We start from the raw sequence: 56146 nt of genomic DNA on the forward strand, positions 1-56146 counted from the left end.
TGCTGGGCCCTCTCAAGCAACTACAACTATCTGGCCCGGCCGGGCGTTGTCGCGGTACGCGATGGATCAGTCCGGCTCATTGTCCGCGGCGAAACCGAACAAGATCTGCTGAACCGCGACATGGGAGTCTGAATGACGGAAATGCGAACCCTGAAAGTGGCCCTGCTGGGCTGTGGCAACGTTGGGGCCCAGGTTGCGCGGATTCTCATTGACGACGCCGGGATGCTGGCCTCGCGGGCCGGCGCCCGCCTGGAACTGGCCGGCATCGCCGTGCGCGACGTCGACGCCCCCCGCGACGTCGACCTGCCGCGTGAGCTGTTCACCACCGACGCCGACGCCCTGGTCAGGGACGCGGACCTGGTGATCGAACTGATGGGCGGGATCGAACCGGCCCGCACCCTGATCGTGGCCGCCATGCGCAACGGCGCCTGTGTCATCACCGGCAACAAGGCGCTCGTGGCCAAGGACGGCCCGACGCTGCACGAGGAAGCGGACAAGGCCGGCGTGCAGCTGTCCTACGAGGCCGCCGTCGCCGGCGCGATCCCCATCCTGCGGCCCATCCGGGACAGCCTCTCCGGTGATCGGATCACCCGGGTGCTTGGCATCGTCAACGGCACCACCAACTTCATCCTGGACCAGATGGACACCACCGGCGCGCAGTTCGCCGACGCCCTGGCCGAGGCCCAGCGGCTCGGCTACGCGGAAGCCGACCCGACCGCCGACGTCGAGGGCCACGACGCCGCCTCCAAGGCCGCGATCCTCGCCTCGCTGTCCTTCCACACCCGCTTCGCCCTCGAAGACGTCTACTGCGAGGGGATCAGCTCCGTCACCGCAGCGGACATCGCCGCGGCCAAGGACGCCGGCTTTGTCATCAAGCTGCTGGCGATCGCGGAGAAGCTCGCCGCCGCAGGCACAAAGACAGGCACAAAAACAGACGCCGGGGTCTCCGTGCGCGTGCATCCAACGCTGCTGCCGCGCGAACACCCGCTGGCCGCGGTCCATGGGGCGTTCAACGCCGTTTTCATCGAGGCGGAAAACGCCGGCGAACTGATGTTCTACGGCCAGGGGGCCGGCGGGAAGCCGACGGCGTCGGCCGTGATGGGCGACCTCGTCTCCGCCGCCCGCAGCCTTGTCCTGGACGGCCCCGGCCGCGCCGAAACCACCACCGGCCAGGTCCCCGCGGCGCCCATCAGCGCGGCGGTCACCAGCTACTACATCGGCCTCGACGTCGCGGACCAGCCCGGTGTCCTGGCCCGGATCGCGCAGCTCTTCGCCGAACACGGCGTGTCCATCGAAACCATGCGGCAGACCATCCACCGCGACTCGGACTCCCAGACGGAGTCTGCGGAGCTGCGGATCGTCACGCACCGCGCGAGCGAAGCCGCACTGGCAGCAACCGTCCAGGCCGTGAAAGGCCTGGACGTCATCAATACCGTCACATCCGTACTGCGGGTAGAAGGGGTCTAAGTGGCTCACCAATGGCGCGGGGTCATCCGCGAATACGCTGAACGCCTGCCGGTCACCGAGGCCACCAAGGTCATCACCCTGGGCGAGGGCGGCACCCCGCTCGTGCACGCGCAGAAGCTCTCCGAGCTCACCGGCTGCACCGTCTACCTCAAGGTCGAAGGCATGAACCCGACCGGATCCTTCAAGGACCGCGGGATGACCATGGCCATGACAGCCGCCGTCGCCTCCGGCGCCAAGGCCGTGGTGTGCGCCTCCACCGGCAACACCTCCGCCTCGGCGGCGGCCTACGCCACCTCGGCCGGGCTGCAATGCGCCGTGCTGGTGCCCGAAGGCAAGATCTCGATGGGCAAGCTCAGCCAGGCGATTGCGCACGGGGCCACCCTGCTGCAGGTGGACGGCAACTTCGACGACTGCCTCGACATTGCGCGCAAGCTGGGGGAGTCCTACCCGGTGTTCCTGGTCAACTCGGTCAACCCGGCCCGGATCGAGGGCCAGAAGACCGGCGCGTTCGAGGTTGTTGACGCCCTCGGCGACGCCCCGGACATCCACGTCCTTCCGGTCGGCAACGCCGGCAACATCAGCGCGTACTGGAAGGGCTACAAGGAATACGCTGCGCCCTACGAATCCGCCACGGCCGGGACCCTGGCCGCCGTCGCCACGAAGACCCCGGTGATGTGGGGCTTCCAGGCCGCCGGGGCCGCCCCGTTCGTCGCCGGCCACCCGATCACCGAGCCGGACACCATCGCCACCGCCATCCGGATCGGCAACCCCGCCTCCTGGGACACCGCGGTTGCCGCCCGTGACGAATCCGGCGGCGTGATCGAGGCCGTTACCGACGAGGAAATCCTCGCCGCGCACCGCTGGCTCTCCGCCCGCGAAGGTGTGTTCGTCGAACCCGGCTCCGCCGCCGGGGTCGCCGGGCTGATCAAGAAGCACGGCGCGGGCGAGGTGCCGTCCGGCAAGACCATCGTCATCACGGTCACCGGCCACGGGCTCAAGGACCCGCAGTGGGCCCTGCGCACCGAGGACGGCACTGAGGTGCAGCCGGTCAAGGTCGCCAACGACGTCGTCACGGTGGCCGCCGAACTGGGACTGGAAGAAAAATAGCCGTGGAAACCACCCTCACCGTCCCGGCCGAATCGCCCGCCGAAACGCCGGCGGTTCCGGCGGGGCAGGCGGTCACCGTCCGGGTTCCGGCCACCAGCGCCAACCTGGGCCCTGGCTACGACAGCCTCGGGCTGGCGCTCTCGCTGCACGACACGCTGACGGTGGAGACCCTCGCCAGCGGCGAACTGGAGTTCGAGCTCAGCGGCGAGGGCGCGGACACGCTGCCCCGCGACGCGAGCCACCTGGTGGCCAGGGCCCTCACCGAGGCGCTGCACCTGCTGGGCTACCGCCACGAGGGACTGCGGATCACGGCGGACAACGTCAACCCGCACGGCCGCGGACTCGGGTCCTCGGCGGCCGCCGTGGTGGCCGCCGCCACCGCCGCGAACGCCCTGGTTCCCGCGGAGTCCCGGCGCGGCAAGGACTGGATCCTGCAGTTCACCTCAAAGCTTGAGGGCCACCCGGACAACGTGGCACCGGCCATTTTCGGCGGCCTGGCGCTGTCCTGGCAGGACAGTGACCAGTACAGCAGCACCTGCGCCACCGTCGACCCCGCAATCATTCCGGTGGTCGCCGTTCCGGACTTTGAGCTCTCCACCGAGGCCGCCCGGGCGCTGCTGCCGGCCTCCGTGGGGCACCACGCCGCGGCCATGAACTCGGGACGCGCTGCCCTGCTGATCCACGCGCTGACGCAGAAGCCCGAATTCCTGCTGCCCGGCACCGAGGACTACCTGCACCAGAGCTACCGGGCCCAGGCCATGCGGCCCAGCGCCGAACTGATTTCCGCGTTGCGGCGCGCCGGCCACGCCGCCGTCGTCTCCGGCGCGGGACCCACCGTGCTGGTCCTGGCCGCCGGCGAAAAGGAAGCGGCCGACGTCGTCGAGGCCATCGGCACTTTCACCGCCGCCAACACGCCGGAGGTTGCCTGGCGTGTGATGAAGCTGGCTGTGGACACTGAAGGTGCTAAAGTGGAAGTGCACCGGCGGTAATCACGCAAGCTTTTTCTAAGACCGCGATGTTGGCCAAGTTGCCTCTCTCATCTTTCACTGCGCAATATTTTCCGGTGCCACCTGCTTTCGGTCTGACGCAGGAACCTGCAGAATTCCTCTGTTCCCCCTGAAATGTCAGCCCGCCGTTCCATAATTCCGGAGCGTGACCTGGTGTAGCAGTATCCGGCCCTGCCGGCCGAAATCCAACCGGCAAGGCCGAAATCCCGGCTGCAGATCTGAACTGCAGCCCAGATCAAATCACCGCGTCCAGCTCCTAGCCTGGACGCCGTCGAGGGGGAAGGATCCTTCGTGACCGAAACCACTGAGCTGTCTTCAGCTGTGGAAACATCATCTTCTGCTGCCGCATCGGCAGCACCCGCCAAGAGCAGCGGCCTCGCAGGCCTCAAGCTCGCCCAGCTCCAGGCCCTGGCCAGCCAGCTGGGAATCTCCGGGGGCTCCCGGATGCGCAAGGGCGATCTGGTGACCGCCATTTCCGCCCACCGTGCCGGCACCCCCGTCAGCAAGGCACCCGCCCGCGCCGCCGAAAAGGCGAGCGACAACGGCACCGTGGCGCATGCATCGGCTCCGGCCGCCGCACCGGCAGCCGCCGCGGCCGAGGCCCCGGCCCAGGAAAACCCGCGGGCCAGGACCCGTGGCCGCAGCCGCCGCGCCGGCAGCGACGGCGTCGTCACCACCCCCGCCGCCGAAGCACCCGCCGCGCCGGTCGAGACACCGTCCGCCCCCGCCGAAGCGGCTCCGGCCGAGCAGGGCGCCGAGTCCAGCGACCGCACCCGCCAGCCGCGGACCCGCAACCGCCGCCGCGGCGAGGCCGCAGGCCAGACCGAAGCCCCCGCCGAGGCCCCGGCCGAGCAGGCAACCGGCGAACAGCGCCAGGAGCGCCAGTCCGAACAGCGCCAGTCCGAGCAGCGCCAGCCCGAACAGCGCCAGTCCGAGCAGGGCAGCGATGACGGCCAGCGCCGCGAGAACACCCGCGGCCGGGACAACAGCCGCGACAACACCTCCGGCAACCGCGACAACACCCGCGACAACGATGATTCCGACGGCGGCAGCCGCCGCAACCGCCGCAACCGCCGGGACCGCAACGACCGCAATGACCGCTCCGGTGGCCAGGACAACCGCGACAACAGCTCGCGCAACGACCGCTTCCGCGACCGCAACGAACGCCGCCGCGGCCGCTCCCAAGGTCCCGACGTCGACGACGTCGAGGTCACCGAGGACGACGTCCTGCTGCCGGTCGCCGGCATCCTGGACGTGCTGGAGAACTACGCGTTCATCCGCACCTCCGGCTACCTGCCGGGCCCGAACGACGTCTACGTCTCCCTCGCCCAGGTCAAGAAGTACAACCTGCGCAAGGGCGACGCCGTCGTCGGCGCCATCCGCGCACCGCGTGAGGGCGAGTCCCAGCAGAGCAACCAGCAGCAGTCCGCGCGCCAGAAGTTCAACGCCCTGGTGCGCGTCACCTCGGTCAACGGCAAGACCCCCGAGGAGCTCAAGGACCGCGTCGAGTTCGCGAAGCTCGTCCCGCTGTACCCCTCCGAGCGACTGCGCCTCGAGACGGACCCCAAGAAGATCGGCCCCCGCGTCATCGACCTGGTGGCCCCGATCGGCAAGGGCCAGCGCGGCCTGATCGTTTCCCCGCCGAAGGCCGGCAAGACGCTCATCCTGCAGTCCATCGCCAACGCGATCACCACGAACAATCCTGAGGTCCACCTCATGATGGTGCTCGTTGACGAACGTCCCGAAGAGGTCACGGACATGCAGCGCACAGTGAAGGGCGAGGTCATTGCCTCCACCTTCGACCGTCCCGCCGACGACCACACCACCGTGGCCGAGCTTTCCATCGAACGCGCCAAGCGCCTCGTGGAAATGGGCATGGACGTTGTGGTGCTCCTGGACTCGATGACCCGCCTGGGCCGTGCCTACAACCTGGCGGCTCCGGCCTCCGGCCGCATCCTGTCCGGCGGCGTCGACTCCGCTGCGCTGTACCCGCCGAAGCGCTTCTTCGGTGCAGCCCGCAACATCGAAAACGGCGGCTCGCTGACCATCCTGGCCACCGCGCTCGTCGAGACCGGCTCCAAGATGGACGAGGTCATCTTCGAAGAGTTCAAGGGCACCGGCAACATGGAACTGCGCCTGTCCCGCCAGCTCGCGGACAAGCGCATCTTCCCGGCCGTGGACGTCAACGCGTCCGGTACCCGCCGCGAGGAAAACCTGCTTTCCCCCGAGGAAGTCAAGATCATGTGGAAGCTGCGCCGCGTCCTCTCCGGACTCGAAACGCAGCAGAGCCTTGAGCTGCTGACCAACAAGATCCGGGAGACCCAGAGCAACGTCGAGTTCCTCATGCAGGTGCAGAAGACGACGCTTGGTGCGAAGTCCGATAACGACAAGTAGCGTCGCGTAACCGCTCGAAAATTGGCGGCCCCGCCCCTTCGCCGGGTGGCTCACGATCTGCGATCGTGAGCCACCCGGCTACGGCAGGCCCGAAGCCACTCCCTGGCCGCCAATTTCTCGAGCGGTTGTTGGTTTAAGAGGTCCCGCCCGCAGTAACTAGACTTGGTACCAAGTCGAAAGAGGTTTTGAAATGTTTGAGTCCGTACAGGGCCTGTTGGATGAGCATGACTCCATTCAGGCGCAGTTGGGGGATCCTGCTGTTTATGCTGACCAGAAGCTGGCCCGGAAGCTGGGGCGGCGTTCGGCGCAGTTGAACGGCATTGTGGAGGCCTACCACCGCTGGGAGGGCATCCGCGACGACCTGGCGGCCGCCAAGGAAATGGCCGGCGAGGATCCCGAGTTCGCGGCCGAGGTGCCCGAGCTCGAGGCTGCCCTGGAGACGGCGGCGGCTAAGCTGCGCCGGCTGCTGATCCCGCGCGACCCGGACGATGCCCGCAACGTGATCCTCGAGGTCAAGGGCGGCGAGGGCGGCGACGAGGCGGCCCTGTTCGCCGGCGACCTGCTGCGCATGTACACCCGGTACGCGGAATCCCGTGGCTGGAAGACCGAACTCATCTCGGCCACCGAATCGGACCTGGGCGGTTACAAGGACGTCCAGATGGCCGTCAAGGGCACCTCCAACGACCCCGCCGAGGGTGTCTACGCGCGGCTCAAGTTCGAAGGCGGCGTGCACCGCGTCCAGCGCGTTCCCGTCACCGAGTCGCAGGGCCGCATCCACACCTCGGCCGCCGGCGTGCTGGTGTTGCCCGAGGTGGACGAGCCCGAGGAACTCGAGATCAACCAGAACGACCTCAAGATCGACGTTTACCGTTCTTCCGGCCCCGGCGGCCAGTCGGTCAACACCACCGACTCGGCCGTGCGCATCACCCACCTTCCCACCGGGATCGTCGTCGCGATGCAGAACGAGAAGTCCCAGCTGCAGAACCGCGAAGCCGGCATGCGTGTGCTGCGCGCCCGCATCCTGGCCCACCAGCAGGAGCAGATCGACGCCGAGAACTCGGCCCAGCGCAAGTCGCAGATCCGCACCATGGACCGCTCGGAGCGCATCCGCACCTATAACTACCCGGAAAACCGGATCGCTGACCACCGCACCGGCTACAAGGCGTACAACCTGGACCAGGTCATGAACGGCGACCTTGAGCCGGTCATCCAGTCCGCCATCGAGATGGACGAACAGGCCCGCCTCGACGCCATCGGCGACTAACGCGGGCCCTGCGCCCCGATGACACCTGAGCCTGATGATTCCTGATTCCGCTCCCAGCCTCGCGGACGCCGTCCGCGAGGCCACGGCCGTACTCGCCGCCGCCGGCGTGCCCAGCCCGAAGGTGGACGCCGAACTGCTCGCCGGACACCTGCTGGGCGTGGGTCCGGGCCGGCTCCGTGCCATGGTGCTCGGCGACACGCCGGCGCCGGCCGGCTATGCCGAACTGGTGGCCGAGCGCGCTCAGCGGATCCCGCTGCAGCACATCACCGGCGTGGCGCACTTCCGCTACCTGGAACTCGCGGTCGGCCCCGGGGTGTTCATCCCGCGGCCCGAAACGGAGTCCGTGGTCCAGCTGGTGATCGACTGGCTCAAGGACCGGGCGGGATCGGCGCACCCCAAGGTGGTGGACCTGGGCACCGGCTCCGGCGCGATTGCCGGCTCGATCGCGCACGAGGTGCCCGGCGCCGAGGTCCACGCCGTGGAGTTCAGCGAGTTCGCGCACGCCTGGGCGGCGAAGAACCTCCTGCCGCTGGGCGTCCGCCTGGTGCGCGGCGACCTGCGGGACGCGTTGCCCGAACACAACGGAACGTTCGACGTCGTCGTGTCCAATCCGCCGTACATCCCCGCCGAAGCGGTTCCCAACGAGCCCGAAGTGGCGCTGCACGACCCGCCCGAGGCGCTTTACGGCGGGGGAGCGGACGGCATGGAACTTCCCGCGGCGGCCGCCGCGTCCGCGGCCAGGCTGCTGGTCCCCGGCGGTTACTTTGTGATGGAACACGCCGAGGTCCAGGCCGGCTGGATTTCCGCGATGCTGGAGCGCTCAGGTCTCTGGTCCGGTGTGACAACCCATCTTGACCTCAACGGCCGGGAACGCGCCACCAGCGCCGTCCGCAAACCGGCCCCCACCCGCAGTGATGAAAGGATGTCCCAGTGACGACCAGCTACGATTGCGCCGATGCGGACCAGCGAGCCGCAGGACTTGAACACGCCCAGCGGGCCATCCGGGAAAACAAGTGCGTGGTGCTGCCCACCGACACGGTGTACGGAATTGCCGCGGATGCCTTCTCCCCGCTGGCTGTGACGCTGCTGCTCGCCGCCAAGGGCCGCGGCCGGAGCATGCCGCCGCCGGTGCTCATCCCGCGGCTGAACGCCCTGGACGGCCTCGCCACCGACGTCCCGGCCGAGGCGCGCCAACTGGCCGAGGCATTCTGGCCCGGCGGGCTGACCCTGATCCTGCACGCCCAGCCCTCGCTGGACTGGGACTTGGGCGAAACCAAGGGCACCGTGGCCCTGCGGCTCCCGGCCGACGACGTCGCCCAGGACCTGCTCACCCTCACCGGGCCGCTGGCGGTTTCCTCCGCCAACCGGACCGGCCAGGCCGCCGCCCAGAGCGCCGCCGACGCGGAGGCGCAGCTGGCGGAATCGGTCGAGGTGTACCTGGAGGGCGGCCACCGGCCGGTCGAGGGCGACGGCGCCGAACCCTCCACCATCATTGACGCGACGGCCCTGCCGCTGCGCGTGGTCCGCCAGGGTGCCATCAGCCTTGAGCGCCTTCGCGAAATCGTGCCCGGCGTCCTGGGCGCCGGCGAAGAGCCGCCTGCCGAAGCCCCCGCCGAGACGCCCGCCGAGACTCCGGCCGAAGCGCCGGCTGGGGCGCCTGCCGATCCTGCCGAGGCCGGCCTGCCCGCCGACTCGGCCCCCGACGATTCCCCGAGGAACTGACATGCAGCCCAAAGTCGCCGTCGCGGCCGTAACCTTTGACCGCCACGAGGAACTTGCCCTGCTGCTGAAGGGTCTGGCGGATCAGACCGCCCCGATCCACTCGATCGCTCTCGTGGACTCCGGCACCGTGCCGGCCACCGGCGTCGTCGAGGCCCAGGGGGCGGAGAACATCAACTACCTGCGCTCCGAGGCGAACCTCGGCGGCGCCGGCGGCTTTGCCTACGCGATCATGGCCGCGATGGCCAGCGGCGCCGAGTGGATCTGGATGATGGACGACGACGGCCATCCCGAGGACGCCAGCTGCCTCGCCGAGCTGCTCAAGACCGCCGAGGAACACCGGCTCGACATCGTGAGCCCGCTGGTCGCCGCCACCGCCGACCCCAACCGGCTCTCCTTCAACTTCCGGATCAACGGGCTGCTGACCAACGACCGCTCGCGGCTGGCCCCGATGGGCTACCTCCCGGACATGGTTCACTTCTTCAACGGCGCCCTGATCCGCACCGAGGTCTTCTACAAGATCGGCATCCCCGACGTGAAGTTCTTCATCCGCGGGGACGAAGTCGACTTCCTCTCGCGGGTGAAAAAGGCCGGCCTGAAGTACGGCACGCTGGCCACCGTGGCGGTGCAGCACCCCGCCACCTGGACCGAGATGAAGCCCATCTTCGGCGGCTTCATCACCCCCGTCATCCCGGAGGGCGAGTTCAAGCGCTACTGCTACTTCCGCAACCGGGGCTACCTCACCCGCAAGTACCGTAACCTGCGCTGGTTCGGCGCGGACATCATCGGCTTCCCGTACTACTTCCTCAAAACCGGGGACTTCAAGGGCCTCGCGCACTGGTTCGGCGCCTATTCCACCGGGTTCCGCGGCAAGGGCTTCGGCTCGCCCGCGCAACTGATGTCCAGCAACAGCTAGGCCGCCGTGGAGAACCTGTGCGCCGTCGTCGTCACCTACAACCGGGCCGACTACCTGCGCAACCTGCTCGATTCCTTCGCCCGCCTCGGCACCGGTCCGGCCCGGATCATCGTGGTGGACAACGCCAGCAGCGACCACACGGCCGACGTCGTCGCCGCGGCGCTGGCGGGCGGGCTGCCGATCGACTACGAGCGATTGGACGAGAATATCGGCGGCGCCGGCGGGTTCTCCCACGGCGTCGAGCTTGCGCTCGGCCGCGGCGCGGACTGGCTGTGGCTGATGGACGACGACGTCGAGGTGCTCCCCGGCGCGGTGGAGGCGCTGGCGAAGTTCACGCCGGACTACTCCTGCCTGATCGGCCGCCGCTACGACGCCGACGGAAAACCCTTCTTCTGGCAGCACCATTTTGTCGAGGCACTCGGGGTCTTCCTGCCGGTGTCCCGCGACGTGTTCGCGCACTCCGAGGTGTTCCGCACCAACGTCGGCAACTTCGAAGGCATGCTGATCAAGGCCTCGGTGGCGCGCAGCATCGGGCTGCCGGACCCGCGCTTCTTCATCACCTGGGATGACCTGATCTACGGCTGGCTCGCCTCGCAACAGACTCCGGTGGTCTACGTCAACGCCTTCGTGATCAAAAAGGTCCGGGCGCAGCGCCAGGTGGACCTCGGCCTGCGCCACCTCAACGATTCCTCGGACCTGAGCCGCCGCTACGTGATGCGCAACCGCGGCCACGTCGCGCAGTACCTCCGGGCCCACGGCAGGTTCAACCGGCTGGGCTTCGGGGCCGGGACGGCGCTGACCTTCCTAAAGGAAATCGCCCGCCTCGTCCTCGTCGAACGGACGCTGAAGGGGACCGGGGCGCTCTGGGGCGGATGGCGGGAATCCCGCGCCATCCTCGCCGACCGCGGCTGGAAACCCATGCCGCCGCTGCCCGCGGAGCCGGGCAGCTGACGCGAAAGAGATTAGTATCGTTTTAGGCCCCGACGCCGTCCGACAGTCGCGGCGGGGTATTTTTTGAAACAGGCGCCTGGCCGCCGTGGTAGTGGAAGTCGGTTGCAATCTCTGTTGACTACGAAATCTGAAGCGCGCGAAACAGCCGCACAACGGGACGAGAAGCCCGCCCTCTGGATCTGGATCCAGCTGATCCTCGACTCCATGTCGTGGATCGTGGCGATCGTCCTCGCCCTGCTGCTGCGCTACGAGATGGGCATCCGCGCGGAGCAATTCGCCGGCGCCTTCGTCATTGCCGCCATCGCCGTCGTCGCCCAGATACTGGCCGGCTATGCCCTTGCCCTGTACCGGGGACGCTATCCCTTCGGCAGCTTCCAGGAGGCCAGGGCCCTCGTCTTCGTCACCGTGATTGTGGCCGCCTCGATCACCGTGAGCCTGCTGGTGCTGTACGAGGCCATCAACATCGGCCGCAGCGTGGGCCTGATCGCCTTCCCCTTCGCCTGCCTCTTTATGGGCGCGGCCCGCTACGCGAAACGGCTCTACGTCGAGGGCAAAACGCGGCCCGGCGACGAGGCACAGAACACCCTGATCTACGGCGCGGGATTCCTCGGCAACTCGCTGCTGACCCGGATGCTGCAGGACTCGGATTCCCCGTACTTCCCGGTGGGCCTGATCGACGACGACCCGGCGAAGAAGCACCTGCGCCTCTCCGGAGTCCAGGTCCTCGGCCGGGGCGATGACCTCCCGGCGATTATCCGCCGGACCCGCGCGAGGGTGCTGGTCCTGGCCTTCGCCAACGTCGAGGCGCCGGTGGTGCGCCGCATCTCCGACGCCGTCGCGGGCCTGAACATCCGCGTGCTGGTGCTGCCCCCGCTGCGGGACATGCTCGGCGGCGGGGCACCCGACGGCTTCTCCGACTTCCGCGACGTGGCGGTCGAGGACCTGATCGGCCGCCGGCCCGTCGACATCAAGGTCGACGAAATCGCCGGCTACATCAAGGACAAACGCGTGCTCGTGACCGGCGCCGGCGGCTCGATCGGCTCGGAGCTCTGCCGCCAGATCGTGCAGTTCTCCCCGGCGGAACTGATCATGCTCGACCACGACGAGACCGGCTTGCAGCACACCCAGATCTCCATCACCGGCCGGGGCCTGCTGGCCGGCCGCGATACCGTGCTGGCCAACATCCGCGACGGCGAGGCGCTCCAGGACATCTTCGAGGACCGGCGACCCGAAGTGGTGTTCCACGCGGCCGCGCTTAAGCACGCGCCGCTGCTCCAGCAGTACCCGGTGGAGGCCTGGAAGACCAACGTCTGCGGCACCCTGAACGTCCTGCGCGCCGCCCAGCGGGCCGGCGTCTCGCACTTCGTGAACATCTCCACCGACAAGGCCGCCAATCCCACCACCGCCCTGGGCCACTCCAAGCGGGTCGCGGAAAAGCTGACGGCCTGGATGGCCGGCCAGACCGGCGGCAAGTTCGTCTCGGTCCGCTTCGGCAACGTGATGGGCAGCCGCGGCTCGATGCTGCCCCTTTTCACCGAACAGATCCGGGTGGGCGGCCCCGTCACGGTCACCGATCCCGACGTCACCCGTTTCTTTATGACAATCCCCGAGGCCTGCCAGCTGGTGATCCAGGCCGGCGCAATCGGCGCGGGCGGCGACGTGATGATCCTGGACATGGGCGAGCCGGTGCGGATCCTGGACGTCGCCCAGCGCATGATCGCCATGTCCGGCAAGAAGGTCGAGATCATCTACACCGGGTTACGGCCGGGGGAGAAGCTGCATGAGGAGCTGGTCGGCACCGGCGAGCTGGACCAGCGGCCCCTGCACCCGAAGATTTCCCACACCAAGGCATCGCAGCAGGACCCGGACAAGCTTGACCTCAATGTCTGGCTGGCCCGCTGCGAAGCGGAGCAGGGTGCAAGCATCGCTGACATCCCCGACGACGAGGCCGACGAAGCGGGCGAGATCCGGGTGGCCTCGTGATGCCGCTGGCCGTGGCGGCCGGGATCACGCTGCTGGCCAGCCTGCTGCTGCCCCTTGCGGTGAAGCCGTGGCTGGTCCGGATGGGGGTGGTGGACGTGCCCTCCGCCCGGTCCTCCCACCACAAGGCAACGATCCGCGGGATGGGTGTTGCCACAGCCCTGGCCACCGCCACGGGTTACCTGGCCGCAGTCATGCTCGGCGTCGTCACGGTGGACCGCTCGGTGTTCGCCGTGGTGCTGGCGATCATCGCCGCATGTTCGGCCGTGGGCTGGATCGAGGACCTGCGGGGACTGTCCATCCGGGGCCGCGCCGCCGCGCAGCTCGGCATCGGGGCCGCCGGCTCCGCGGCGCTGATCGCGCTGACCGGCCAGTCCTTCTGGTGGCTTCCGCTGGCCGCCGTCGCGATTGCGGCCTATGTCAACATTGCCAACTTCATGGACGGCATCAACGGGATCTCCGGCCTGCACGGGGTCACCGCCGGCGGCGCCTACGCGGTGGCCGGCCTGCTCGCCGACCAGCCCTGGCTGACCGCCGGCGGCGCGGTGCTCTCCATGTCCTTCCTCGGCTTCCTGCCGTGGAACCTTAGCCGCGGAGCGGTCTTCCTCGGCGACGTCGGCAGCTACCTGCTGGGCGCCTCGATCGCCGCCCTTGCCGTGGCCGGATTCCTCTCCGGTGTCTACGTCGAGTACCTGCTCACGCCGATCCTGGTCTACGCCGCGGACACGGGCTACACCCTGCTGCGCCGGATCAAGGGGGGGGAACGCTGGTACGCGTCCCACCGCGAGCACGTCTACCAGCGGCTCACCGACGTCGGATTCACGCACCTGCAATCGGCCGCCCTGGTCACCGTGTGCACCGCGGCCGTGATTGTGCTCGGATTCATCGCCGCCACCGCGCCGCTGCCCGCCGTCGCCCTCTGTGTGGCCGGCAGCCTGCTGATCCTGGTCCTGTACCTGGCGTCCCCGGACCTGATCCGCCGGTTCCGGCGCCGTTCCAAGGTCACCCGCCTCCCGGTGGCCTAGCCGTGTTCTATCTCGTGTAGAATTCAGGGGCGGCTTGTCGCCGCCTCCGCCCTTACCACCACCGACGATTGGGATCCCATGAGCTCCAACGCCGAGTCCGGACGTACGTCCGGCAGCGGACCCGTTGGCGCTTCCGGCCCCACCCCGTCGCTGTGGCTGCGGCTGCTGGCCATCAGCGCGGCGGCCGCCGGGGGAGCCCTCCTGGTCACCGCAGCCCTCGCCTTCGTCTTCAACGGCGGCTTCGGCGCCCTGTCGAGCCTCTTCGGCGGCGCGCTGGTGATGGCCTTCTTCGCGATCAGCCTGGCGATCGGCCACTTCGTCGGACGCAACAACCCCTCGGGTGCGATCGGATTGTTCGTCGCCACCTACTTCGTGAAGGTCGTGGGCTTCGCGGTGGTGCTGTTTGTCATTGGCGCCCCCGGCTGGCTGCACGAACGCTGGTTCCTGATCGGCGCCGTCGTCAGCGTTGTCGCCTGGCAGGCAGCCGAAGTCATCGGCTTCCGCAAGGCCCGGCTGCAGATCTACAACGACCCCGACTCCACGGAAGGCGGCACCCATGCCTAGCCGCAACGAGCGCGAGAAGAACACCCCCAAAACGCCCCGCAGCACGGGCGGCGCCCCCGGCGTGTCGCAGGACGGCAACGACGGCGGATACAACGCCGGGATCGCCGTCTTCAGCTACATTGTTGGCGGAATCATCGTCTGGAGTTTGATAGGGTGGGGTCTGGATAATCTGTGGGGAACCCGCTGGATTGTGCTCGCAGGCGCCCTGCTTGGAGCTGCGGGAGGGTTCTATCTTTCTCATATGCACGGCCTCACCAGCCACCGAAATCCGGCTGGTGGAGACGGCGCTGCAGGTGGCCCGTCCAAGGACGCGGAACAGTAATGCCAAAAAATTTCAGAGGGGGAATGGCTGACAGGAATGTCGCCGCTCCCCGCCCAACGCCCAATGATGGACACTGCAGAGAGGAAACGCGTTGATCGCGCTTGCGCTCCCGGCCCAAGATTCAGGAGAGTTCACTCCTCCTGGAATTGAACAAATGCACCTGCCGGCTATCCTGCCTTGGGGTGCGGCCGAAGGATTCTCCAAGCAGATGCTGCTGGTGATCCTCTCGGTCGTCATTATCGCCACATTCTTTGTGCTGGCTGCGCGTAAGCAGCAGCTCGTTCCCGGCAAGCTGCAGTTCGCAGGCGAGGCCGCCTACGGCTTCGTCCGCAACGGCATCGCCAAGGACATCATCGGCGGCAAAGACTTCATCAAGTACGTTCCGCTGCTGTTCAGCCTGTTCTTCTTCATCCTGGTGAACAACATTTACGGCGCGATCCCCGTGATCCAGCTCCCGAGCTTCTCGCACGTCGGCGGCGCCTACGTGCTCGCCGCGATCGTGTACGTCACCTGGATCGCGATCGGCATCAAGAAGAACGGCCTGAAGTACTTCAAGCTGGCCACCGTGCCGAGCGGCGTGCCGGTCTACATCCTCCCGATCGTCATCCCGATCGAGATCATCTCCAACTTCCTGGTCCGGCCCGTGACGCACAGCCTCCGTCTGTTCGCCACCATGCTGGCCGGTCACCTGATCGTGATGATCGCCGGTTCCGGCATCGAGTTCCTGGTCATGCAGGAGAATGTCCTGCTCAAGGGCGCCTCGGTCTTGGTCCTGGCCGGCTCGCTGGCGATGTACATGCTGGAGGCGCTGATCATGGCGCTCCAGGCGTACGTCTTCACGCTGCTGACCGCGATCTACATCGAAGGCGCACTGCACGCCGACAGCCACTAAGGCTCCCACAAACTTCCCCCCCAGGGGGATGAAGCAACCCAAACAACCTGCCACACGGGTGGCATCTTGAAAGGAAGAAAAATGGAAGGCTCCATCAACGGCTCCCTCAACCTCATCGGCTACGGCCTCTCCGCCATCGGCGGTGGTATCGGTGTGGGTCTCGTGTTCGCTGCTTACATCAACGGCGTCGCACGTCAGCCGGAAGCTCAGCGCGTGCTGCAGCCGATCGCATTCCTCGGCCTTGCGCTGACTGAAGCCCTCGCCATCCTCGGCCTGGTCTTCGCATTCGTTCTCAAGTAAACCTTCAGAACCCAGCGAACATCCAGAACCGAGTAGATAAGGACGGGTGAAATATGAAGCAGCTGATCATCTCAGCCGCCACCGAGGGTGCAACCAACCCCCTCGTTCCCAACCCTTGGGAAATGTTTGTCGTCTTTGCAGGCTTTGCTGTCCTCCTGTTCATCGTGACGAAGTACGTAGTCCCGATGTTCGAGAAGAACTTCGCAGAGCGTGCCGAGGCGATTGAAGGCGGCATTGCCAAAGCCGAAAAGGCGCAGGCAGAAGCTTCTGCGGCACTCGAAGAGTACAAGCAGCAGCTCACGGACGCCCGCACCGAGGCCAACCGCATCCGCGAGGAAGCCCGTGCCGAAGGCGCCCAGATCCTGGCGGATCTGAAGGAGAAGGCAGCTGCCGAGTCTGCCCGCATCACCGCCCAGGCACACGCGCAGATCGAATCCGAGCGCCAGGCGGCCGTCGTGTCGCTCCGCGCAGAGGTCGGCACGCTGGCCACCACGCTGGCCGGCCGCATCGTTGGCGAAGCACTCACCGACGATGCACGTTCAGCCCGCGTGGTTGACCGCTTCCTGGCAGATCTGGAGAACCAGAACGCAGGTGCAGCTAAGTAATGGCAGGTGTATCGAGCGAATCGCTGACCGCGGCACTCGTCGCGTTGGAGGCCAAGCTTCCCAACGCCTCGCTGCAGTTGGCTAAGGAACTCTTCGGAATCCTGGGAACGGTGGACAGCTCGGCTGGCTTGCGCCGTGCCCTGACCGACCCGTCCCGCAGCGGTGACGAAAAGTCGGCGCTGGTCAAGCAGCTTTTCGGCGGAAAAGTCTCCGCTGACGCTGTGGAGATCGCGAGCGGGCTGGCCGGCTCACGCTGGGCGTCGGCTCGTGACATCGGCGATGCACTCGAGACTCTTGCCGCTTCGGTGGTAATTGCCGTTGCTGAAAACAAGTCGGCAGTCTCTGCCTCGGGCATCACCGGACTGGAAGCGCTGGAGAACGATCTGTTCGCCTTCAACCAGGCCGTCGATGCCAGCCACGAGGTTCAGCGTTCCCTGTCCGAGCCGCAGGCGAGCCAGGCAGCCAAGGTTGCTCTCGCCGAGAAGCTCGTGCCCAGTGCAAGCGAGGAGGCGAAGGTCCTTATTGGACAGGCAGTCTCGCAGCCGCGCGGGCTCAAGGCCACCAAGCTCGTCAGCCGTTTTGCCGAGCTTGCCGCCAAGCGCCAGCAGCGCTGGATCGCCACGGTCAGCGTCACCCGTCCGCTGACGGAGGCCCAGGCCAGCCGTCTGCAGGCAGGGCTCAATGCCCTGTACGGCCGCGAGCTCAAGATCAACATGAACGTTGACCCGGCACTGATCGGTGGCATCCGGATCCAGATTGGCGACGAAGTGGTTGACGCTTCGGTCCTCGCCCGCCTGGGCCAGCTCCACCGCCAGCTTGCTGGTTAGCCGGACAAGCACAACTTACCGACAAGAAACCCCGGTCATCGTGAGCAACGATGATCACGAAAACAGGAGAGCAGGGACTGCAGATGGCCGAATTGACCATCAACGCCGACGACGTCCGTAATGCGTTGAACGAGTTCGCGGCGTCCTACGAACCCGGAAACGCAGAGCGCGTAGAGGTTGGCCGTGTAACAACCGCAGGTGACGGCATCGCCCGTGTTGAGGGCCTTCCCTCGGTCATGGCGAACGAGTTGCTTCGTTTCGAAGACGGCACGCTGGGCCTGGCCCAGAACCTCGACGTCCGCGAGATCGGCGTGATCGTGCTCGGTGACTTCACCGGCATCGAAGAGGGCCAGGAAGTCCACCGCACCGGACAGGTTCTGTCCGTCCCGGTCGGCGACGCCTTCCTCGGCCGCGTGGTTGACCCGCTGGGCCAGCCCATCGACGACCTCGGCGAGATCAAGGCCGAGACCACCCGTGCGCTGGAACTCCAGGCGCCCGGCGTGACCCAGCGTAAGTCGGTCCACGAGCCGATGCAGACCGGACTCAAGGCTATTGACGCCATGATCCCGATCGGCCGCGGCCAGCGTCAGCTGATCATCGGCGACCGCCAGACCGGCAAGTCCGCCATCGCCATCGACACGATCATCAACCAGAAGGCCAACTGGGCTTCGGGCGACGTGAAGAAGCAGGTCCGCTGCATCTACGTGGCAATCGGCCAGAAGGCCTCGACGATCGCCGCCGTGCGCCAGACCCTCGAGGACAACGGCGCGCTGGAATACACGACCATCGTGGCTTCCCCCGCCTCCGACCCCGCAGGCTTCAAGTACCTGGCACCGTACGCCGGTTCGGCCATCGGCCAGCACTGGATGTACGGCGGCAAGCACGTCCTCATCGTCTTCGATGACCTCTCCAAGCAGGCCGAAGCCTACCGCGCCGTGTCGCTGCTGCTCCGCCGCCCGCCGGGACGTGAAGCCTACCCGGGCGACGTCTTCTACTTGCACTCCCGCCTGCTGGAGCGTTGTGCAAAGCTCTCCGACGAACTCGGTGCTGGCTCCATGACCGGCCTGCCGCTGATCGAGACCAAGGCGAACGACGTGTCCGCCTACATCCCGACCAACGTCATCTCGATCACCGACGGCCAGATCTTCCTGCAGTCGGACCTCTTCAACGCCAACCAGCGCCCCGCCGTCGACGTCGGCGTGTCCGTCTCCCGTGTTGGTGGCGCCGCGCAGGTCAAGTCCATGAAGAAGGTCTCCGGTACCTTGAAGCTGGAACTGGCCCAGTACCGGGACATGCAGGCATTCGCCATGTTCGCCTCGGACCTCGACGCCGCATCCCGCCAGCAGCTGACCCGCGGCGCACGCCTGATGGAACTGCTCAAGCAGGGCCAGTACTCGCCGTTCCCGGTCGAGGACCAGGTTGTCTCCATTTGGGCCGGCACCAACGGTTACCTCGACGACGTTCCGGTTGAAGACATCAACCGCTTCGAGACCGAGTTCCTGGAGCACCTCAAGCACAAGTCCTCCATCCTGACCACGCTGGCGCAGACCAACGTTATGGACGATGACACCGCTGAAGCGCTGAAGACCGCGATCGTGGACTTCAAGAAGGGCTTCTTCGGCGAGGGCGACAGCTACCTGGTCGGTGCGGGGCACGAGGAGTACGCCCCGATCGACGAGGACCAGGTCGACCAGGAAAAAATCGTCAAGCAGAAGCGCTAGTTTCGCTGGCAGGGACTGCCGGACCCCCGCGGGTTCCGGCAGTCCCGGCCACCGGGATCTTAGGAAAGGATAAGTATGGGAGCCCAGATTCGGGTCTACCGCCAGAAGATCAGCTCGACGACGTCGATGCGCAAGATCTTCAAGGCGATGGAACTGATCGCTACCTCGCGCATCGGCAAGGCCCGCGCACGCGTAGCGGCTTCACTGCCTTACGCAAACGCGATTACGCGCGCCGTTTCTGCTGTCGCAACTCAGAGCGAAATCGACCACCCGCTGGTTACCGAGCCGGAGCAGATCCGCCGCGCCGCCGTCCTGGTCATCACCTCCGACCGCGGCCTCGCAGGGTCCTACTCGGCGACGGTGCTCAAGCAGGCGGAAGGCCTCACCGAGCTGCTCCACGAAGAGGGCAAGGAAGTCAAGACGTACGTCATGGGCCGCAAGGCACAGGCATACTTCGAGTTCCGCAACCGCCCCTACGAGCGGGTGTGGACCGGCAACACCGACGCACCGCTGTTCGAGACGGCGCGGGAGGTCGGCGAAGCACTGCTGGCTGACTTCGCCACGGCCTATGAAGAGGGCGGCGTCGACGAGATCCACGTTGTCTATACCCGCTTCAAGTCCATGGTGACCCAGGAGCCGACGGTTATCCGCCTGCTCCCGCTCGAGGTCGTCGAAGAGCAGGCTGCCTCCGAGTCGGAGCTCCTGCCGCTCTACGAATTCGAGCCGGAAACGGAGCAGGTACTCGATGCCCTGCTGCCGCGCTACATCGAGTCACGCATCTTCGCCGCCATGTTGCAGGCAGCAGCTTCCGAGCTCGCCGCCCGCCAGCGTGCGATGAAGTCCGCCGGCGACAACGCCACGGAACTCATCAAGAAGTACACGCGTCTGCGCAACACTGCCCGCCAGGCTGAAATTACGCAGGAGCTTTCCGAAATCGTGGCAGGCGCCGACGCGTTGAACGCGTCCTAGCCTGCCCGCTACGGACCCAGCTGTACCTGCACCAAAGAACAAACTTAACCGCCCACGCCATCTACTGAGTGAAGTGAGAGAGATGACTGCCACTGCTACCGAACACGTAGCCGCAACGTCCGGTGCCACCGGCCGTATTGCCCGTGTTATTGGCCCGGTTGTCGACGTCGAATTCCCGGCTGACGCAATCCCCTCGATTTACAACGCACTCACCACGGAGATTACTCTCAACGGTGAGACCAAGACCATCACCTTCGAAGTTGCGCTGCACCTCGGCGACAACCTCATCCGCGCCATCTCGCTGCAGGCGACCGACGGCCTGGTCCGCGGCACCAACGTGGTTGACACCGGTGCCCCGATCTCCGTCCCCGTCGGCGACGGCGTCAAGGGCCACATCTTCAACGTCCTGGGCCAGCCCCTCGACGTGACCGAGTCCGAGCTGCAGATCAGCGAACGCTGGCCGATCCACCGCAAGGCTCCCGCGTTCGCGACCCTCGAAGGCTCCACCGAGATGCTGGAAACCGGCATCAAGGTGATCGACCTGCTCACCCCGTACATCAAGGGTGGCAAGATCGGCCTGTTCGGCGGCGCCGGCGTCGGCAAGACCGTGCTGATCCAGGAAATGATCACCCGTGTTGCCCGCAACTTCGGCGGCACCTCGGTGTTCGCCGGTGTCGGCGAGCGTACCCGTGAAGGCAACGACCTCTGGGTCGAAATGGAAGAGGCCGGCGTCCTCAAGGACACCGCCCTTGTCTTCGGCCAGATGGATGAGCCGCCGGGAACGCGTCTGCGCGTGGCCCTGTCCGCCCTGACCATGGCGGAGTACTTCCGCGATGTGCAGAACCAGGACGTGCTGCTCTTCATCGACAACATCTTCCGCTTCACCCAGGCAGGCTCCGAGGTTTCCACCCTCCTCGGCCGCATGCCGTCGGCCGTGGGCTACCAGCCCAACCTGGCTGACGAGATGGGCCTCCTCCAGGAGCGCATCACGTCCACCAAGGGCCACTCCATCACCTCGATGCAGGCCATCTACGTTCCCGCAGATGACTACACCGACCCGGCCCCGGCCACGACCTTCGCACACCTCGACGCGACCACGGAACTTTCCCGTGAAATCGCCTCCCGTGGTCTGTACCCGGCCGTTGACCCGCTGACGTCGACCTCCCGCATCCTGGATCCGCAGTACATCGGACACGACCACTACAACACGGCCGTCCGCGTCAAGCAGATCCTGCAGAAGAACAAGGAACTCCAGGACATCATCGCCATCCTCGGTGTCGATGAACTCTCCGAGGAAGACAAGATCGTCGTGTCGCGTGCACGCCGCATCCAGCAGTTCCTGTCGCAGAACACCTACACGGCCAAGCAGTTCACCGGCGTCGAAGGCTCCACCGTGTCCATCAAGGACACCGTTGAAGGCTTCACCGCGATCTGCGACGGCGACCTCGACCACATCGCAGAGCAGGCGTTCTTCAACGTCGGCGGCCTGGACGACGTCGAACGCCAGTGGGCCAAGATCCAGGAACAGACCAAGTAATATGGCTGAGCTTGAGGTTGAGATTGTCGCAGCGGACCACTTTGTGTGGTCCGGAGCGGCCAAGATGGTCAAGGCCCGCACCAGCGATGGTGAAATCGGAATCCTGCCCGGCCACTCGCCCCTGCTGGCGATTCTGGCCGAAGGTGAACTGGCGATCGAGCCGGTTTCCGGTGACCGCATTGCCGTAGTTGTCGACGGAGGGTTCTTCTCCGTCGACAACAACCGGGTCGTCATTGTCGCTGACAACGCCCAAATGGGTGACGCGGCTACTGCGGGGATCCGCTAGCCCTACCTTGATGAACGTTACTGGTTTTCCGTTCATCGTCCTGGCAACCGTTTTCGCGTTGCTGGTCTTTGCACTGTGCCTTTCCGGGGTGCGCCGCTTCAACCTGCGGCGCGCCCTGGGCACGGTGGACGCCTCCATCTGCATGGCTGGAAACAGCTGGCGGATGGGGGTTTGCCGTTATCAGGACAACGACCTTGAGTGGTTCCGGCTGGCCTCGCTCAGCGTGCGCCCGAAGCACACCTTCCGCCGCAGTTCGCTCGAACTCGTTGGCCGCCGCGAACCCACCGAATCCGAACTGGTCAGGGTGCAGCCCGGGTCCGTGATCGTCGAACTGCGCTACGAGGGCCAGGACATCCTGCTGGCCATGCGGTTCGACGCCTACACCGGCCTGTCCTCCTGGCTCGAGGCCGGACCGGTCATCGGCGTCGGCACCTGGCGCTAGCCCCGGTGGACTTCATCGAGGACATCCGGCTCGTCGACGGGCCGGTGCTATGGATCGCCTGGGTGGCCGGGATTGCCGGCCTGGCCTATCTGCTGTGGCGCAGCGGACGACGCCATACCATCAGCGCCTCCGCCGTTGTCATCACCGCAGCGCTGATGCTCTCGGCAGGCCTCGTGGCCGGCTTTCACTTGCTGCTGATCTATGTCCTGTCAGTTTTCCCCGAGGAACTTCCCTGGGAGACCCTCGTCTGGAGCGTTCCGGCCGTCGCGGCGCTGCTGCTGTGGCTGCTCCGGCTGCACGGCATCTGGGGCCGGCGGCCCTTCCTCGCCAGCATTCCGCGACCCACCCGGCCGGTTGTGCACCGACTGCGCTCGACTGCGCTGGCGGTTGGCGCACTGCTGGGAGTCATCGCGCTCTCCGCGGTCCAGATCAACATTTACTTCGGGCTGAACCAGACCGTGAGTGACCTCGCAGGCACTGCGGTGGCCCGGATCCAGCCGCTCGAGGCGAAACTCACCCGCGCCGGCGGCGGCCCGGAAGCCGCCGACCTGGCCGGGTGGAGGGCTCCAGGACCGTTGCCCGAGGGGACCATGCGCCGCGCCGCCATCCCCGGCACGAGCTCCGGATTCCAGAGCCGGGAGGCCTACATTTACCTTCCGCCGGCGTACCAGAGTTCGCCCCGTCCTGCCCTGCCCGTCCTGGTCCTGTTCTCCGGCCAGCCAGGCGGTCCGGCAGACTGGCTTGCCGGCGGCGCCCTGCGGAGCCGGCTGGACCGCTTCGCCTCGGTCCACGGCGGCGTGGCACCGGTGGTGGTCGTCGTCGACCCGAACGGAACCCCGTCCGGCAACTCCCTGTGCATGGACAGCCGGATTGCAAAAGCGGACACGTTCCTCTCCCGCGACGTGCCGGACTGGATCAACAAGACGCTCGACGTCGATCCGGACCCGCACCAGTGGGCGGTCGGTGGCTTCTCCTTCGGCGCCACCTGCGCAATGCAGATGGTGACGCGGCACCCCGACGTCTACAGCGCCGCGCTGGCGTTCTCAAGCGAGAAGGAACCCGCCCTCGCCAAGGAGCGGGACAAGACGATCCAGGGCTCCTTCGGTGGCGACGTTGCCGCCTTCGAACGGCAGACCCCGCTGCACGTGATGAAGGAGCGCCGCTTCAACGGCAACGGCATTTACTTTGCGGCCGGCGAACGGGACCCGGAATTCGTCGGCTACATGGATCTGCTCTCCGCGGCGGCACGATCCGCCGGCTTCACCGTGGAGGCCCATCGGATTCCCAACGCTGGGCACTCCTGGGAAGCCGCGTCCAAGGGCATGCCGGGGGGCCTGGAGTTTCTCGCCGGCCGCTGGGGGATCAAGCCATGACGGGCCTCCGCAGCATCTGGCACCACTTCCGCCAGGTTCCCTTCACCCTGTTCGTGCTCGCGGCCTTCCTGGCCACCGGGGCTGCCACAGGCAGCTTCCTGGAAGGCCCGCCGGAGTCCCTGCTCGACTTCGCCTCGGTCAGCGCCCAGGGCCTCCAGGCCGGCCGCTGGTGGACCATGTTCACCTCGCCGTTCTTCGCGACCAATCCCTTGGCCTACCTGGCCGCGTCCCTGATGATCCTCGGCCTGCTGGGGATTGCGGAGCGGCAGCTGGGCCCGCTCCGCACCGCCGTGTTCTTCTTCGCCGGGCAGTTTGCGGCCGTGACGCTCTTCCTGCTTCTGACCCAGCTCGCCCGCTACGCCGGGGACGGCTGGCTCGGGCTGATGGTGGACGCCGGGCTGATCGGGCCGTACGCGGCCATCCTGGCGGTCACCCTGGCGGCCTGCGGGCTGCTGCCAACCCTCTGGCAGCGCCGGCTGCGGACGGCCGTGGTGTCAACGGCCCTGCTGCTGGTCCTCTACGTGGGCCATCCGGAAACCGTGGTGGGTCTGGCGGGCGCGCTGGCTGGCCTGATGGCGGGCTGGTGGCTGCAGGGGGACAAGGGCACGCTGCACCGCCACCGCTCCACCGGCCGCGAGACGCGCAACCTGCTGGCCCTGACGGTGGCGATTTTCGCCGTCGGGCCCATCCTGACCGCGGCCGTGCGCACCCCCACCGGACCGCTCGCGCTGCTGCGCGACGTCGTGCTCAACCCGCTGCCCACCCTGAACCAGCTGGAGCAGAATTGCGGCGGCACCGTCGACGTCAACTGCCTTGAAGCCGGACGGGCAGGCTTCGCCGGGCCGCTGGGGCTGGCGCTGGCCGTGGTCCCCGTGGTGCTGCTGCTGATCTGCGCCGACGGCATGCGGCACGGGCGCCGGCTGGCCCTGCGCATCGCCGTCCTGGTCCAGCTGGGGGTCACCGCGCTGTCCACGGTCTACCTGGCGCTGTTCGCCAGGATCCCGCACTACCCCAACCGGCCGCACACGGCGGTGATGGGTTCCGGATTCGTCCATGTGCTGCCGCTGGTTGCCGTGCCGCTGGCCCTGGTGCTGCTGCTTTTTGCCTACCGGCGCCTGTTCCGGGTGGAAACCACACGGCGCGCCCGACGGATCCTCGCCGTCGCGGTCGGCGGGACCTTCGTGGTGCTCGCAGGCGGCTACACCGCCGCCTGGCTTGCCGCCGGCGGCCTGGAGCGCGGCGGCTGGCTGGGCCTCGCCGCCGAGCTCGCCCGGCAGTACCTGCCGTTGCCCATCCCCGGCACCTACAGCCGTGTCTTCCAGGACCGCGACGCCGTCGAGGCGTTCCTGTTCGCCTTCTCGGGGATTGTGTTCTGGGTGGTGGCGCTGGCCGGGGTTTGGCTCGTGCTGCTGCGCCGGCACCACGGCACTGATGCCGGAACCGGGGACCGGGAGGTGGCGCGCCGGCTGATCGTTCAGGGCGGCGAATCGCTGTCCTGGATGGCGCTGTGGGAACCGAACAAGTACTGGTTCAGCGAAGGCCGGCGCGGGGCGGTGGCCTACCAGCAGCACGGCAACGTGGCGCTGACCCTGGGCGGCCCGCTCGGTCCGGCGGAGAACCGCGAGGACACGGCGGCGCAGTTCCTGGCGTACTGCGCCGAGCACGCCCTCATCCCGTGCTTCTATTCCTGCACCGATGAGCTCTGGCCTATGCTCCAGGCGCGGGGCTACCGCCGTCTCGCCGTGGCGCAGGAGACCCGGCTGGGCCTGCGGGAGCTCACCTTCAAGGGCAAGGAGTGGCAAAACGTGCGGACCGCGCTGAACCGCGCCACCAAGACCGGCGTCGAGGCTGTCTGGGGCCGCTACAGCGAGTTTTCGCCTTCGCTGCGCGCCCAGTTGAGTGAGGTCTCGGAAGAGTGGGCCGCGCAGAAGTCCGTCCCGGAAATGGGGTTCACCCTGGGCGGCCTGGACGAACTCGAAGACGACGAGGTACTGTGCTGCCTCGCCGTGGACGCCGAGGGCCGTGTGCACGGCGTCACCAGCTGGCTGCCGGTGTACGACGCCGGCACCCTGGTCAGCTGGACCCTGGACTTCATGCGCCGGCGCGGGGATGCCTTTCCCGGGGTGATGGAGTTCCTGATCGCTTCCGCCGTGTTGGAACTGCGCGATTCGGTGGAGTTCATCTCGCTCTCGGGTTCGCCGCTGGCCCGCGACGAGGCCAGGGACGAGGCCCGGGGCGAGAGCGGGGACGGACCGAAAGCGGGGGAGGGGCTGGCCGGAATCCTCGACGTGGTGGGCCGGGCGCTGGAACCGGTGTACGGATTCCGCTCGCTGGCCACGTTCAAATCGCGGTTCAAACCGGAATACCGCACCCTCTATCTGTACTACCAGGATCCGCTGCAGCTGCCGGCCATGGGGCGGGCGTTGAGCCGCGCCTATCTGCCGGACCTTTCGGTGCGGCAGAGCGCGCGCCTGCTCCGGACGCTGGTGCGCTAAAGAAATTTCCGCAGAGCTTTACCAGGCCGGAATATGCATTCAGGCCGGTGCAATTCGGGTCCGCGCGCGGCGCCCCCGGACGGGCTGAAGAATTCCGCAGCGGACAATAACAAAAAATGATCCCCGGCGATTTCGCCGGGGATCATTCTTTAGCGGGCCGCCCTGGGGCGGGCCTGCCGGGGGAGACTAGACCAGCGTGACGCCGGTAGCCTGGGGGCCCTTGGCGCCCTGGCCGATCTCGAACTGAACCCGCTGGTTCTCGTCGAGGGTCTTGAAGCCGCCGGTCTGGATCTCGGAGTAGTGAACGAAGACATCGCCGTCGGAGTCATCCGGGGTGATGAAGCCGAAGCCCTTTTCAGCGTTGAACCACTTGACGGTTCCCTGTGCCATTTAATTCTCCTCATGGTGGATCTTGAAGAAATCCGGCGCACTTTGCACCGGACTTGGTCACTCTGCGAGAAGAACCTTGGCTTCCGCCCGGATTACCCGGGCCTGGGCGGCAGGAGCTTCGCGCTCGCAACATGTCTTGCGAGCATGAAAAACACCTACACAAAGACTCCTATAAGAATTTCATGCCCCTCCCGTCAGGTCAACGGGCCCGGCGCATTATTGAGCGAAATTTTATCTAAAGAGTGCATGAACGCCGCCGCCGGGGTGGAATGCGGGTGCATTGGTGGGGTGCAATGGTGCGGCGAACCGGCAGGAACCGGACATTAGGAAAGCGGCGCCAGCCATTCCCCGCCGCGCATTACGCGGTAAAGGTCCAGGCGGGAATTGACGACGACGGCGTCGGCGCGCAGCCCCGGCCGGAGCGAGCCGAGCTCGCCGGACAGGCCGAGGACGGCGGCCGGGACCGCGGTGGCGGAGCGGACGGCGTCGGGCAGCGGCACGCCGGCGGCCACGGTGCGCCGCACGACCTCGAGCAGTGTGGCGGTGCCGCCGGCGAGGGCCCCGCCGGCATCGAGGCGGGCGACGCCGTCCGCGACCGTGACGGCGGAGCCGCCCAGGGTGTAGCCGCCGTCGGGCAGCCCGGCTGCCGCCATGGAGTCGGTCACGAGCGCAATGTTGGCCGCCCCGGCCAGCTGGAACACCGTGGCCACGACCACCGGATCCAGATGCGTGCCGTCGGCGACAAGTTCCAGGACCGCCCGGCCGGCCGCCGCGCCGCGCAGGCACGCCGCGACGGGTCCGGGTGCCCGGTGGTGCAGGGGCGGCATGGCGTTGAAGAGGTGGGTGACGGTGGGCCGCCGGCCGCCGGGGGACCCCCGCAGGGCCTCGGCAGCCAGCTGCAGCGCGGCGGCCGCCGTGGCGTCGTCGCAGTCGGTGTGCCCGAGCGAGGGAACCACTCCCTGCCCGGCGAGCAGCCGGACCAGGCCGTCCGCGCCGGCAAGTTCCGGGGCGAAGGTCATGACGGCAAGCGTGCCGCGGGCGGCGCCGAGCAGCTCGGCCAGGAGATCCGGATCGGGGTCACGCAGGAAGGCGGGGTCCTGGGCGCCGCACCGGGCCGCCGAGAGGAACGGGCCCTCCAGATGGATACCGGCCAGCAGCCCCTCCCCGGCCAACCGGGCGTGCACGGCAATCGCGCGCAGCAGTGACTCCGGCGCGGCGGTGACCAGGCTCGCCAGCAGCGTCGTGGTGCCGGAGCGGTGCAGGAAATCGATCGCCCGCCTCGCCGCGGCCTCGCCGCCACTGGGAAAGTCGCCGCCGTACGCGCCGTGGCAGTGCAGGTCCACCAGGCCTGGCAGGATCAGGGCGCCGGACGGAAGGGGCACCGCGGGGGCGTCGGCGAAGCCGGCGGCCCCGGGGAACCCAGCCGCCGGGCCGGCGTAGGCGATCCGGCCGCCGTCGACGGCCACGACCGCGTCCTCCTGCAGGGCCCCGTCGCTGACGACCGTGCCAAACAGGAGCTGCCGGCCGGCCGGTGCGGGATTCATGGTCAGAGTCTAGGGGGCGTCCGGTGCCGGGCCTTGGAAAAACCGGGCCCTAGAAGAGCCTGGACTCGCTGTCGTCGACGCCGCGCATGGCGTCGTAGTCCAGCGTGACGCAGTCGATGCCGCGGTCGTTCGCCAGCACCTTCGCCTGCGGCTTGATCTGCTGGGCGGCAAAGATCCCGCGCACGGGCGCCAGCAGGGGATCGCGGTTCAGGAGCTCCAGGTAGCGGGTGAGCTGCTCGACGCCGTCGATGTCCCCGCGCCGCTTGAGTTCGATGGCGACGGTGCCGCCGCTGGCGTCGCGGGCCAGGATGTCCACCGGGCCGATCGCGGTGAAGTACTCGCGGCGGATCAGCGAGAAGCCGGCCCCGAGGGTCTCGATCTGCTCGGCCAGCAGCCGCTGCAGGTCCGCCTCGACCCCGTCCTTGATCAGTCCGGGGTCCTGGCCCAGCTCGTGGGAGGTGTCGTGAAGCTGCTCGTGGATGTTGATGATCAGCCGGTCGTCCGTCTTCGCGGACTGCACGGTCCACTGCTCGATAACACCGACTTCGACGTCGACCTCGTCCGGGGTGGAGACGCTCAGGCGCGCCGGCGGGCTCATCCAGTTGAGCGGCTTGTAGGATCCGCCGTCAGAGTGGACCAGAACCGAGCCGTCGGCCTTGACCAGCAGCAGCCGGGTGGCGAGCGGGAGATGGGCTTTGAGCCGGCCGACATAATCAACGGAGCAACGGGCTATGACTAAACGCACCCGGTCAACACTACCGCCTGCGGGGACAACGGGCACCCGGGCTGGGGCAGAATGGAACCATGCCCCGTTCCAACCGACCCCGCCGATCCGCATCAGGGAAGGCCCCCTCCGGCCGGGCCGGACGGACGGCGGCCGGCAAGCACGCCGCCGGTCCCGCGCCGGAACTGGACCTGGAACGCGCCCGCACCGGGATCGCGCGGCGGGAGAGCGCCCCCGACGGGGAGTGGATGGTCCGTTCGATCTCCGCCAGCCGGGCCGGGAAGACCTACATCTGTCCCGGCTGCTTCACGGCCGTGACGCCGGGCACCGCGCATCTGGTGGTCTGGTCCGAGGACCACATCTTCGGGGCGGCCGCGGGCCTCGCCGAGCGGCGGCACTGGCACTCCAACTGCTGGACCTCGCGCAGCTACCGTTACCGCTGACCCGCTCCGCTGACCCGCTCAGTGGGCCATGGCCGCCGGGCGGTTTCGCTAAGCTGGGGGCATGACTTTCGACCCGGCGTCCTACGTGTTCAGCCAGCCCTCCGCGCCCACCGCCATCCGTGCCTCAACCGTGCTCCCGGCCCGCCGGGAGAACGTGGAACTGCGCACCGGGGACGGCCACCGGCTGGTCGGCGAGCTCGCCGTTCCGGAGTACGGCGAGATCAAGGCCACCCTGATTACCCTGCACCCGCTGCCGACCCACGGCGGCTTCATGGACTCCCACGTCTACCGCAAGGCCTCCTACCGGCTGCCCGCCCTCGCCGGCATTGCGGTGCTCCGGTTCAACACCCGGGGAACCTCCTCGCCGCGGGGGACCAGCCAGGGCAGCTTCGAGGAAGGCATCGGCGAGCGGCTCGACGTCGAGGCGGCGGTCCGCTTCGCCGTCGAGCGCGGACTGCCCAACCGCTGGCTGGTCGGCTGGTCCTTCGGCACCGAGCTGGCCCTGATGTACGGCGCCACGGAGCCGGTGGCCGCGGAGATCGAGGGCGCCATCCTGCTCTCGCCGCCGCTGCACCGGGCCACGGACGTGCACCTCAAGGAATGGGCCGCCGCCGGCAAGCCGCTGAAGGTCCTGGTCCCCGAACACGACGACTACCTCCAGCCCGCGGCCGCCGCGGAACGCTTCGCCCTGGTGCCGCAGGCCGACGTCGTGGGCGTTGACGGCGCCAAGCACCTCTGGGTGGGCGAGAAGTACGCCGGCCGGGTGCTCAACGAGATCGTGGCCGAGGTGCTGCCGGGCGGGGCGGCTGCGGCGCTGCCCGAGGAATGGGACGGCCCGGTCGCCACCGCGCACGCCTGACGCCGGGAAAACGCTGCAGAAACGGACAGCCGCTGCGTGGATCCACGCAGCGGCTGTCCGTTTCCGGCGCGAAAAACCCTAGTGCTTGTCCTGGCGCACGATGAAGATTTCCTTTACCAGCAGCATGATCGCCGCCGCCGTCGGGATGGCGATCAGGGCGCCGAGCACGCCGAGCAGGCTGCCGCCGGCGATGACCGAGATCACGGCCACCGCGCCGGGCACCGCGACGGCCTTCTGCATAATGCGCGGGGAGATGAAGTAGGCCTCGAACTGGAGGTAGGCGAAGTAGCAGATCGCGAACACCACGGCCGTCTGCCAGCCCGCGGTGAGCGCGATCAGGGTCACTAGGACGCCGGCGATCATGCCGCCCACCAGCGGAATGAAGGCCAGCAGGGCCACCACAAACGCGAGCAGCACCGCGAACGGGACACCCACAATCGACATCACAATGAAGGCGAAAGTGGCGTTCAGCAGCGCCACGCAGACCTGGCCGATGACGTAGTTGCCGACGGAGCCGGTGATCTCCTCGGACAGCGCCTCGACCCGGGCGCGGCGGGAGCGCGGCGCCAGCCGGTAGCCCCACTTCTTCATGGACGGCATGGCTGAGAGGAAGTAGAGGCTCAGGACCAGGACGATGAGGGCGCCGAACAGGCCGTTCGCCACGGTGGAACCGAAGCCCACAACGCCGCCGAAGATGCCGCCCATGGCGTCCGGGTTGTTGACGAACTTCTCGAGTTCCTGGCTGATGCGTTCACGCACGCCGAACTGGTTGTCGAGCGTGCGGAAGAAATCGGAGTCGATGAAATCCTGGACCCAGCGCGGTGCCTCCTGCACGATTTGCGTCACCTGCTGGACGATCGTGGGGATCAGGACGGCGAAGAAGCCCGCGACGGCCAGGGCCAGGACGGCGACCGAGACCAGGATGCCCGCCGGACGCGGCACCTTCCGGCCCTCGAGCCAGCGGACCACCGGATCCAGGCCGAGGGCAATAAAGAGTGCGGTCACGATCCAGAGCAGCAGCTGGGTGGTGTGGGAGCCGATCCAGTACACCAGCAGCGCGGCGCCGACACCGACCGTGCCCAAAAAGCCGACATAGAGCGGGTGCTGCGCTGACATCCGGGGCCCCGGGTCGCCGAAGCGCGCGGTGTTCCCGCTGTCGGCGCCGGATTCGGACTCCTCCTGCTCGGGGGGCATCTCGAACCGCAGCCGCGGCTGGGCTCCGGGGAGCGGCTGGCGCAGGCGCCGTGCCATCGAGATCAGGAAGCCGGCCGCGGCTGCCCGCGGGGCGGAGTGCTGCGGGGCCGGCTCGAGCGGGCCGCGTGGCTGGCTACCGGATTCCTGGGTGGCTGCGTGTCCCGAGGGGGACGGATCCGTGGGTTCAGTCACTGCGTTGAATGCCCTTTTTCTCTGGTATTTCCCTGCAACTCCGCGGTTGCGGGCCGGGTGTGACGATCACCGCAAACACTATCAGCAGCCTTGTCATACGGCGGGTCGGCGGGGCCGGAGGGGTCCCGGGCAGGGACCGGAACGGCGCTCGATCTGACTCGCAGGTAACAAAACGGTTACTGTTAAAGCTACGTGTCCGCTGATGATAGGTAATATTTTGCGTTTCAAGACTGCAGTTGCACTAGTGCTGCTCGGCCTCCTGACACTGCTGGCCGGCGTCGGCCAGAAGACGGTGTGGGCCCCGCCCGCAACCGTCACCGCCGTCGCGCCCGCCGGCGGGACCGCCGCCCCGTTGACCGTCATCGACGAGAAGCTGCGCACCCTGCACGGCGGCACGGTAAAGATCACGGTCAAGGGCGAGGGTAACTTCACCCTCGCGTCCGGCCGCCCGGATGACGTCGACGCGTGGGTCGGGAAGACCGCTCACAACACCGTCACCGGCGTCTCGGACGACGGCAAGGCACTGCAGCTCAAGCACGCCGACGGCGAAGCCACGGCACCATCCCCGGCAGGCTCGGACCTCTGGGTGACGACCGAGAACGCCAACGGCGAGCTGAACTACTCGTGGACCCCGCCGGCTGACGGCGACTGGTCCCTGCTGCTGGCCTCCGACGGCACCAAGCCGGCGCCGTCCTCGATCTCGATGACGTTCCCGAATGACACGTCCACCCCGTGGGCCATCCCGCTGATGGTGCTCGGGGGGCTGCTGATCCTGGCCGGCGCGGCACTGCTGCTGCTCAAGCCCAAGCGCGGCGCCACCGACGACGACGACTCCGCCGGAACGGGCGCCCCCCGCCAGGGCAGCCTCTTCGCCCGCCGCGCCCGCGCCCAGGCAATTGCCCGGGCCAAGGCCCGCAACGCCGGCGGTGCGCGGGCCCCGGAGGGCGCCGCCGACCGCGGCGTCACCGAGAACCGGGTTGCCCCCGCCGCCCGCCGCGCTACCGGCGCCGCAGTCGCCCTGCTGACCGCCGCCGCGGTCGCCGGCACCGGCGTCGCGGCGCAGGCCAGCCAGGCTCCCTCGCCGGCACCGAGCGGCTCCTCGGCCGCGGCCAAGGGTGCCGGCACCCCGGTGCTGCTGGATGCCCAGTTCCGCCGTATCCTCGAACAGGTCGGCGGCGCGGTCGACGCCGGCGACGCCGCCAAGGACGCCGCCAAGCTGGCGCCCCGGGTGGCAGGCTCGGAGCTGGACGTGCGCACCCAGAACTACAAGATCCGCGCCCAGGTGGGCAGCTACGAGCCCCGGATGCCGGTGCGCTCCACCAAGCTCCTGACAACCGTGGTGAGCAACAAGCGCGAATGGCCGCGCTCCGTGATGGCCGTGACACAGGGTGACGGCAACGTCGTCCCGCAGTTGCTGACCCTGGTGCAGGCCTCCCCCCGGGAGAACTACAAGCTCGTCGAGGCCACCCCGCTGCAGCCGGGCACCACCTTCCCGGGCATCAACCGCGGGGGCACCGAAACCCTGGCGCCCTCGGACAAGTCCGGGCTGCTGTACAGCGGCGAGGAAGCGCTCGCGGGGCTGGGCGACCGCCTGTCCTCCGCCGACTCGGCCTTCAAGGACAAGCTGGCCGAAGGACAGTCCTCGCCGTACATCGCGGACACCCTGGCCTACCAGAACGACGTGGTGAACTCCGGGGCGAATGGCACCTTCGCCTTCAGCCACAAGGTTGCTCCGGAGAACACCGTAGTGTTCCGCACCGCCGACGGCGGCGCGCTGGTCCTGGGCCGGCTGAACTTCGCCTTCGACGGCACGCCCAAGAACTCCGGTGACAAGCTGACGATCGGCGACGACGCGGCGGCCCTCGCCGGGGGCAAGGACACCAGCACCGGCATGGTCCTGAACTTCGCCGAATCCGTGGCCGTCTATGTGCCGCCGGCCGGTTCCAAGGACCCGATGAAGCTGGTCGCCGCCACCCGCGGCCTGGTGGGGGCCAAGTTTAAGTAGCCCCGCCGGGGGCCGCCGCGCCGGTGGCCAACGCAGTAGACACAGCAGGACCAACGACCGGGCCGCCACCGCGGCCCGGTCGTTGCTGCTTCCGTCGTTGCTGCTCGGGGCGTAGTGGATAGAGTGGAGCTATGACTTCGCCCGCTTCCCGCCCGGTCCCGCCAGCTGCCGCCAACCCGCTCAACCTGCGGGGCGCCGTCGACCTTTCCTCGCTGAAACAGCGGCCCGCCCCGCCGGCGGGCCCCGGACAGCAGCCCGCCCCCGGAACCGGTCCCGCTGCCGGGGCCCAGGACGGCGCCGTCGCGCCGCTGCGGGTGGACGTCACAGAGGCCAACTTCCAGGAACTCGTGGACCTCTCAGCCAAGGTCCCCGTGGTAATTGCCCTCTGGGCCGGCTACTCGCCCGGCTCCGCCCAGCTGGTCGATGCGCTGGAGCAGATCGTGGAGGGCTACGAGGGCCGGCTGGTCCTGGGCGCCGCCGACATCGACGCCTTCCCCCAGCTTGCGCAGGCCTTCCAGGTCCAGGCTGTTCCGACCGCCGTCGCCCTGGTCAAGGGCCAGCCGGTGCCGCTGTTCCAGGGCGGGGCGGACGAACAGCAGGTCCGCAGCCTGTTCGATGAACTCCTCAAGGTGGCCGCCGCCAACGGGGTGACCGGCCGGATCGGAGCCGGCTCCGGCGCGGCCGAGCCCGAGGCTCCTCCGCTGCCGCCGCTGCACCAGAAGGCATTCGACGCGATCGAGGCCGGCGACTACGCCGGCGCCGCGGCGGCCTACCGGCAGGCGCTGACCGAGATGCCGGCCGACGCCGAGGCCAAGGCCGGCCTGGCCCAGGTTGAGCTGATGGGCCGGCTGCAGGCGCTGTCCGCCGCCGAAACGGACGCGCTCCGCGGCCGCGCGGCCGAAGATCCGGACAACCTCGAGGCCCAGCTGGCCGTCGCCGACCTGGACATCGCCGGCGGCCACGTCGAGGACGGACTGGGCCGGATTGTGGCGTTCATCGGCCGGAACTTCGGACCCGCCCGCGAAACCGCCCGGGTGCGCCTGCTGGAGCTCTTCGACGTCGTGGGGACCTCGGACGGGCGCGTCGCCAAGGCCCGTCAGAACCTCGCCCGGGTGCTGTTCTAGTGGGGTCGGCCCTGTTCAACCCGCTGGAGCTGCGCTCGCTGCGGCTGGAGCACCGCGGCTGGGTTTCGCCGATGTGCCAGTACAGCTGCGAGCCGGAGACCGGCGAGGGGGTGCCCAATGACTGGCACCTGATGCACCTCGGCTCGTTTGCCACCGGGGGAGCGGCCCTGATCCTGACCGAGGCCGCCGCCGTCAACGCCGCGGGCCGGATCAGCCCGCGGGATGCCGGCCTGTACAACGACTCCCAGGCCGAGGCCTGGGCGCGGATCGTGACGTTCGTGCACCGCCATGGCTCGGCCAACGCTAAGATCGGCACCCAGCTCGCCCATGCCGGACGCAAAGCCTCTTCCTACTGGCCGTTCTCGGGCACGAGCGGTACGGTCCCGGCCTCCGACGGCGGCTGGAGCACGGTCGGCCCTGGCACCGGGGCCTTCGACGGCTACGCACCGCCGTCGGCCATGACGGAGGAGGAGATCGACGGCGTGATCGCCGACTTCGCCGCCGCCGCCGTCCGCGCGGTCGGCGCCGGTTTCGACACCATCGAGATCCATGGCGCCCACGGCTACCTGCTGCACCAGTTCCAGAGCCCGCTGGTCAACGACCGCACGGACAGCTGGGGCGGGAATGAGCAGGGCCGCAACCGGTTGACCCTGGCCGTCATTGACGCCGTGCGGACCGTCATCCCCGATTCCATGCCGCTGCTGCTGCGTATCTCCGCCTCCGACTGGGCCGAGGGCGGCATCGACGCCGAGGCCTCGGTGCGGCTGGCCCGGGCGGCGGGCGAGCACGGGGTGGACCTCGTGGACGTCTCCAGCGGCGGGGCCGTTGCCCACCAGTCGATTCCGGTGGGCCCCGGCTACCAGACCGGCTTCAGCGCCCGGATCCGGCGCGAAGCCGGAATCCGCACCGGCACCGTGGGGCTGCTGACCTCCGCGGGCCAGGCCGAGCACGCGGTGGCCACCGGGCAGGCCGACGGCGTCTTCATCGCCCGGGCCGCGCTGCGGGACCCGCACTGGTGGCTGCGGGCGGCCTTCGAGCTGGGCCACGAGCTGGCCTGGCCGCCGCAGTACGAACGGGCGATCCCGCGTCATACGTTCTAGGCGCCGCGGCGGTTAGTCTAACGACATGACTTTCGAGCAACCGCCCGTTCCGGCGCTCGCCCTGCGAGGGCTGGCCAAACGCTTCGGCACCAAGATCGCCGTCGACGGCATCAGCCTCGACGTGCCGGCGGGCTCCTTCTACGGGATCGTCGGGCCCAACGGCGCCGGCAAGACCACCACACTCTCGATGGCGACCGGGCTGCTGCGGCCGGACTTCGGCACCGCCCTGGTCCACGGGGTGGATGTCTGGCAGCACCCGCTGCAGGCCAAGAAACTGATGGGCGTGCTGCCGGACGGGGTCCGTCTTTTCGACCGGCTGACCGGTGAGCAACTGGTCAGCTACGCGGGCCTGCTGCGCGGCATGGAGCGGGACGTGGTGGCGTCGCGGGTCGCCGAGCTGCTCGCCGCCCTGGACCTCAGCCAGGACGCCGGCACACTGGTGGTGGACTACTCCGCCGGCATGACCAAGAAGATCGCCCTGGCCTCGGCCCTGATCCACGCCCCGCGGCTGCTGGTGCTGGACGAGCCGTTCGAATCGGTGGATCCGGTCTCCGCGGCCAATATCCGTGACATCCTGGACCGCTACGTCGCCTCCGGCGGCACCGTGATCGTCTCCAGCCATGTGATGGATCTTGTCCAGCGGATGTGCGACCACGTCGCGGTGGTGGCGGGCGGCCGGGTGCTGGCCGCGGGCCGCGTTGACGAGGTGCGGGCCGGCCAGTCGCTGGAGGACCGGTTCGTCGAGCTGGTCGGCGGCCGCAGCCACGCGGAAGGGCTCGAATGGTTGCGCACCTTCTGAGGCTCAAGCTCACGCTGCTGCGCAACAGCCTCAGGCGCAGCCCCTGGCAGCTGGTGGGCCTGGCCATCGGGACCCTGTACGCCCTCGGCATCGTCGGCGTCGGCGTCGCGGGGCTGCTGCTCCTGCGCCAGGCCGACGTCGCCACGGCGCAGACGGTGGTGGTGCTGGGCGGCGCCGCCGCGGTGCTGGGCTGGGCGGTCATCCCGATTGTGGCCTCCGCGGCCGACCTGACACTGGACCCCGCCCGCTTTACGACCTTCGCCGTGCCGGTGCCGCAGCTGCTCGCGGGCCTGGCCCTGGCCGGGCTGATCGGCATCCCCGGAGCGTCGACGGCGCTCGTGGCGCTGGCCACCGTGGGCACCTGGTCGCGGGGGTTCCCGGCCGCCGCCGGTGCCCTGGCCGGCGCGGTCCTTGGGGTGCTGACCTGCGTGGTGCTTTCCAAGGTGGTCACGGCCGGCACGGCGGGCCTGGCCACGTCGCGGCGGTTCAGGGACGTCAGCGGGGTAGCGTTCCTGATCCCGCTGGTGCTGATGGGCCCGATCGTGGCCGGCGTCGCCCGCGGGATCGCCGGATCCGCGGGCTTTATGGGGGACCTCGCCCGGTTCCTGGAGTGGACCCCCGCCGGAGCGGCCTGGGCCCTGGGCGGGGAGCTCGCCGCCGGCCACTACGGTCCCGCGGCGCTCAAGCTGCTCATCGCCGTCGCCAGCCTGGCCGGGCTGGCGCTGTGCTGGAAGGTGCTGCTGCAGCGGGCACTCGTCACTCCGCCCTACGCGGGCACCGCCAAAAAGAAGGCGTCCGGCCTGGGGCTGTTCGGGATTGTTCCGGCCACGCCGACCGGCGCGATCGTAGCCCGCTCGCTCAGCTACTGGCTGCGCGATCCACGCTACGCCGGGGCGCTGGTGGTGGTTCCGCTGCTGCCCGTGCTGCTGCTGTTCCAGGCCAGCCAGTCGGGGTTCTACGGCCTCCTGCTGTTCGTCGGCCCGCTGTCCGCCTTCCTGCTCGCCTGGTCCATCTCCTCGGACGTCTCCTACGACAGCACGGCCTTCGCGCTGCACGTCTCCGCCGGTGTGCGAGGCCTGCACGACAGGCTTGGACGGGCCGTCGCATGCCTGGTGTTCGCCCTGCCGGTGGTGCTGTCCTTCAGCGTCCTCCCGTTGTTCTTCACCGGAACGTGGGCGCTGCTGCCCGGCATCCTGGGCCTGGCGCTGGGGGTGCTGTTCACCGGCCTGGGGCTGTCCTCGGTGGTCTCGGCTCGCTACACCATGCCGGTGCCGCTGCCCGGCGAGAGCCCCTTCAAGAAGCCGCCGGGCAACGTTGCGCAGACCCTGGCCGTCCAGTTCGGCGGCATGGCGGTCCTGCTGCTCCTGGTCAGCCCCGAGGTGGCGCTGGTGGCGCTGCAGCTCGCCGGCGGCGGCACGGTGCCGGGCTGGATCTGCCTGGGCGTGGGTCCGGTCCTGGGCTTCGCCCTGTTTGTCACCGGGGTGCGCCTTGGCGGTAGGTGGTTCGACGCGCGCACGCCCGAACTGCTCGCCCAGCTGGCCGTCAACCGCTGACCGGGTCCGAGGGCCCGGGCTCGGACGGCCGGAGTGGGATAGCCTGCCGTTCATGGAAGTAGTGATCCTTCCGGGCGGCCGGCCGATCGCCGCCCTCGCCGCGGACGCGATCGAGGCACTGCTGCGGGCCAAGCCCGACGCCGTCCTGGGCCTGGCCACCGGATCCTCGCCGCTGCCGGTGTACGAGGAGCTCGGGCAGCGGCACCGGAGCGGCCTGGACTTCAGCCGGGTCCGGGCCTTCAGCCTGGACGAGTACGTGGGGCTCCCCGCCGGCCATCCCGGGTCCTACCGCGAAGTCATCCTGCGCGAATTCACCCGGCGGGTGAACATCGACCCGGAGAACGTGCAGGGGCCCGACGGGGAGGCCGCGGACATTCCCGCAGCCTGCCGGGCCTTCGAAGAGGCCCTCCGGGCCGCCGGGGGAGTGGACCTGCAGCTGCTGGGGCTGGGCACCGACGGCCACATCGGCTTCAACGAGCCGGGGTCCTCGCTGGCCTCGCGGACCCGGATCAAGACCCTGGTGGAGCAGACGCGGCGTGACAATGCCCGCTTTTTCACTACCCTGGCGGAGGTGCCGCACCATGTCATCACGCAGGGCCTGGGCACCATCCTCGAAGCCCGGCATGTGATCCTGCTCGCCACCGGGGCGCAGAAGGCGCAGGCCGTCCGGGACATGGTGGAGGGACCTGTGGCCGCCATCTGCCCGGCCTCGGTCCTGCAACTGCATCCGCACGTCACCGTCCTGCTGGACGAGGCGGCGGCGTCCTCGCTGCGACTCGCCGACTACTACCGGCACAGCTATGACAGCAAGCCGCGCTGGCAGGGCCTTTAACGGGGCCCCAATGCCCGACGGCCGATGCCGCCGTCGCGATTCTGTCGGATCCAGCGGCTAAGATGGGTGGCATGACCAGCATGACGGATCCACTCCAAAACGACCCGATGCGTGAGCTCTCCGGAGCCGGGACGTCGACGGCGACCATTGAGCGCGAGGAACTGCGGCAGGAAGTTGAACCGGGCGACCGGGAGCGCTTCTCGCACTACGTCCGCAAGGAAAAGATCATGGAATCCGCGCTGTCGGGGGAGCCCGTAATTGCCCTCTGCGGCAAGGTGTGGACGCCCGGCCGCGACCCGAAGAAGTTCCCGGTCTGCCCCGAGTGCAAAGAGGTCTACGAGGGCCTCCGCCCGGGCAACGACGGCGGAGACTCGGGCAAATAAGGCCTGCGCGCTAAGGCCCCCGCGGCGCGGCGTGGATTCGTCGCGGGTAGAAACCGGCTGCCTGGGTTTCTGAAGTCCGGTTCATCCGAAAAAGATTGGTGTTTTTGTGCTTACTAGGGTTTCTCCGGAACCGGCTGACGTGCGCGGAAGGGAGGGGTCCTAGGTGACTGAGACACTCTTTGGCGGGCCCGTCCTGCCGCCGGCGTACCCCGAGCGGGCCGCCTGGGGCACCGCGCCGAAACTCCGTGCCTGGCAGCAGGAAGCGCTCGACAGCTACTTCAGCACCCACCCCAGGGACTTCCTCGCGGTCGCCACGCCGGGGGCCGGCAAGACCACCTTCGCGCTGCGGGTGGCGTCGATGCTGATCGAGGCCGGCGTGGTCAACCGGGTCACCATTGTGGCCCCGACGGACCACCTCAAGCGCCAGTGGGCCGACGCCGCGGCGAAGGTCGGCATCGCCATCGACCCGAACTTCAAGAACGCCGACGGCCAGCACGGCCGGGGCTTCATCGGCGTCGCGGTCACGTACGCGCAGGTGGCCAGCAAGCCGATGCTGCACCGGGCCAAGACCGAGGCGGCGCGCACGCTGGTGATCCTGGACGAAATCCACCACGGCGGCGAGGCGCTGTCCTGGGGCGACGGGCTGCGCGAGGCCTTCGATCCCGCGGCCCGGCGCCTGTCCCTGACGGGTACCCCGTTCCGCTCGGACACCTCGCCGATCCCGTTCGTCGAGTACGCCGAGGACCGCGACGGCATCCGCCGGTCCAAGGCCGACTACACCTACGGCTACGGCAAGGCCCTCCGCGACCACGTGGTCCGGCCGGTGATGTTTATGGCCTACTCGGGCCAGATGCGCTGGCGGACCAGCGCCGGCGACGAGATGGCCGCCTCCCTCGGCGAGGCCGCCGTCACCAAGGACATCACGTCCCAGGCCTGGCGCACGGCACTGAACCCGGCCGGCGAGTGGATCCCGGCCGTGCTCGCCGGGGCGGACAAGCGGCTCAGCGAGGTGCGGCGCACCGTGCCCGACGCCGGCGGCCTGGTCATCGCCACCGACCACGACGACGCCCGCGCCTACGCCGGGCAGTTGAAGCGGATCACCGGCGAGTCACCCACGGTCATCCTCTCCGACGACGCCAAGGCCTCGTCCAAGATCGAGGAGTTCTCCGCCGGCGAGAAGCGCTGGATGGTGGCCGTGCGGATGGTCTCCGAAGGCGTGGACGTCCCGCGCCTGTCCGTCGGCGTCTACGCGACCTCGACCTCCACCCCGCTGTTCTTCGCCCAGGCCGTCGGCCGCTTCGTGCGTGCCCGCAAGCGCGGCGAGACGGCGTCGGTGTTCCTGCCCTCCGTGCCGCAGCTGATGGCACTGGCGAACTCGATGGAGGCAGAACGCGACCACGCCCTGGACCGTCCGGAGAAGGAAGACGCCGACGGCCTGTTCAATCCCGAGGACTCGCTGATGGACGAGGCGAACCGCGAGGAAAAGGCCTCCGACACTCTGATGAAGGGTAAGTTCGAGGCGCTCGACTCGCAGGCCTCCTTCGACCGCGTGCTCTTCGACGGCGGCGAGTTCGGCACCGGCGGCGAGGTGGGCTCGGAGGACGAGCTGGACTTCCTCGGCATCCCTGGCCTGCTCGACGCCGAACAGGTCGGCACCCTGCTGCGCCAGCGCCAGCACGAACAGCTCAACCGGAAGAACAAGCGCGCGCCGCAGAGTGCGGCGGCCGAGGCGGCGCCGGCCGTGCCGGACCACCGGCTGCTGATGGACCTGCGCACCGAACTGGCAAAAAACGTCGCGGCCTGGTCCGCGCGGACGGGCACCCCGCACGGCGTCATCCACACCAAGCTCCGCACCGTCTGCGGCGGCCCGGCGGTGGCGCAGGCCAACGAGGAGCAGCTGCAGACGCGGCTCCGGAAGCTTCAGGACTGGTTCATCGGCCGGAAGTAGCGGTGCAGGAAAAGGGCATGAAAAAGGGACCGGGTGACCGGTCCCTTTTTCGTGCGTTGGTGTGTCCGCCGCTACTGGGCGGCGCCGCAGGCCTGTGAGAAGGTCTGGCCGGCCGAGGTGTACTTGGCCTTCAGCTCCTCGAGCTTGGCCGAGTCCGGGTCCTTCTTCGCGGACTCGTCGAGGTAGTCGACGATCGACTGCAGCGGGGCCTGCAGTTCCTCGGACGCGGTCGCCTCGATGGGCCGGATCTGGTTCGCCAGCCGGGTCATGCCGAACCTGTCAGAACTGGAGGTGGGCGAGGCGGTGATGGTCTTGATGCGGGCGCAGGTCTCCTCGCTGGTCATCTTCGGGGCCGAGCAGGCGGCTGCGCCGAGCAGGGTCCCGGCAGCGATCAGGACGGTCAGGATCTTCTTCATGGTGTACTCCGGGGCTTTACGGTCAGGCGTTTACTGGCAAGGATTCCGAGTCTACTGTGCGGGCGGAGGTGCGACGAGCTCAGGCCAGGTCGACGCCGCCCAGCTCCATCTCGGCGAACGCGTCGTCGAGGTCTTCGGCGATGCCCACGGTGAGCCCGCGCGGCACGGTGACGGAGTAGCCGGCCTGGACGGCGTCCAGCGCCGTGGCTTTCACGCAGTGGTCGGTGGCGATCCCCACGACCACCACCTCCTCGACGTCGTGGCTCTGCAGCCAGTCGTCCAGGCCGATGGCGTCCTCGTCCGCGGCGAAAGTCCCGGCGGCGTCGCCGCCGCCCACGGGCAGGGAGCCCGGTGTGCGGTCGCCGGTGGGGACGGCGTCGTCCGGGGCGAGCAGGCCCTCGAAGCCGGAGTAGGCCGCGGTGAACTGTCCCTTGCGGAAATAGGCCTGGACGTACTCGGTGTCCAGGTCCGGGTGCAGCTCGGCGCCGCGGGTGCCGGCGACGCAGTGCGGCGGCCAGCTGTCGATGAAGTCCGGCTGCTCCGAGAAGTGCGCTCCCGGGTCGATGTGCCAGTCCTGGGTGGCCACGACGTGGTCGAACTGGCCGTGGTGGGCGTCGACGTATTCGCTGATCTCGGCGGCCAGGGCCGCCCCGCCCTCAACCGGGAGCGTCCCGCCCTCGCAGAAGTCGTTCTGCACGTCAACGATGATCAGGGCACGGGACATTCAGTCCTCCTCGTAGATGGTGGGGATGGCAGCCTCGCCGCGCTGGAGCCGGTTGACCACGGCGGGGAGCTCCCGCATGGTGTCGGCGTGGCGCTGCCGCGCCCGCACCACACCCTCGGGGCCGGTCCAGCCCGGCAGCAGCTCGCCGTTCTTGATGAACTGTTGCAGCAGCGGCCGGTCGTTCCCGTCGTCTTCCGGGCGGTGCCCGACGCCGACGATCTCCTGGCTGGCGGTGCCGCGCTCGTTGAGCTTGCGCAGGGCGTACTTCCGGCCGCCCTTGCTGGTCTTGTTCTTCGCCGCCTTGGCCACCGCCACGAAGTCCCCGTTGTCGTCGGTGCGGCTGACCAGCTTGTAGACCATGCTCGCCGTCGGCGCGCCGGAGCCGGTCACCAGCGAGGTGCCGACCCCGTAGGAGTCCACCGGGGCGGACTGCAGGGCGGCAATGGCGAATTCGTCCAGGTCCGAGGTGACGATGATCCGGGTGTTTTCGTTGCCGAGTTCGTCCAGGAGCTGCCGGACCCACTGGGCCTGGGCCACCAGGTCGCCGGAGTCCAGGCGCACCGCGCCGAGCTTGTCGCCGGCCAGTTCGACGGCGGTGCGGACGGCCGCCTCGACGTCGTAGGTGTCCACGAGCAGCGCGGTGCCGGCGCCCATGGAGGCGATCTGCGCCTCGAACGCCTCGCGCTCGGTGTCGTGCAGCAGGGTGAAGGAATGGGCGGCCGTGCCCACCGTTTTGATCCCGTAGCGCCGGCCGGCCTCGAGGTTGGAGGTGCTGTCGAAACCGGCGATCACGGCGGCCCTGGCGGCAGCGACGGCGGATTCCTCCTGGGTCCGGCGGGAGCCCATCTCGACGCAGGGGCGGGTGCCGGCGGCGGTGATCATCCGGGAGGCGGCCGAGGCGATGGCGCTGTCGTGGTTGAGGATCGAGAGGATGTAGGTCTCGAGGATGCAGGCCTCGGCGAAGGTGGATTCGACAATCAGGATGGGGGAGTTGGGGAAGTAGGCCTCGCCCTCGGCGTAGCCCCAGATGTCACCGGAGAAGGAGAAGTCCGCCAGGTACTCCAGGGTTTCCTCGTTGACCACCTTGGTGCGGCGCAGGAAGTCCAGCTCGGCGTCGCCGAAGCGGAAACCGGCGATCCCCTCCAGCAGCCGGCCGGTGCCGGCCACGATGCCGTAGCGGCGCCCGTCCGGCAGCCGCCGGGCGAAGGCCTCGAACACCGATTTGCGGTGCGCGGCGCCCGAATGCAGCGCGGCCTGCAGCATGGTCAGTTCGTAATGGTCGGTGTACAGGGACGTGCGGGGATGGTCCCAGCCGGCAGAGGTACTCACAAATTCACTCTAGTCCCCACCGGCTCCCTCGTCTCGCTTCGCTTCGCCGCGGGGCCCTCGCCGGCGTGGGCCCACCGGCCCCATAGAATGGACAGATGACCCTTAGCGTTGCGCTCGGCCCTGACACCCAGGAGAGCACCCAGACCGGAACAGCGGCGTCAACCGACGTGCTGACCGCCCCGGACATCCCCTGGAACCTCGTGATCTGGAATGATCCGGTAAACCTGATGAGCTATGTGAGCTTCGTGTTCCGCAGCTACTTCGGCTACTCCGAGGCGAAGGCCAACAAGCTGATGCTCGAGGTGCACAAGAAGGGCCGTTCCATCGTGGCGCACGGCAGCAAGGAGCAGGTGGAACAGCACGCGGTCGCCATGCACGGCTATGGCCTGTGGGCCACCGTGGAGCAGGCCAGCGGCGGCGCCGGAGGCGGCAGCGGATCTGGCAAGGGCAAGGGAAAACGTGGCTAAGGCATTCAAATACGGGCTCAAGGGCATCACGGGCTACCTGGAACCGGCCGAACGGGACCTGCTGCGCAGCCTCTTCGATGACGTCATATCCATGCTGGAACCGGAGGAACGCCCCAACCAGGATCCGCTGGCCGCGCTCGTCGGGCTCGACAGCGAGGCCCGCGAACCGTCCGACCGTGCCCTGCGGCGCCTGCTGCCCAATGTGATGAAGGACGACGACGAGGCCTCCCTCGAGTTCCGCCGCTACACCGAGCGCTCGCTGCGCGAGGGCAAGATCGGCGCGCTGAAGGCCGCCGCGCTCGGCTTGGACAAGGACGAGCTGGTGCTGACGCCCGCGGACGCCCGGCACTGGTCCACGGCGCTCAACGACGTCCGGCTGGTGCTCGCCGAACGCCTCGACATCCGGGACGACGCCGACGCCGAGCACGTCCACCGGATGCAGGACTGGTCCCAGGCCGAGGACGTCGAAAGCTACCTGGCACTGGTCTACAACTTCACCACCTGGCTGCAGGAATCCCTGGTCCAGGCGATGCTGGCGTCGCTCGACGCCTAGGGGCGCTACGCGGGCGCGGTGACCTCAGAAACAGGCACCGACTGTATCCGGGGAAGCTCCTCGAAGGCGGGTTTTGCGAACCAGTAGCCCTGGAACAGCCGGATGCCGGCGTCCTTTAGGACCAGGTACTCCGCTTCAGTCTCGATGCCCTCGGCGAGGACCGTGATGCCGAGCTCCCCGGCGATTCCGATGATGCCGGCGACGACGGCCTGGCGCGCCGGGCTGGCATCGATTCCCCGGATCAGCTTCATATCAATCTTGATCAGATCCGGCTGGAAGTCGACCAGGAGCCCCAGCCCTGCATGACCGGCCCCGAAGTCGTCGATGGCCGTCGTGAACCCGTGCTTGCGGTACTCGGTGATGATGTTGGTGAGGTGGGAGGTGTCGGAAACCTCCTCGTTCTCCGTGAACTCAAACATGATCGACGACGTCGGAAAATTGCAGCGCCGTGCCGCGACCAGCGTCGCCCGCAGGCAGGCCGCCGGTTCGTAGACCGCGTTCGGCATGAAGTTGATGGAGAGAATCAAATCCTCGCCAGCAGGAAACAGCCGCGACGCCAGTTCGATGGCCTTGACGCGGCAGTCCTGGTCGAAGCGGTACTTCTGCTCGGGTGCGACCCGTGACAGGACGCTGAAGGCACCCTCGCCCGAGACTCCTCTGACCAGCGCCTCGTAGCCCCAGACGCGGCCGGCTGCTGCGTCGTAGATCGGCTGGAAAGCCATGCTGAAATCGAAGTCGAGTTTTGACGACGTCGTGCAGCCGTCGCATGCCATGTGCGGTCCCTTCGCCGGGTGCGTCCGCCGCGGGCGCGACAAACACCGCCGATTTCCCGACGGAGCCCACAGCATACCGGCGCAGGCAGCGGCGGACCGGCATCACAGGGCAGGGGGTTTCCGCGCGCCGCGCCGACCGCCGGGAGCCCGTGTGACCCATCAGACACGAGTTGCGCGACACAATGTGATGGCCGCGCCTGTAGTGAAGCCCTATCCTCGAATAATCATGACTTCAGCATCGAGCACGGATCCGGCAGCGTCTGCTGCGGCGGAGACCGCAGCGGGCAGCACCGGAAATGCCGGGCTGGGGGAGCGCCCGATCGGCGTCTTCGACTCCGGCGTCGGCGGCCTCACCGTTGCGCGGTCCATCATTGACCAGCTGCCCAACGAATCCATCCTCTACGTCGGCGACACCGCGCACGGTCCCTACGGCCCGCTGCCCATCGCCGAGGTCCGCGCCAACGCCCTGGGCGTGATGGACGAGCTGGTGGATTCCGGCGTCAAGCTGCTCACCATCGCCTGCAACTCCGCCTCCGCCGCCGTGCTCCGCGACGCCCGGGAGCGCTACACAGCCCGGTACGGCATCCCGGTCATCGAAGTGATCCAGCCGGCCGTGCGCCGCGCGGTGGCGGCCACCCGCAGCGGCCGGGTCGGCGTGATCGGCACCTCGGCCACCGTCGGTTCCCGCGCCTACGAGGACACCTTCGCAGCGGCGCCGGACCTGCACATCACCTCGGCGGCCTGCCCCGCGTTTGTGCCCTACGTGGAGGCCGGCATCACCACCGGCCCGGAGCTGCTCGCCGTCGCCCGCGAATACCTTGAGCCGCTCAAGGCCGCCGGGGTGGACACCGTGGTGCTCGGCTGCACGCACTACCCGCTGCTCACCGGCGTGATCTCCTATGTCATGGGCGAGGACGTCACCCTTGTCTCCAGCGCCGAGGAGACCGCCAAGGACGTTTACCGGGCGCTCGCGTCCCGCGGCCTGGAGCGCACGGGCAGCACCGCGCCCGAGCACCACTTCATCGCCACCGGCGACGCTGCGCAGTTCGAGCACCTCGCCCGCCGCTTCCTCGGCCCCGAGGTGCTCAGCGTGCGCCATGTGGACCATGTCGCGGCGCAGTACCCCACCGGCAGCCTCGCCCGGATCACCCCGGAAATGATTGCCGCCGCCCAAGCCGGCGCGAACCGGCCGCGCATCTCCAACTTCGTCTCCGCTAATGGGGCGCCGCTGAACGGCCTGCGGGGGTCCGGCCTGTGAAGCTGACCATCGTGGGGTGTACCGGGTCCTTTCCCGGTCCCGGCTCGCCGGCGTCGTGCTACCTGCTGACCGCGCACGACGGCGAGCGGAGCTGGAAGATCGTGCTGGACCTCGGCAGCGGCGCCCTCGGCGCGATCCAGCGGTACACCGACCTTGAGGACATCGACGGGATTTTCCTCACCCACCTGCACCCGGACCACTGCATGGACCTGTGCGGGCTGCACGTCGCGGTGCGCTGGAAGCCGGGCGGCTGGGGCCGGGGCCGGATCCCGGTCTGGGGGCCGGCGGCGACCGCGGACCGGATGGCCACCGCCTACGGCCTGGACCTGGACCCGGGCATGCACGAGGAATTCGACTTCAGCAACTGGTCCGAGCGCAAGCCGGTGACCATGGGCCCGTTCACCGTCACCCCGTTCGCGGTGAACCACCCGGTCGAGGAGGCCTACGCCCTGCGGGTGGAGGTCACCGAGCCGGACAAGGACGGCGCCCCGGTCACCCGGGTGCTGAGCTACTCGGGGGACACCGACTCCTGCGGCGGCCTCGAGGACGCAGCCCGCGACGCCGACCTGTTCCTCTGTGAGGCGGCGTTCGAGGAGGGCCGCGACGACGGCATCAAGGACGTCCACCTGACCGGCAAACGTGCCGGCGAGGCCGCCGTGGCTGCCGGGGCGCGGCGGCTGCTGCTGACCCACATCCCGGTCTGGACGTCCCCGACGACGGTGATGGCGGAAGCCAAGGAGGTCTTCGGCCAGCACGTGGCCGTCGCCGTGGCGGGCGTGCACTACACCGTCTGAGCTGTAGTCCTCTGAACGGCGGTCCGGGGGAGAAGCCCAGCGCCGAGTCGATATGCTGGAAGGCATGACTTCCGAAGCCCTCACTGCCCCCGTCATCCGCGCCGATGGCCGCACCCCCGACCAGCTCCGCCCGATCAGCATCACCCGCGGCTGGTCCAAGCAGGCCGAAGGCTCGGCGCTGATCGAGTTCGGCAACACCCGGGTGCTCTGCACGGCCTCGCTGACCGAGGGTGTGCCCCGCTGGCTCAAGGGCGAGGGCCGGGGCTGGGTCACGGCCGAATACGCGATGCTGCCGCGGGCCACCAACACCCGCTCCGCCCGGGAGTCCGTCAAGGGCAAGATCGGCGGCCGCACACACGAGATTTCCCGGCTGATCGGCCGCTCGCTGCGCTCGATCATCGACACCAAGGCCCTCGGCGAAAACACGATCGTGCTGGACTGCGACGTCCTTCAGGCCGACGGCGGCACCCGCACTGCGGCGATCACCGGCGCCTACGTCGCGCTCGCCGAGGCGATCCGCTTCGCCCGGGAGAACAAGCTGATCGCCCGCAACGCCCAGCCGCTGGTGGACACCATCGCGGCCGTCTCGGTGGGCATCATCGACGGCGTGCCGATGCTGGACCTGCCGTACGTGGAGGACGTCCGGGCCGAGACCGACATGAACGTTGTGGTGACCGGTTCAGGCAAGTTCGTGGAGGTCCAGGGCACCGCCGAGGGCGCCCCGTTCGACCGGGATGAGCTTAACAAGCTGCTGGACCTGGCCCTGCTGGGCACCGAGCAGCTCGCCGCGATCCAGCGCGAAACCCTGGCCGAGGCACCGTGAGCGGCGCCCCCACGGCGGACCGGCAGCCCCGCCCGGTGCTGGTCCTGGCCACCCACAACCAAGGCAAGCTGCGGGAGTTGCGGGAGCTGCTGCGCGGGCAGTTGCCCGGGCTCGACGTCGACACGCAGGTGGTGGACGCCGGCGCCGTCGGGGCCCCCGACGTCGTCGAAACCGGGGTGACCTTCGCGGAGAACTCGCTGCTCAAGGCCCGGGCGGTGGCGGAGGCCACCGGCCTCGTCGCGATCGCCGACGACTCGGGTCTGGCCGTGGACGTCCTCGGCGGCGCGCCCGGGATCTTCTCGGCCCGCTGGGCCGGACGGCACGGGGACGACGCCGCGAACCTGCGGCTGCTGCTGGACCAGCTCGCCGACGTGCCGGACGGATACCGCGGAGCGGCCTTTGTCTGCGCCGCGGCGCTGGCGGTGCCCGGTGCCGCGCCCGGCGAAGGCCGTGAGGTGGTCGAGTACGGCCAGCTGGAAGGGACGCTGCTACGCGAGCCGCGCGGGGCGGGCGGTTTCGGCTACGACCCGGTGCTCCAGCCGAGCGGCCTGGACCGCAGCTGCGCCGAACTCAGCGCCGAAGAGAAAAACGCCATCAGCCACCGCGGCCACGCCTTCCGGGCGCTGCTGCCGGCCATTGTCGAGGCGCTGGCAGGCAGATAGCGGGAGGGCGTGGCCGGCGGGGGAGCTGCAGGCGTTACGGGGTCTTGCGCTCTTCCTCGGGCTCGTGCTCCTCGATGAACTCCTCCACGACGTCGGTGCCGTACTGCTCGGCCTGGCGCCGGGCGATGAAACCGCGGACCACTTCAATGCCGATCGGGACCACGGAGAGCAGGACGATCGCAATGAAGATGATGTCGAGGTTGTTGCGCACCCACGGCACGCTGTCGCCCAGCAGGTAACCGAGCAGGGTGACGCCGCCGCCCCACAGCACGGCGCCGACCACGTTGTAGAGGAAGAACTTGCGCTTGCTCATCTGGGCCACGCCGACGATCACCGGCACAAAGGTCCGGATGATCGGGACGAAGCGGGCCAGGATGAGCGCCTTGCCGCCGTGCTTCTCGAAGAACGCGTGGGCGCTCTCCACGTTCTCACGCTTGAACAGCTTGGAGTCCGGCTTGTTGAAGAGGGCGGGACCGGCCTTGGAACCGATCAGGTAGCCGGCCTGGTTGCCGATGATCGCCGAAACGACAATCAGCGCGGCGAACGCCCAGATGTTGAACTTGATCGTGTCTGTCGCCACGAGCAGTCCGGCCGTGAACAGCATCGAATCGCCGGGCAGGAAAAAGCCGATCAGCAGGCCGGTTTCGGCGAAAATGATGCCGCAGACCAGCAGCACAACCCATGGCGCCAGGGCCGGGTCGGCCAGGAAGACCTGGGGGTTGAGCCAGTCGGGCAGGAGAGAGGACAGGCGCGGCTGGACCGGTCCGGCGCCCGCGAGCGTGGTCACGGCGGCGTCGTGCAGCGTATAAAGGTTCACCTATCTAGGGTACTTGACGGGTCGGTGCCCGTTCCGGCGCTAAAGTTGGAGCGTGGGTTTGGACTTTACGGCGATCGACTTCGAGACCGCGAACGGCTTCCGCGGCTCGCCGTGCGCCGTCGGCCTGAGCAAGGTGCGCGGCGGCGTCGTCGTCGAGGAAGCCTCCTGGCTGATGCGCCCGCCCGCCAACCACGACGCCTTCGACCACCACAACGTCCGCATCCACGGGATCCGGCCCGAGCAGGTGGCCGGCCTTCCCCGCTTCGGTGAGCTGTTCCCGGAGATCGGCGCGTTTATCGGCGACGACGTCCTGGCCGCCCACAACGCCGCCTTCGACCTGGGCGTGATCCGGTCCGGCCTGGAGGTATCCGGCCTGGCCGGCCCAGCCTATGACTACGTCTGCACCGTGATGCTGTCCCGGCGCTGCTACTCGCTGGTGTCCAACTCGCTGCCCTACGCCGCCGCGGAGGCCGGGGTCCCGCTGCTGAACCACCACGACGCCGCCGAGGATGCGCGCGCGTGCGCCGGCATCCTGATAGACATCGCCGCCCGCAACGGCGCCGCCAGCATTGCGGAGCTTTACCTCTCGCTGGGCCTCGCCGTGTCCCGCCAGCCTGCCTTCGACCCGCGCCGCGACCCGCTCTCCAAGGCCACCCGGTCGGCGCTCGAGGCGCTGGCCGCCGGCCAGGGCCCGGTGCCCGCGTCCCGCCCCCTCCGGCCGGGCTGGCCGGAGGAGGGGGAGAACCCGGAACCCAACGCCGGGGCAGAACCGGGCCATCCGCTGTTCGGGCAGACCGTGGTGTTCACCGGGGAGCTGGCGATTCCGAGACCCGAGGCAAAGCTGCGTTCGGCCGAATGCGGCGCCCGGCCCGAGAGCCGCGTCACCGCCCGCACCACGGTCCTGGTGGTGGGGGACGGCTTCGTCGCGGCAGACCTGCGCTCGGGCCGGCTGACCGGCAAGGCGCGCCGGGTGCTGGAACTGCATGAACGCGGCCAGCGGATCGAGGTGGTCTCCGAGGGGGAGTTCCTGCAGATGGTGGGCGGCCACGTAGCCGCGGCCAGCTGAGCCGGGGTCACACGGCGCAACAATCATTTCGTCCCGGCCGGGGCCGCTTCTAGCCTTGAGTGATGAGCAAACTGATCTCGGCACAGGCCCGCACCGCGGAGAACGGCACCGCACAGACTCCCGCCGCCGGTCCGCGGGGCGGAGTGGACTGGGGCAAGGTGTTTGCCTTCCCGAATCCGGTGAACGAGTACTCCGCGCGGATCACGGCCGCCCTCGTGGTGCTGCTCTCGCTCGCGACGCTCCTGACCGGCTTCGGCTGGGGGCTGGCGGTCATCGCCGCAGGCTTCTGGCTGCGTGTGCTGTTCGGCCCGCGGATCTCGCCCTTCGGCATCCTCTCGGTCAAGGTCCTGACGCCGTGGCTGGGCAAGAAGCGGCTGGTCCCCGGACCGCCGAAGCGCTTCGCCCAGGGCATCGGCGCGGCGCTGTCCACCACCGCCGCCATCCTCCTCGCCGCCGGTCTGGCCCCCGCCGCCTGGATCCTGCTCGCGGCCCTGATCGTGGCCGCGTCCCTGGAGGCTTTCGCCGGGTTCTGCCTCGGCTGCGCGATCTTCGGGATGCTGCAGCGCCGCGGACTCATCCCCGAGGATGTCTGCGAAGCCTGCAACAACATTTCGCTCAGGCGCCCGTAACCGCCGCCAGCCGCGCGGCCATGCCGCGGATCACCTCGGGCGCCTCAAGCGCCGCCAGCCAGTCCGCCGGCAGGCACTCCTCGCCGTAGTAGGCGCCCAGGATGTTGCCCGCGATGGAGGCGGTGGAATCGCTGTCGCCGCTGTGGTTGACGGCCACGGCGATCGCCGCCCGAAAATGCTCCTCCGGCCCCGCGGCAGCCGCCTTCGCCTTCGTTGCCGGGGCGGTGGCCAGCACCGCGTAAAGCCCGACGGCGAGGGCCTCCTCGGCCACCCACCCCTCACCCAGTTCCCGGACCAGGTCCTCGGCGCCCAGCAGGCCGCCGTCGCCGGTTGTGCCGCCGGCGGCGAGGCGAAGGGACGCCGCCAGCCGCTCCAGCAGCGCCGGATCGGGCTCCTCGCCCCGGGGCAGCCTGCCGGCCTGCAGCCGGGAAAGCGCGACGCCGGCCGCCTCGTTCAGGCCGGCTCCATTAGCCAGCGAGTGGATCAGCAGGCTGAACGCGCCGGCGCTCTGCCGGGCGGAGGGGTGCCCGTGGGTCAAGGACGCGGCGTCCGCGCTGAGCTTGTAGACGGCGTCGGCGTCGATGTGCGGGATCAGCCCGAACGGCGCCGAGCGCATCACCGTCCCGCATCCCTTGGACTCCGGGTTGACCGGCCGGAACACGGTTCCCATCTCGCCGGTGGCGAGGCCGCTGAGGCAGGCATTGCCCGGCGCCCGGCGGTGCCGGAGCACCGCGTGGCCGTCGATCCAGCGCGGCGGCTGGAACGGCGCGGAGTCGGGAATCTGCACACCCTGGCTGCCGAGCCAGCGCAGGTACGCGAGCCAGAGGCAGGCGTTGGTGTCCGCCGCCACGCCCGAGTTGGCCCACTCGAGCGCCTCCAGCAGGCCGTCCACCGTGTACAGCGTCATCTGCGTGTCGTCGGAGAAGTGGCTGTCGCCGTCCAGCGCCGCGAAGTCGCGCAGCCCGTCGGGCCCGAAAGCGGCGCGGATCGCGTCGATCGTGTCGAATTCCACCGCGTAGCCCAGCGAATCGCCCAGAGCGCCGCCCAGCAGGCAGCCGTGGATGCGGGATTCGTGGGAGGGGGCGGGGGCCGCCGCGGGGGTCTCGGCGGCGGGGCTGCCGGGCTCAGTACTCATGCCCTCAAATTTACCCCGGGGGACCGTCCGGTCCTCAATGCCCCGTCCCGTCCCGGTAGGGTGCTGTTGGTGTGGTGGACCAAGACGCCGCAGCCGCAGGGACCACGGACTCAACGAGGGGAGAGGGATGCGCGAACCAGCGTGGCGGAAGACCGGCAGCACGCCTGACTACAGGTTCTCGCTGGCCAACGAGCGGACCTTCCTGGCCTGGATCAGGACCTCGCTGGCGCTGATTGCCGGGGCGCTCGCCATTGACCAGCTCGCCCCGAACATCGCGCCGGGTCCCGTGCGGATCACCATCTGCGTCGTGCTGGCGCTGATCGGGGCGGGGCTGGCGGCCCTTTCCTACCGGCGCTGGGGGCAAATGGAGGCGGCCATGCGCCACAACCGCGAGCTGCCGTTCTCCGGTGTCCTGTTGGTGATGACGGTGGGGGTGGCTGCCGCGGCGTTCATCGTGGCCGGCCTCATCCTGCTGGCCCGGTGAACGTCCCGGCGCAGGTCCCGGCACACCGCGATCCGGGGCTCCAGCCCGAGCGCACGTCGCTGGCCTGGCGGCGCACCCTGCTGGCGCTTGTCGTTGTGGACCTCCTGGTGTGGCGGAGCTGGGTGCGCGCCGGAACAGCCGCGCCGTCGTCCGGGGTCGACCTTCCCGGTCTGAGTGCCCTCACGGCGATGGCCGCCACCGCCGTGCTGGCCGGCGTTGTGTTCGTCCGGGGCCGGGAGCTGCGCCGGGGCTCTGCGGCACCTCCGGCGGTCCTGATGCGGTGTGCCGCCGGCGCCGTGATCGCGCTGGCCGGGAGCACGGTCGCCGCGCTGGCGCTGGGCCGCTAAGCTCGGACCCAGCCAACGCCCAGACTCCGCTGGCAGACTGCTGGCGGCCCCAGACCCCAAGCGAAGGATTCCGAGAACATGACCTTGCCAGTGCCAGCCTCCGGGCCCGACGGCGGGCAGCCGACCACCGTCCTCGACGACTGGACGCCCGGCCTCCCCGCCCGGCTCGGCGCCGAGGCGCTCGGGACCCTGTTCGTTGTGGCCGTGGGCCTGGGCGTGCCGCTCTTCGCCGTCCCGCGGTACAACCCGATATCCGCGTCGCTGGCGGCCGGGCTGGCCCTCACCGCGGCCATGCTCGCCTTCGGCTACCTCTCCGGCGGCCACTTCAACCCCGCAGTGACCTTGGGGAACCTGATCGCCGGGCGGATCCGACCGGTCGAGGCCGCCGCCTACCTCGGCGCTCAGCTGGCAGGCGCCCTGCTGGGCGCGCTGGCGCTGTTCGGCGTCCTGCGCACCGTCCCAAAGCTCAACGGCACCCGCGCGGCCTTCGACACCGTGGCGGCCGGCTTTGATGCCCGCTCGGTCATCCAGGCCCCGATGCCCGGCGTCCTGCTGGTCGAGGTACTCGGCGCGGCACTGCTCGTGGCGGTCTACCTCGGCACGACGGCGGGGCGTAACCCGGCGCGGGCCGCGGCGCCGTTCGCGGTCGGCCTGGCCATGGCCGTGTTGCTGCAGCTGGGCCAGAGCATCGGGAACGCCCCGTTCAACCCGGCCCGCGCGACGGCGTCGGCGCTGTTCAGCAGCCCCGATGCCCTGGGCCAGCTGTGGCTCTTCTGGGTGGCGCCGCTGGTCGGCGCCGCGGTCGCAGGCCTCGTGTTCCGTGGCTTTGCCCACACCTCTGCACCGGCAGCTGCCAGTGCTGCGGCACCGGAGGAGCGCGGCGCTTTCGCCGACGGCGACGACGTCGGCGACCTTGACGACCCGGCTGACCTTGGGAATCGCGGCGGCACGGCGACTGCCGCGCCGGCCCGAACGCCCGCTCCGGCCCCGGCCGACGAGGCCCGCGACTTCTTCGACAGGCCCACCCCGTAACGCGCGCCACCTCCGGCGCCGGGCCGCTGCGCATTAGTGTCAGTGGCAGCCGCTAGCGTAGTGGCATGCGGTTATTGCACACCTCGGACTGGCATTTGGGCCGGTCGTTCCACGGCGTCGGGATGCTTGACGCCCAGCGCGCCTTCGTCGACCAGCTCGTCGGCGTCGTCCGCGAACAGTCGGTCGACGTCGTCCTCATCGCGGGCGACGTCTACGACCGTGCGCTGCCCGGCGTCGACGTCGTCGGCCTGCTCGACGACGCGCTGGTGCGGCTGAGCGGAGCCGGGGCGACGGTGGTGCTGACCAGCGGGAACCACGATTCGGCCATCCGGCTCGGCTTTGCGTCCCGGCTGCTCGAACGCGGGGGAGTGCACCTGCGCACCCGGCTCGCCGAACTGGACACGCCGCTGCTCCTTCCGCTGGCGGATGACGCCGGGTCCAATGACGCCGACGCTGGGCCTGTCCTCGCCATCTATGGCATTCCCTGGCTGGAGCCGCGGCTGGTCGCCGCGCAGCTGGGCGCCGAGACCGCCAGCCATTTTGACGTCACCCGGGCCGCCACTGGGCTGATCCGCGCCGATCTTGCAGCCCGGGCCCAGACCCGGACCGTGCACTCGGTGGTGCTGGCCCACACCTTCGCCAGCGGCGGCATCAGCTCCGAGAGCGAGCGGGACCTCAGCATCGGCGGGGTCGGCGCCGTACCGCTGGATCTCTTCGACGGCTTCAGCTACACCGCCCTGGGCCACCTACACGGCCGGCAGACGCTCTCGCCCACGGTCCGCTACTCCGGCTCGCCGCTGGCATACTCCTTCTCCGAGGCAAAACACCAGAAGGGCGGCTGGATGATCGACGTCGATGCCACCGGCGTCACCGATGTCACCGAGGTGCTCTGGGAAGCCCCGCGCCAGCTCGCCGTGCTGCGCGGCCCCCTGGACCAGCTGCTCGACGCCGAGGAGTTCGGCTGGGCCGAGGGCGCCTACTGCCAGATCACGCTGACCGACGCGCAGCGCCCGGCCCAGGCCATGGAACGGCTGCGCGCGCGTTTCCCCGACACCCTCGTGCTGGGCTTCGACCCCCAAGGCGCCGAGGCCGCCGCCAAGACCAGCTACAGCACCAGGCTGGCCCAGGCCGGTGACGACCTCGCAATTTGCTGCGGCTTCCTGGAGCACGTCCGGGGCCGGAGCGCCGATGACGCAGAATCCGGTGTCCTGGCCGAAGCGCTCGAAGCCGTCCGACTGGAAGGGGTGTCCCGGTGAGGATCCACCGCCTCGAAATTTCCACGTTTGGCCCCTTCGCCGGCACCGAGGCCATCGACTTTGACCGGCTCTCCGCGCATGGCCTGTTCCTGCTCAACGGCGCCACCGGGGCCGGCAAAACCAGCGTCCTGGATGCCATTTGCTTCGCCCTCTACGGCTCGGTGCCCGGCGCGCGGCAGGAGGGCAAGCGGCTGCGCAGCGACCATGCCGACGTCGCCGCCGAGCCGCGCGTCACCTGCGAGTTCTCCGCCAAGGGCCGGCACTTCGAAGTCTCCAGGACGCCCGCCTGGAACAAGCCCAGCGCCCGGGGAAAGAACGGGTTCACCGA

58 protein-coding genes (2 of these 58 only partly in view) are annotated in these 56146 nt (G+C 68.9%); 48 read left to right on the forward strand and 10 right to left on the reverse strand.

Annotated elements, in window-relative coordinates:
- The 25 genes from lysA to AC6I9V_RS14510 form a co-directional block, all read left to right on the forward strand.
- Window positions 1-132, forward strand: the end of a protein-coding gene (lysA, locus tag AC6I9V_RS14390; RefSeq protein WP_497899906.1) for a diaminopimelate decarboxylase. Its footprint begins 1338 nt before the window's first position; only the last 132 of its 1470 coding nucleotides appear in the window; its start codon lies beyond the left edge, outside the window; its stop codon occupies window positions 130-132.
- Window positions 133-1467 carry a homoserine dehydrogenase gene (locus AC6I9V_RS14395; protein WP_497899907.1) on the forward strand — a complete coding sequence of 445 codons (1335 nt, stop codon included), beginning with the start codon at window positions 133-135 and terminating at the stop codon, window positions 1465-1467. It begins immediately after the preceding gene.
- Entirely contained in the window at window positions 1468-2574 is a 1107-nt protein-coding gene (gene thrC / locus AC6I9V_RS14400) for a threonine synthase (RefSeq protein ID WP_349412174.1), read from the forward strand.
- Between the two features lie 2 nt (window positions 2575-2576).
- Complete coding sequence (gene thrB / locus AC6I9V_RS14405) at window positions 2577-3563, forward strand: homoserine kinase (RefSeq protein WP_349412175.1); 987 nt, start codon at window positions 2577-2579, stop codon at window positions 3561-3563.
- A 309-nt stretch (window positions 3564-3872) separates the two neighbouring features.
- Window positions 3873-5975, forward strand: a complete 2103-nt coding sequence (gene rho, locus AC6I9V_RS14410; protein ID WP_497899908.1) for a transcription termination factor Rho — start codon at window positions 3873-3875, stop codon at window positions 5973-5975.
- A gap of 190 nt (window positions 5976-6165) precedes the next feature.
- On the forward strand, window positions 6166-7239 hold the full coding sequence (prfA, locus tag AC6I9V_RS14415) for a peptide chain release factor 1 (RefSeq protein ID WP_349412177.1): 1074 nt from the start codon (window positions 6166-6168) through the stop codon (window positions 7237-7239).
- 34 nt (window positions 7240-7273) lie between these two features.
- Window positions 7274-8173, forward strand: coding sequence for a peptide chain release factor N(5)-glutamine methyltransferase (prmC, locus tag AC6I9V_RS14420; RefSeq protein WP_349412178.1), 900 nt, complete (start codon window positions 7274-7276; stop codon window positions 8171-8173).
- Window positions 8170-8961 (forward strand): L-threonylcarbamoyladenylate synthase, encoded by a 792-nt coding sequence (locus AC6I9V_RS14425; protein WP_497899909.1) that lies wholly within the window; start codon window positions 8170-8172, stop codon window positions 8959-8961. The genes prmC and AC6I9V_RS14425 overlap by 4 nt, the downstream gene beginning before the upstream one ends.
- A gap of 1 nt (window position 8962) precedes the next feature.
- Complete coding sequence (locus AC6I9V_RS14430; protein ID WP_497899910.1) at window positions 8963-9874, forward strand: glycosyltransferase; 912 nt, start codon at window positions 8963-8965, stop codon at window positions 9872-9874.
- Window positions 9875-9880: 6 nt separating this feature from the next.
- Window positions 9881-10825 (forward strand): glycosyltransferase, encoded by a 945-nt coding sequence (locus tag AC6I9V_RS14435; RefSeq protein WP_497899911.1) that lies wholly within the window; start codon window positions 9881-9883, stop codon window positions 10823-10825.
- 114 nt (window positions 10826-10939) lie between these two features.
- The gene (locus AC6I9V_RS14440; protein ID WP_497899912.1) at window positions 10940-12808 is read left to right on the forward strand and encodes a polysaccharide biosynthesis protein; all 1869 of its coding nucleotides are present in this window, start codon (window positions 10940-10942) and stop codon (window positions 12806-12808) included.
- Window positions 12808-13830, forward strand: coding sequence for an MraY family glycosyltransferase (locus AC6I9V_RS14445; RefSeq protein WP_497899913.1), 1023 nt, complete (start codon window positions 12808-12810; stop codon window positions 13828-13830). The genes AC6I9V_RS14440 and AC6I9V_RS14445 overlap by 1 nt, the downstream gene beginning before the upstream one ends.
- 78 nt (window positions 13831-13908) lie before the next feature.
- Window positions 13909-14394 (forward strand): Cg1360 family ATP-synthase-associated protein, encoded by a 486-nt coding sequence (locus tag AC6I9V_RS14450; protein ID WP_349412183.1) that lies wholly within the window; start codon window positions 13909-13911, stop codon window positions 14392-14394.
- Window positions 14387-14716, forward strand: coding sequence for a hypothetical protein (locus AC6I9V_RS14455; protein WP_349412184.1), 330 nt, complete (start codon window positions 14387-14389; stop codon window positions 14714-14716). Before AC6I9V_RS14450 ends, AC6I9V_RS14455 begins: the two co-directional genes overlap by 8 nt.
- 91 nt (window positions 14717-14807) lie before the next feature.
- Window positions 14808-15608 (forward strand): F0F1 ATP synthase subunit A, encoded by an 801-nt coding sequence (gene atpB, locus AC6I9V_RS14460; RefSeq protein WP_146337178.1) that lies wholly within the window; start codon window positions 14808-14810, stop codon window positions 15606-15608.
- Between the two features lie 81 nt (window positions 15609-15689).
- Window positions 15690-15908 carry an ATP synthase F0 subunit C gene (atpE, locus tag AC6I9V_RS14465; RefSeq protein ID WP_003804776.1) on the forward strand — a complete coding sequence of 73 codons (219 nt, stop codon included), beginning with the start codon at window positions 15690-15692 and terminating at the stop codon, window positions 15906-15908.
- A gap of 53 nt (window positions 15909-15961) precedes the next feature.
- Entirely contained in the window at window positions 15962-16513 is a 552-nt protein-coding gene (locus AC6I9V_RS14470; RefSeq protein ID WP_349412185.1) for a F0F1 ATP synthase subunit B, read from the forward strand.
- Complete coding sequence (locus tag AC6I9V_RS14475; protein WP_497899914.1) at window positions 16513-17340, forward strand: F0F1 ATP synthase subunit delta; 828 nt, start codon at window positions 16513-16515, stop codon at window positions 17338-17340. Before AC6I9V_RS14470 ends, AC6I9V_RS14475 begins: the two co-directional genes overlap by 1 nt.
- An 83-nt stretch (window positions 17341-17423) precedes the next feature.
- Window positions 17424-19061, forward strand: a complete 1638-nt coding sequence (gene atpA, locus AC6I9V_RS14480) for a F0F1 ATP synthase subunit alpha (RefSeq protein ID WP_349412214.1) — start codon at window positions 17424-17426, stop codon at window positions 19059-19061.
- A gap of 75 nt (window positions 19062-19136) precedes the next feature.
- Window positions 19137-20030, forward strand: coding sequence for a F0F1 ATP synthase subunit gamma (locus AC6I9V_RS14485; protein ID WP_497899915.1), 894 nt, complete (start codon window positions 19137-19139; stop codon window positions 20028-20030).
- 82 nt (window positions 20031-20112) lie between these two features.
- A complete protein-coding gene (gene atpD, locus AC6I9V_RS14490; RefSeq protein WP_138768903.1) occupies window positions 20113-21567 on the forward strand; it encodes a F0F1 ATP synthase subunit beta in 1455 nt (484 codons plus the stop codon).
- A gap of 1 nt (window position 21568) precedes the next feature.
- On the forward strand, window positions 21569-21853 hold the full coding sequence (locus AC6I9V_RS14495) for a F0F1 ATP synthase subunit epsilon (RefSeq protein WP_104172348.1): 285 nt from the start codon (window positions 21569-21571) through the stop codon (window positions 21851-21853).
- A gap of 10 nt (window positions 21854-21863) precedes the next feature.
- Window positions 21864-22295 carry a DUF2550 domain-containing protein gene (locus AC6I9V_RS14500; RefSeq protein WP_497899916.1) on the forward strand — a complete coding sequence of 144 codons (432 nt, stop codon included), beginning with the start codon at window positions 21864-21866 and terminating at the stop codon, window positions 22293-22295.
- Between the two features lie 5 nt (window positions 22296-22300).
- Window positions 22301-23668: an alpha/beta hydrolase gene (locus AC6I9V_RS14505; protein WP_497899917.1), complete on the forward strand. Its 1368-nt coding sequence runs from the start codon at window positions 22301-22303 to the stop codon at window positions 23666-23668.
- Entirely contained in the window at window positions 23665-26163 is a 2499-nt protein-coding gene (locus AC6I9V_RS14510) for a phosphatidylglycerol lysyltransferase domain-containing protein (RefSeq protein WP_497899918.1), read from the forward strand. The genes AC6I9V_RS14505 and AC6I9V_RS14510 overlap by 4 nt, the downstream gene beginning before the upstream one ends.
- A gap of 186 nt (window positions 26164-26349) precedes the next feature.
- On the opposite strand, the gene AC6I9V_RS14515 is transcribed toward AC6I9V_RS14510, so the two are convergent.
- The 3 genes from AC6I9V_RS14515 to nucS form a co-directional block, all read right to left on the reverse strand.
- Entirely contained in the window at window positions 26350-26553 is a 204-nt protein-coding gene (locus AC6I9V_RS14515) for a cold-shock protein (protein WP_011692441.1), read from the reverse strand.
- 323 nt (window positions 26554-26876) lie between these two features.
- Window positions 26877-28097 (reverse strand): N-acetylglucosamine-6-phosphate deacetylase, encoded by a 1221-nt coding sequence (locus AC6I9V_RS14520; RefSeq protein WP_497899919.1) that lies wholly within the window; start codon window positions 28095-28097, stop codon window positions 26877-26879.
- A 49-nt stretch (window positions 28098-28146) separates the two neighbouring features.
- Window positions 28147-28842, reverse strand: coding sequence for an endonuclease NucS (gene nucS / locus AC6I9V_RS14525; protein ID WP_349412194.1), 696 nt, complete (start codon window positions 28840-28842; stop codon window positions 28147-28149).
- A 59-nt stretch (window positions 28843-28901) separates the two neighbouring features.
- Between nucS and AC6I9V_RS14530 the strand changes: the two genes are divergently transcribed.
- Complete coding sequence (locus AC6I9V_RS14530) at window positions 28902-29264, forward strand: Rv1322 family protein (RefSeq protein ID WP_497899920.1); 363 nt, start codon at window positions 28902-28904, stop codon at window positions 29262-29264.
- Between the two features lie 61 nt (window positions 29265-29325).
- Window positions 29326-30123 (forward strand): alpha/beta hydrolase, encoded by a 798-nt coding sequence (locus AC6I9V_RS14535; protein WP_497899921.1) that lies wholly within the window; start codon window positions 29326-29328, stop codon window positions 30121-30123.
- A 78-nt stretch (window positions 30124-30201) separates the two neighbouring features.
- Here the strand turns inward: AC6I9V_RS14535 and AC6I9V_RS14540 are convergent, their stop codons facing one another.
- A complete protein-coding gene (locus tag AC6I9V_RS14540; protein WP_497899922.1) occupies window positions 30202-31509 on the reverse strand; it encodes an AI-2E family transporter in 1308 nt (435 codons plus the stop codon).
- Window positions 31510-31711: 202 nt separating this feature from the next.
- Between AC6I9V_RS14540 and AC6I9V_RS14545 the strand changes: the two genes are divergently transcribed.
- From AC6I9V_RS14545 to AC6I9V_RS14580, 8 genes are all read left to right on the forward strand, one after another.
- On the forward strand, window positions 31712-33514 hold the full coding sequence (locus AC6I9V_RS14545) for a hypothetical protein (RefSeq protein WP_497899923.1): 1803 nt from the start codon (window positions 31712-31714) through the stop codon (window positions 33512-33514).
- 131 nt (window positions 33515-33645) lie between these two features.
- Complete coding sequence (locus AC6I9V_RS14550) at window positions 33646-34638, forward strand: co-chaperone YbbN (RefSeq protein ID WP_497899924.1); 993 nt, start codon at window positions 33646-33648, stop codon at window positions 34636-34638.
- Window positions 34638-35738 carry an NADH:flavin oxidoreductase/NADH oxidase gene (locus AC6I9V_RS14555; RefSeq protein ID WP_497899925.1) on the forward strand — a complete coding sequence of 367 codons (1101 nt, stop codon included), beginning with the start codon at window positions 34638-34640 and terminating at the stop codon, window positions 35736-35738. Before AC6I9V_RS14550 ends, AC6I9V_RS14555 begins: the two co-directional genes overlap by 1 nt.
- Before the next feature lie 25 nt (window positions 35739-35763).
- The gene (locus AC6I9V_RS14560) at window positions 35764-36537 is read left to right on the forward strand and encodes an ABC transporter ATP-binding protein (RefSeq protein WP_497899926.1); all 774 of its coding nucleotides are present in this window, start codon (window positions 35764-35766) and stop codon (window positions 36535-36537) included.
- Window positions 36519-38090: a transporter gene (locus AC6I9V_RS14565; RefSeq protein WP_497899927.1), complete on the forward strand. Its 1572-nt coding sequence runs from the start codon at window positions 36519-36521 to the stop codon at window positions 38088-38090. Before AC6I9V_RS14560 ends, AC6I9V_RS14565 begins: the two co-directional genes overlap by 19 nt.
- Before the next feature lie 52 nt (window positions 38091-38142).
- Entirely contained in the window at window positions 38143-38922 is a 780-nt protein-coding gene (gene nagB, locus AC6I9V_RS14570) for a glucosamine-6-phosphate deaminase (protein WP_497899928.1), read from the forward strand.
- 62 nt (window positions 38923-38984) lie between these two features.
- A complete protein-coding gene (locus AC6I9V_RS14575; RefSeq protein ID WP_146337195.1) occupies window positions 38985-39305 on the forward strand; it encodes a DUF3039 domain-containing protein in 321 nt (106 codons plus the stop codon).
- A 163-nt stretch (window positions 39306-39468) separates the two neighbouring features.
- The gene (locus AC6I9V_RS14580; RefSeq protein ID WP_497899929.1) at window positions 39469-41253 is read left to right on the forward strand and encodes a DEAD/DEAH box helicase; all 1785 of its coding nucleotides are present in this window, start codon (window positions 39469-39471) and stop codon (window positions 41251-41253) included.
- 71 nt (window positions 41254-41324) lie between these two features.
- Here AC6I9V_RS14580 and AC6I9V_RS14585 read toward each other — a convergent pair whose 3' ends face one another.
- The 3 genes from AC6I9V_RS14585 to AC6I9V_RS14595 all read right to left on the reverse strand — a co-directional run bounded on the left by AC6I9V_RS14585 (window position 41325) and on the right by AC6I9V_RS14595 (window position 43722).
- The gene (locus AC6I9V_RS14585; RefSeq protein WP_497899930.1) at window positions 41325-41669 is read right to left on the reverse strand and encodes a hypothetical protein; all 345 of its coding nucleotides are present in this window, start codon (window positions 41667-41669) and stop codon (window positions 41325-41327) included.
- 79 nt (window positions 41670-41748) lie between these two features.
- Complete coding sequence (locus tag AC6I9V_RS14590) at window positions 41749-42393, reverse strand: isochorismatase family protein (RefSeq protein ID WP_349411579.1); 645 nt, start codon at window positions 42391-42393, stop codon at window positions 41749-41751.
- On the reverse strand, window positions 42394-43722 hold the full coding sequence (locus tag AC6I9V_RS14595; protein ID WP_349411578.1) for a nicotinate phosphoribosyltransferase: 1329 nt from the start codon (window positions 43720-43722) through the stop codon (window positions 42394-42396).
- 95 nt (window positions 43723-43817) lie between these two features.
- Here AC6I9V_RS14595 and clpS point away from each other — a divergent pair, with 95 nt between their 5' ends.
- Together clpS and AC6I9V_RS14605 are read left to right on the forward strand one after the other, a co-directional pair.
- Window positions 43818-44189, forward strand: a complete 372-nt coding sequence (gene clpS, locus AC6I9V_RS14600; protein ID WP_146337199.1) for an ATP-dependent Clp protease adapter ClpS — start codon at window positions 43818-43820, stop codon at window positions 44187-44189.
- Window positions 44182-44742: a DUF2017 domain-containing protein gene (locus AC6I9V_RS14605; protein ID WP_497899931.1), complete on the forward strand. Its 561-nt coding sequence runs from the start codon at window positions 44182-44184 to the stop codon at window positions 44740-44742. Before clpS ends, AC6I9V_RS14605 begins: the two co-directional genes overlap by 8 nt.
- A 5-nt stretch (window positions 44743-44747) precedes the next feature.
- Here AC6I9V_RS14605 and AC6I9V_RS14610 read toward each other — a convergent pair whose 3' ends face one another.
- The gene (locus AC6I9V_RS14610; RefSeq protein WP_497899932.1) at window positions 44748-45515 is read right to left on the reverse strand and encodes an EAL domain-containing protein; all 768 of its coding nucleotides are present in this window, start codon (window positions 45513-45515) and stop codon (window positions 44748-44750) included.
- Window positions 45516-45741: 226 nt separating this feature from the next.
- Here AC6I9V_RS14610 and murI point away from each other — a divergent pair, with 226 nt between their 5' ends.
- The 4 genes from murI to rdgB all read left to right on the forward strand — a co-directional run bounded on the left by murI (window position 45742) and on the right by rdgB (window position 49052).
- Complete coding sequence (gene murI / locus AC6I9V_RS14615) at window positions 45742-46773, forward strand: glutamate racemase (protein ID WP_497899933.1); 1032 nt, start codon at window positions 45742-45744, stop codon at window positions 46771-46773.
- Window positions 46770-47567, forward strand: coding sequence for an MBL fold metallo-hydrolase (locus tag AC6I9V_RS14620; RefSeq protein WP_497899934.1), 798 nt, complete (start codon window positions 46770-46772; stop codon window positions 47565-47567). Before murI ends, AC6I9V_RS14620 begins: the two co-directional genes overlap by 4 nt.
- A 64-nt stretch (window positions 47568-47631) precedes the next feature.
- Complete coding sequence (rph, locus tag AC6I9V_RS14625) at window positions 47632-48390, forward strand: ribonuclease PH (RefSeq protein WP_146337203.1); 759 nt, start codon at window positions 47632-47634, stop codon at window positions 48388-48390.
- Window positions 48387-49052 carry an RdgB/HAM1 family non-canonical purine NTP pyrophosphatase gene (gene rdgB / locus AC6I9V_RS14630; protein ID WP_497899935.1) on the forward strand — a complete coding sequence of 222 codons (666 nt, stop codon included), beginning with the start codon at window positions 48387-48389 and terminating at the stop codon, window positions 49050-49052. The genes rph and rdgB overlap by 4 nt, the downstream gene beginning before the upstream one ends.
- 34 nt (window positions 49053-49086) lie before the next feature.
- Here the strand turns inward: rdgB and AC6I9V_RS14635 are convergent, their stop codons facing one another.
- Window positions 49087-49854 (reverse strand): VTT domain-containing protein, encoded by a 768-nt coding sequence (locus AC6I9V_RS14635; RefSeq protein ID WP_497900323.1) that lies wholly within the window; start codon window positions 49852-49854, stop codon window positions 49087-49089.
- Between the two features lie 67 nt (window positions 49855-49921).
- Between AC6I9V_RS14635 and AC6I9V_RS14640 the strand changes: the two genes are divergently transcribed.
- Together AC6I9V_RS14640 and AC6I9V_RS14645 are read left to right on the forward strand one after the other, a co-directional pair.
- On the forward strand, window positions 49922-50935 hold the full coding sequence (locus AC6I9V_RS14640; RefSeq protein ID WP_497899936.1) for a 3'-5' exonuclease: 1014 nt from the start codon (window positions 49922-49924) through the stop codon (window positions 50933-50935).
- 62 nt (window positions 50936-50997) lie between these two features.
- Window positions 50998-51564 carry a DUF4395 domain-containing protein gene (locus AC6I9V_RS14645; RefSeq protein WP_497899937.1) on the forward strand — a complete coding sequence of 189 codons (567 nt, stop codon included), beginning with the start codon at window positions 50998-51000 and terminating at the stop codon, window positions 51562-51564.
- On the opposite strand, the gene AC6I9V_RS14650 is transcribed toward AC6I9V_RS14645, so the two are convergent.
- Window positions 51551-52699, reverse strand: coding sequence for an ADP-ribosylglycohydrolase family protein (locus AC6I9V_RS14650; protein WP_497899938.1), 1149 nt, complete (start codon window positions 52697-52699; stop codon window positions 51551-51553). The two genes, AC6I9V_RS14645 and AC6I9V_RS14650, sit on opposite strands and share 14 nt — an antisense overlap.
- A 127-nt stretch (window positions 52700-52826) precedes the next feature.
- Between AC6I9V_RS14650 and AC6I9V_RS14655 the strand changes: the two genes are divergently transcribed.
- The 5 genes from AC6I9V_RS14655 to AC6I9V_RS14675 all read left to right on the forward strand — a co-directional run.
- Window positions 52827-53183, forward strand: coding sequence for a YidH family protein (locus AC6I9V_RS14655; RefSeq protein WP_497899939.1), 357 nt, complete (start codon window positions 52827-52829; stop codon window positions 53181-53183).
- A complete protein-coding gene (locus AC6I9V_RS14660) occupies window positions 53180-53530 on the forward strand; it encodes a DUF202 domain-containing protein (protein ID WP_497899940.1) in 351 nt (116 codons plus the stop codon). The genes AC6I9V_RS14655 and AC6I9V_RS14660 overlap by 4 nt, the downstream gene beginning before the upstream one ends.
- Before the next feature lie 78 nt (window positions 53531-53608).
- Complete coding sequence (locus AC6I9V_RS14665) at window positions 53609-54562, forward strand: MIP/aquaporin family protein (protein WP_497899941.1); 954 nt, start codon at window positions 53609-53611, stop codon at window positions 54560-54562.
- Between the two features lie 65 nt (window positions 54563-54627).
- Window positions 54628-55818: an exonuclease SbcCD subunit D gene (locus tag AC6I9V_RS14670; protein WP_497899942.1), complete on the forward strand. Its 1191-nt coding sequence runs from the start codon at window positions 54628-54630 to the stop codon at window positions 55816-55818.
- Window positions 55815-56146, forward strand: partial view of an AAA family ATPase gene (locus AC6I9V_RS14675; RefSeq protein WP_497899943.1) — the start only. The gene runs 2749 nt beyond the window's last position; 332 of the gene's 3081 nt are visible here — the first part of the coding sequence; its start codon is at window positions 55815-55817; its stop codon lies beyond the right edge, outside the window. The genes AC6I9V_RS14670 and AC6I9V_RS14675 overlap by 4 nt, the downstream gene beginning before the upstream one ends.

The organism is Arthrobacter sp. SlRoot2-15, from assembly GCF_059739345.1.

Bases quoted from the DNA above. Each gene is read 5' to 3' on its own strand.
- atpD (WP_138768903.1), top strand. From the start codon at position 20,113: ATGACTGCCACTGCTACCGAACACGTAGCCGCAACGTCCGGTGCCACC.
- AC6I9V_RS14470 (WP_349412185.1), top strand. From the start codon at position 15,962: ATGAAGCAGCTGATCATCTCAGCCGCCACCGAGGGTGCAACCAACCCC.
- AC6I9V_RS14430 (WP_497899910.1), top strand. From the start codon at position 8,963: ATGCAGCCCAAAGTCGCCGTCGCGGCCGTAACCTTTGACCGCCACGAG.
- nagB (WP_497899928.1), top strand. From the start codon at position 38,143: ATGGAAGTAGTGATCCTTCCGGGCGGCCGGCCGATCGCCGCCCTCGCC.
- AC6I9V_RS14590 (WP_349411579.1), bottom strand. From the start codon at position 42,393: ATGTCCCGTGCCCTGATCATCGTTGACGTGCAGAACGACTTCTGCGAG.
- AC6I9V_RS14455 (WP_349412184.1), top strand. From the start codon at position 14,387: ATGCCTAGCCGCAACGAGCGCGAGAAGAACACCCCCAAAACGCCCCGC.
- AC6I9V_RS14585 (WP_497899930.1), bottom strand. From the start codon at position 41,669: ATGAAGAAGATCCTGACCGTCCTGATCGCTGCCGGGACCCTGCTCGGC.
- atpA (WP_349412214.1), top strand. From the start codon at position 17,424: ATGGCCGAATTGACCATCAACGCCGACGACGTCCGTAATGCGTTGAAC.
- AC6I9V_RS14475 (WP_497899914.1), top strand. From the start codon at position 16,513: ATGGCAGGTGTATCGAGCGAATCGCTGACCGCGGCACTCGTCGCGTTG.
- AC6I9V_RS14500 (WP_497899916.1), top strand. From the start codon at position 21,864: ATGAACGTTACTGGTTTTCCGTTCATCGTCCTGGCAACCGTTTTCGCG.
- AC6I9V_RS14665 (WP_497899941.1), top strand. From the start codon at position 53,609: ATGACCTTGCCAGTGCCAGCCTCCGGGCCCGACGGCGGGCAGCCGACC.
- AC6I9V_RS14495 (WP_104172348.1), top strand. From the start codon at position 21,569: ATGGCTGAGCTTGAGGTTGAGATTGTCGCAGCGGACCACTTTGTGTGG.
- clpS (WP_146337199.1), top strand. From the start codon at position 43,818: ATGACCCTTAGCGTTGCGCTCGGCCCTGACACCCAGGAGAGCACCCAG.
- AC6I9V_RS14510 (WP_497899918.1), top strand. From the start codon at position 23,665: ATGACGGGCCTCCGCAGCATCTGGCACCACTTCCGCCAGGTTCCCTTC.
- rph (WP_146337203.1), top strand. From the start codon at position 47,632: ATGACTTCCGAAGCCCTCACTGCCCCCGTCATCCGCGCCGATGGCCGC.
- prmC (WP_349412178.1), top strand. From the start codon at position 7,274: ATGATTCCTGATTCCGCTCCCAGCCTCGCGGACGCCGTCCGCGAGGCC.
- AC6I9V_RS14645 (WP_497899937.1), top strand. From the start codon at position 50,998: ATGAGCAAACTGATCTCGGCACAGGCCCGCACCGCGGAGAACGGCACC.
- murI (WP_497899933.1), top strand. From the start codon at position 45,742: ATGACTTCAGCATCGAGCACGGATCCGGCAGCGTCTGCTGCGGCGGAG.
- AC6I9V_RS14565 (WP_497899927.1), top strand. From the start codon at position 36,519: ATGGTTGCGCACCTTCTGAGGCTCAAGCTCACGCTGCTGCGCAACAGC.
- AC6I9V_RS14485 (WP_497899915.1), top strand. From the start codon at position 19,137: ATGGGAGCCCAGATTCGGGTCTACCGCCAGAAGATCAGCTCGACGACG.
- atpE (WP_003804776.1), top strand. From the start codon at position 15,690: ATGGAAGGCTCCATCAACGGCTCCCTCAACCTCATCGGCTACGGCCTC.
- AC6I9V_RS14670 (WP_497899942.1), top strand. From the start codon at position 54,628: ATGCGGTTATTGCACACCTCGGACTGGCATTTGGGCCGGTCGTTCCAC.
- AC6I9V_RS14655 (WP_497899939.1), top strand. From the start codon at position 52,827: ATGCGCGAACCAGCGTGGCGGAAGACCGGCAGCACGCCTGACTACAGG.
- AC6I9V_RS14530 (WP_497899920.1), top strand. From the start codon at position 28,902: ATGCCCCGTTCCAACCGACCCCGCCGATCCGCATCAGGGAAGGCCCCC.
- AC6I9V_RS14610 (WP_497899932.1), bottom strand. From the start codon at position 45,515: ATGGCATGCGACGGCTGCACGACGTCGTCAAAACTCGACTTCGATTTC.
- AC6I9V_RS14545 (WP_497899923.1), top strand. From the start codon at position 31,712: ATGATAGGTAATATTTTGCGTTTCAAGACTGCAGTTGCACTAGTGCTG.
- AC6I9V_RS14520 (WP_497899919.1), bottom strand. From the start codon at position 28,097: ATGAATCCCGCACCGGCCGGCCGGCAGCTCCTGTTTGGCACGGTCGTC.
- AC6I9V_RS14550 (WP_497899924.1), top strand. From the start codon at position 33,646: ATGACTTCGCCCGCTTCCCGCCCGGTCCCGCCAGCTGCCGCCAACCCG.
- prfA (WP_349412177.1), top strand. From the start codon at position 6,166: ATGTTTGAGTCCGTACAGGGCCTGTTGGATGAGCATGACTCCATTCAG.
- AC6I9V_RS14450 (WP_349412183.1), top strand. From the start codon at position 13,909: ATGAGCTCCAACGCCGAGTCCGGACGTACGTCCGGCAGCGGACCCGTT.
- AC6I9V_RS14575 (WP_146337195.1), top strand. From the start codon at position 38,985: ATGGGTGGCATGACCAGCATGACGGATCCACTCCAAAACGACCCGATG.
- AC6I9V_RS14395 (WP_497899907.1), top strand. From the start codon at position 133: ATGACGGAAATGCGAACCCTGAAAGTGGCCCTGCTGGGCTGTGGCAAC.
- AC6I9V_RS14560 (WP_497899926.1), top strand. From the start codon at position 35,764: ATGACTTTCGAGCAACCGCCCGTTCCGGCGCTCGCCCTGCGAGGGCTG.
- AC6I9V_RS14535 (WP_497899921.1), top strand. From the start codon at position 29,326: ATGACTTTCGACCCGGCGTCCTACGTGTTCAGCCAGCCCTCCGCGCCC.
- AC6I9V_RS14445 (WP_497899913.1), top strand. From the start codon at position 12,808: ATGCCGCTGGCCGTGGCGGCCGGGATCACGCTGCTGGCCAGCCTGCTG.
- AC6I9V_RS14515 (WP_011692441.1), bottom strand. From the start codon at position 26,553: ATGGCACAGGGAACCGTCAAGTGGTTCAACGCTGAAAAGGGCTTCGGC.
- AC6I9V_RS14650 (WP_497899938.1), bottom strand. From the start codon at position 52,699: ATGAGTACTGAGCCCGGCAGCCCCGCCGCCGAGACCCCCGCGGCGGCC.